The following is a 53,357-nucleotide window of genomic DNA, read 5'->3' as shown; positions in this document are numbered from 1 at the left end:
TGCTTCGGTGTCGAGGATGAGTTGGCGGTGCATGCGAGCGCTGACACCATCCTCAACGCTTCGGTCTGAGATCCCCGCGAGACCGCCCCGAAAGACGGCCCTGGCGTAGTCCTCGGACTGGAGCAAGCCAGGGATCAGGAGGGGATCCCAGCTTCTGAGAACACGGGCCGAGGGTTCGATCTCGTCCGTCCATCGGAGGTACCAGCCTGGCCCGGACGGAGATGTGATGCTGCGACACAGGCGGGCGAAGCGGTCGCCTGTGCCGAACACCTGGTCACAGCCCGCGGCGAAATCCGGTTTCGGCTTGCGATCCCCTTTTTCGATATGCGCGACGAGGGATGACGAGCAGTCCAGGCGCTTGCCAAGAGCTGACTGCGTCAGTTCGTGCTCCCTACGTGTTCGGGCTAGCTCTCTGCCGAAGCGCTGAACTGGTGTTAGACGCGGATCAAGGTCGTTGCCCATGACCATCCCCTCACCTGTCTCCCCAGCATCTTGACGGGTGCTGACAAATGTTGACGACGAGCCCCATTTGAAGGAGGTTTTTGGGACTCGATTGTGCACCGATTTCTTCTACAAGATGAGTCTTCACCTGGGCAGACTGAAAGTCAAAGGTTTCCGCCCGATCTCTGACCATGACAGGAAATGGACAACCGCAACGCTGCAGACGAAAATTTGGTGACATACCTAGAGCGGGAGCAAATCGACATTTCTAGAAAAGGGATAAAAATGTACGGAAAAGCTTCCTTGTTCGGCGAGATCGTGCCAGGAGCCGCTCAATCGAAGGCCGCTGCGGTGGCGGAGCGTTCCGGCTCTGTCGGGCGGAGCATGGTCTGGCGGCTTCGGGATGACGCCCGTGCGGTCGGTGATGCCCGTGACCTTGTCCGGCGCGCGCTCCTGCTGGTCGGTCTGGGGCCGGATCTGGTTGACGACGCCGTGCTGATGGTCAGCGAGCTGGTCACGAACGCGGTTCTGTACGGTGACGCGCCGTACGAGCTGGTGGTACGGGTCGATCCGGTCGAAGTGGTGTGCATGGTGGTCGACGCGGGAGCCGTTCGCCCGGTGCGCCGGGGTGCGGATGCTCAGGCCGAGCACGGGCGGGGGCTGCTGATCGTGGCGGAGCTGTCGGCCGGGCTGTACGGCTGCGTTCCGCAGGGGTTCGCCACCTGCCCTGGGCTGGCGGGCAAGGCGACCTGGTTCGCGCTGCCTCGTACGGCAGGCCGGCGATGAGCGGGGCGTCAGACCTGTTGGAGGAGTACCACGGCCTTCACATGGCTCCTGTCCAGGAGGGACATGAACGGATCGCCTGGGCGAGCCCCGCTGCCCGGTGTGTCCGGTTCCGGGTTCGGCGGCACACATGCAGTGGTTGCGCACCCTGTTACGAGGTCTGCGTCGCGGGCGGGCTCTCGTTCGTCCGGAGATCCGCCGATGGCGTGGTCCATGAGACGGTGTGGAGGTTGACGGCGGAGACGGAACCGATCTGGGGCGCCCTACTCAGGGGCGAGGCCCGTTGAACGACAAATGCCCATCGGCGCGAGCAAGGCTCGGTCACCAGTTACGCTGAAGGTGCAACACAGGCGTCGCAGCGGAGGGAGTCGAGCGACGGTGAGCGTGGACCTCGAACACGAGCCCCTTCAGACCTCGCCCGCCGGGTCATCCGGTTGGCCGAGGAAACCCAGCACGCCGCTCAAGTGCTCGAACGCCGTCTGGATGCGCTGGAACGCCGCTCCGAAGCCGCCGGCAGAGCCGAACGTATCCTGAGCATTGCCGCTGACATGCGAACCCATCTCGGTCGGGACCGACTGTCCGTTGAAGATCTGTACGACCCGGACACCGGCCTTCCCGCATGATCATCGATTCCAGCGCCATCATTGCCGTCATCAACGGTGAGCCAGAGGCCACCCGATTCGCCCACGCTATCGCCGCAGCCGTGTGTCGCATCTCGGCTGTCAACTACGTCGAAGCGGCCATCGTGGCGGACAACCGCGGTGAGGCGAGCTTGCAAGGGGCCTACCTGCCGGGTGGGCCCTCGCCACCTCGAAGCGACCAGCGTCCCGACGAACAGCCGCTCACACTCTTCAGAGGTTGAGGATCGTGATGACCGTCGACATCAGCCCCGAGCAGGTCTCCGCCATCACCGCCTTCGTCGACGTCGAGGCACCACCACCCGCCGAGCGACCGACCGCGCACTTTCTCTTCGGCACCAACCAGATCCAGCCGGTCGACATCGCGGCGGAGCGGTACCACAAGGGGTTGGCGCCACTGATCATCTGCACCGGCGGGGTCAACCGTCACAACGGCATCGTCGAAGGAAGCACCTTCCGCCGCCTGCTTCTTGAACGCGACGTCCCGGACGAAGCCATCCGCGTCGAGGCGCAGTCCATGAATACCTGGCAGAACGTCGAATACGCCCTGCCGTTCCTACGGGAAGCGTGTCGATCGCGGCTCACCATCACGGCCGTTTGCAAGTGGTATCACCGCCGAACCGTTCACATCCTCAAGGGCCTCGCGCCGGAGATTTCCACTTTTCACGTCATCACCTGGGAACCCCTTTATTCGGGGAGACCCGTCACCCGCACGGACTGGCCGGCCATCCCTGAAGGGAGCCGCCGGGTCATCCGCGAATGGGAAGAGGTGACTCGCCGCGTAGCCGACGGCAGCCTCAGTGCGGCGAGGCTGGTCGAAGGGGCCTGGTGCTGAACAACTGCCTCGGTGCGGACCTCCCTTGCAAGGCCCTTCAGGCTGATGGCGGTCTGCTTGCGAGCGATTCTCTCCAAGAATCGAGTTGGCGTTCCTCATGAGGGTGCGCCGTACATCTGCTCCCGATTCATCCACGTAGTAAATGTCGATAAGAGGGGTTATCGGAACGAATTTAGCGCTCGTCAAGAATCCTGAGACACAGTTCTCTCGTGAATCTCTTCGGGCTCGAAGTCCGACCGCGAGAGGACTCGACATGACCGACCACAGCCCCGGCACAAGCTCCTATCCGGAGCCGCAGCCCTGGGTGCAGGCCTACGCACCGATCTACCCGCCGCAGCCGGCACGTCACGACCGCCGGTGGCTCACCTACGGCCTGACCGCCTTCGTTTCGCTGCTCCTCGGGATCGTCATCGGCTCCAGCGGCGAGACGGAGACCAGCGCGGCTGGCCCGCGCCCCACCGTCACGGTGACCGAGATGGCGGACACCGTTGCCGAAACCGCACCGGAGCAGACGGAGAGCGGCCCGCTGACCACCGTCCCAGGTGACGGCCAGTACCTCGTCGGTGAGGAGATCAAGCCCGGCACGTACAAGACCTCGGGCACCGACGGCTTCACCTGCTACTGGGCGCGTTTGAAGGACGCCTCAGGGGAGTTCGGCGCCATCATCGCCAACGGCAACGTCAGCGGCCAGACGAGGGTGACCCTCAAGAAGGGTGAGTACTTCGAGACCAAGGGCTGCCAGGACTGGAAGCGGGTGGGCTGACGTGCTGTCCATGACTCCCGCGTACCTCGTCGTGCTGGCGCTCGTGCTGACGCTGATGAGCGCCACGATCGCGTACTTGATCGCCCGCAGCCGCGCCACCGCCGACCGCACCGCTCTGAAGATCGCCGAGGAACGGCGGAATCAGGCCAGCGAGCGTGCGGACGCCCTGCTCGCGGAGCGGGACATGGCGCGGCGGCAGCTCGCCGAGCTGGGGCAGGCCCACACCGCCGCGCTGACCGAGCGCCGTGGGTTGGACGAACAGCTCGGCCGGCTCTCCGCCGAGCTGGACGCGGTTCGGAACGGGTTCCAGAGGAGGGAAGCCGATGCCCGGCGCCTGCAGCTGATGCTTGAGGCGGAACAGGGCGAGAAGGCGGAGACCGGACGCAGGCTTCGCGAGGCCGAGGTCTCGATCGCGGCCTCGACGGGCAGGGAGACGGAACTGCGCACGGAGATCCAAGCCCTCAGGGCGCAGATCACCGAGCTGACCATGCAGAAGCAGGCTCTGCTGGAGCAGGCCGCGTCGGTGCATGCCGTCCGCCAGGAGCTCGACCAGACGCGCGTGGACAACAACCAGCTCCTGGAGAAGACCCTGCGCGCGACGGCGGCCGACATGCTGAAGAAGTCCCAGGACGAGCTGGTGACCAGGGCCGAAGCCACCTTGGGCGCGGTCAGCAAACCGGTCCGCGAGCAGTTGACGGAAATGGACCGGCAGCTCAAGGGGTTCACCAACACCCGGGTCGCGGCCGAGGCCACGCTGAACCAGCAGTTGATCACTCTGACGGAGGAGGGGCACCGGACCCGGAAAGAGACCCGTGCTCTGGTCGAGGCGCTCAAGAAGCCGCAGGTGCGCGGGCAGTGGGGCGAGATGCACCTCAAAAGGGCCGTGGAGCTGGCGGGGCTCGTCGAACACTGTGACTTCGACACCCAGGTGCACTTCGCCGGTGACGAGAGCGCGGTCCGACCCGACCTGGTGGTCCGCCTGGCCGGCCGCAAGCACGTCGTCGTGGACGCCAAGGTCCCGATGGCCGCGTTCATGGCCGCGGTCGAGGCCGTCGAGGACGCCGAGGTGGACAAGCACTGGGCTGACCACGCCCGTCATCTGCGCAAGCATGTGGACGCCCTCGGCGGCAAGGAGTACTTCCGGCAGGTCGCCGCTTCGCCGGAGTTCGTCGTGCTGTTCGTGCCCAGTGACGCCTTTCTTCAGCCGGCCTTGGAGAAGGACCCGTCCCTCCAGGAGTACGCGATCTCCAAGAACGTGCTGATCGCGACGCCGACCTCCCTGATCGGTCTGCTCCGGACCGTCGCGTTCGCGTGGACCCAAGCCGCGCTGCAGGACAACCTGAAGCAGGTGTACGAGCTCGGCCGGGAACTGTACGACCGGCTGTCGGTCATGGGCGGGCACCTGAACGCCCTGGGCAAGTCCCTCGACCGGTCGGTCAAGTCCTACAACGACACCATCGGCTCGATGGAGGGACGGGTCATGATCACGGCACGCAAGTTCCGAACGCTCAAGGTCGTCGAGAGTGACCTGGTCGAACTCAAGGGCGCCGAGCAGGCCACGCGGCCGCTCGGGACTCCGGAACTGGTGGCGTCGGCCAACGCCGAATCGGCGGTCCGAGCGCTCCCGCCGACACCGGGTCCAGAAGACGCCGTCGCCGGTTGACACCGCGCAGCGCGAGCCGGGGTGGAGCGTTGCAGAAACCCCTGTAACACCCCACAAAACCCCGCGATATGGATAAGAGGGGCGTTTCACGGGGGACTGGAGAGGTCTTCATGAGCGATTTGGCCGTCGTCACGCCCACGTACCGGCCCGACGCCGACCTCTTCGCCCACCTGCACCGCTCGGTCCTGGAGCACACCTCCGGCGGCACCGTCCACCACGTGGTGGTGCCCGCCTCGGACCGCGCCCTGTTCGCCGGGTACGCGGGGCCGCGCTGCCGGGTGTGGACGTACCCGGAGATCCTCCCCCGCCGCATCACCCACCTGCCCGGCACCGCGCTCTGGATCGACCCGGCGCGGCCGTGGCCGCCGCTGCGCGGCTGGGTCGTCCAGCAGGCGGCGAAGATCGCCGTGACGGCCCGGCTGGACGCACGGGTGGTGCTGGTCGCCGACTCCGACGTGGTCCTGGTCCGCGACGCCGGGCCCGAGCACTTCGTCCGCGACGGCCAGACCGTCCTGTACCGGGCCGACGGCGCCGTGCACGACGGCATGCCCGAGCACGTCACCTGGCACCGCGCCGCCCGTGACCTGCTCGGCCTGCCCGGCACCGCCACCCCGCCGCTGCCCGACTACGTCAGCTCGCTGGCCTGCTGGGACCCGGCCGTGGTGCGCGCCATGATCGCGCGGATCGAGGAGGCCACCGGCCGCGACTGGCTGGTCGCCTTCACGGCCCACCTGCGGGTGTCGGAGTTCATCGTGTACGGGGTCTTCGTCGACGAGGTGCTGAAGACGTCGCCGCCCGGCGACACCGCGATGTGCCACAGCCGGTGGGACCGCACCCCGCTCGACCACGCCGGCGCCGTGGCCTTCGCCGAACGGCTGGGACCCCGGGCGATCGGCATGATGATCTCCGCCAAGTCGCGGACCCCCGTGGCGGCGCGTCTGGCCGCCATCCAGCGCTGCGCCCAGGTCACCGGACTCGATGGGAGCCCCCCTTGAGCAAGCTGGCGGTCATCACGCCGTCCTACGCCCAAGACGCCGAACTGTTCGCCCTCCTGCACCGGTCGGTGCTGGAGCACACCTCCGAGGACACCATCCACCACGTGTTCGTGCCGCCCGGCGACAAGGAGCTGTTCGCCCCGTACCAGGGGCCGCGCTGCCACGTGTGGGTCCGCTCCGAACTGCTGCCCCGCCGCTACCTGCGGATGCCCGGCACGGACGTGTACGTCAACTCCCGCCGCCCGTGGCCGCCTTTGCGCGGCTGGGTGATGCAGCAGACCGTCAAGATCGCCGCCGCCGGGCTGATCGACGCCGACGCCATGCTCATCGTCGACTCCGACGCCGTGCTGGTACGGCCGACCGACGCGACGTCGTTCACCCGGGACGGCCGGCTGTGCCTGTACCGCCTCGAAGAAGGCGTCACCGCCTCGATGGAGCGGCACGTGCTCTGGCACCACGTCGCGCGCGAGCTGCTGGGGCTGCCGCCACCGCCGCCGCCCCCGCTGCCCGACTACGTGACCGCGCTGACGTTCTGGGACCCGCACATCGTGCGCGCCATGCAGCGGCGCATCACCGAGGTGACGGGACGGGACTGGCTGGACGCCTTCAACTCCCGGCTGCACATCTCCGAGTTCATCCTGTACGGGGTCTTCGTGGACGAGGTGCTGAAGGCGGCGCCGCCGGTGAACACCTCGATCTGCCATCTGAGCTACAACCACGAGCCGTGGGACGAGGCGACGGCGCTGGCCTTCGCCGACCGGCTGGGGGCCGACGCGGTGGGGATGATGATCTCGGCCAAGTCGAACACGCCCATGGAGTCCAGGCTGGCGGCGATCCGGCGGTGCGCTCAGGTGGTGGAGTCGGGCTGACCCTCGCGGGTCACCACCTCGATCGGCCCGGTGTCCCCGCCGACGACCCGGAACTGCTGGGTGTCGCCGACGTCCTCGGCCTCGCCGGAAGCCTCGGCCTTGCCGGAAGCTTTGGCCGGGAGGGGGTCGCCTCCCAAGCTCAGCTCCTCCACCGTAAGGGGGAAGGCCGGGAGCGTGGTCCGTTCAAGGGGCGTTCCGTTGCGGCGCGGCGGCGCTTCGGCCCCCGCCCCGATTCCGTCGCCGGCGGAGTGACCGCTTCCGGGGGCCGCGGAGCCCTTTGGAGAGGCGACACCTACCGTCGCGAGCGCGCCCGTGGAGCCCTCAGGAGAGGCGACGCCCCTCTCCGGGGCCGGCAGGCGGAGGCGGGAGGGGACGCCGAGCCGGGTGATCGCGAAGGCCAGGGCCAGGCCGAGCGTGACGCCGGCGAAGGCGCCGCCGGCGGCGGCCATCAGGCGGCCCTGGACGATGGGCTTGGGCACGGAGGCGGGCATGACGTCGAGGATGCCGATGTGCGTGCTGATCGGCGCGTCCAGGGCCACCTGCCGCTCGGCCAGTTCCAGCTTGACCCGCTGCTGCGCCTTGGCCATGACCTCCCTGACCACCCGCGGCGAGGTGCTCTCCACCTCGACGTACACGAACGGCCCGTTGGTGCTGATGCCCAGCAGGTCGGGGTTGGTGCGCCCGTCGTTGATCGTGAGGGAGGTCGGCCCGTCCTCGGCGACCCCGAGTGAGGCCGCGACCTCGGGCGTGTTCGTGGCCAGGATGAGGATGCCGGCGGTGGTCCGGAGCGCGTCGTTGAACTGCAGCAGCGGGTTGGTCAGCCCCGGCTTGGACTCGGGCAGGGTCTCCAGCGTGCCGCCGCTGGCGGGCACGGTGAGCACCATGGACGCGGTCGACACGTACCGGTCCGGGACCAGGAGCCAGCCGGCCAGGGCCAGCAGGACGGCCGCCACCACGACCGGGGGCCCGACGGACTTCCTCAGGGCCAGGCCGACAACGGTCTTCCAAAAGCCCACTACATCCGCCCCCGTCGCATATAACGGTACAAAGAGGAAATCGCACGGTTCATTCGGCGTGTTACACCAGGCGGGCGAGGGAGAGCAGCTTGCGGCCAACTCGTCGACCACGGTGCGTCACCGTCCGCCGCTGCCGTCGCGCGTACATCCTGAGCACCTCCACCCGCGCCCGCCGCCGCTGGTCCTCGGTCAGGCCCGCCCGGCCCAGCCAGGACAGCAGTTCCCGGCACTGCAGCGTGTTGGCCAGGTGCGACTGCCAGGCGGGCACGCCGAGCCGCCTGGCCACGCCCGAGATGCGCTCCACCCGCCAGTTGCGGTGCGCCAGCACCTCGGGCACGTGCGCCCACGGCCCGGCCAGCGCAAGTTTGGCGGCGAACACCTCGTCCTCGCGCAGCATGTTGCGGCGCGGGATGCCGGTGGCCACCGAGCGGCGCAGCATCCCGTACAGCGGGTCGATCAGCAGGTGGCTCTCGTTCAGCAGCCTGAGCAGCTCGGTGAAGCGGGTCACCGGGTCGCCGGAGGACAGCGCGGTGCCGTCGTAGGCGGCGGTGCGCGGCGCGCCGTCGGGGCCGGTGTAGGCGACCTGGGTGGTGACCAGCACGACCCGCTCGTCCGCGGCGAACGCGGCCAGCCCCCGGGAGACGCAGGGCGGGTCGAGCCGGTCGTCGTCGCCGATCCAGCGCACGTACGCGCCGCGCGAGACGCGGGCGGCGTGCACGAAGTTGTTGAGCAGGCCGACGTTCTCCGGATGCCGGTGGTAGACGATCCGGGGGTCGGAGGCGGCCAGGTCGCGGCAGAGCTCCTCCGTGCCGTCGGTGGAGGCGTTGTCGGAGATGACCAGCTCCAGGTTCTGGTGGTCCTGGGCGAGCACCGACCCGATCACCCCTTCCAGCCGGTCGGCGCCGTTGCGCACCGGCAGCGCGATCGAGACCAGATCAGCGGCCGACATGGGCCCTCCCTCCGTGTACAAGATGGCGTACGAGATGCAGGAGCGCGGCGCGCGGCACCGCGACGAGCACGAACAGCAGCAGCCCGGCCCCGCCGGCGACGCACAGCTCCAGGAACGCCCCGTCGACCACGGTGGCGAGCCCGGCCATGGCCACCCCGGCGAGGACGGCGGCGAGCAGCGGCCTGGCCAGCCCGGCGGCGAACAGCCCGACGGGCACCCCGGCCCGGCGCAGCGCGAGCGCCAGCAGCGGCAGCGCCAGCACCACCGCGACCACCGCGTGCGCCGTCGCGGCCCCCTGGATGCCGCCCGTACGAGCGCCGACGAGCAGGGCGGGCACCAGCGCGAGCGCCCAGCACACGTTCACCCAGAGGGTCGCCCTGGTGATGCCCAGCCCGGCCAGGATGTCGGTGATCAGCAGGCTGAGCATCCGCACGGCCATCACGATCGCCAGGAACCGCAGCACCTGGGCCGAGGGCAGCCAGCGCGGCTCGTACAGGAACTCCACCAGCGCGGGTGCGAGCACGCACATGACCGCCGCGACCGGCAGCACGAGGCAGCCCAGCAGCGGGACCGCCCGCCGCACCCCCTCCTGGATCGCGGCCGGCCCTTCCTCGGCCAGCCGCGAGAAGCTGGGCAGCGCCACGTACCGCAGGGCGGTGCCGATGATGCCCGGCACCCAGGCCGCGATGTTGTAGGCGAGCAGGTAGAAGCCGAGCTGGGCGGTGCCGAGGGTGTCCCCGACGATCACCACGTCGACGTTGAGCAGCAGCCCCTCGATGCCGAGCCCGACGCAGAGCGGCAGCCCGAAGCGGAGCAGCCGGGCGGCCAGCACCCGGTCGAAGCCGAACGCGATCCGCACCCGGGCGAGCACCAGCACCAGCACGCCGGTGAGCGCGGCCCCGCTGAGCTGCCCCCAGGCGAAGCTGTAGGCCCCGGCGCCGTCCGCGGCCAGGGTGATGGAGACGGCCGCGTTGGCGCCGAACCCGGCCAGGTTGGCCCAGGCCAGCTTGTCCTGCTCGAAGCGGCGCATCAGGGCGGCGCTGCGCACCGCCGTCAGCCCGTAGACGACGTTGGTGGCCATGAGGATGCGGATCACCCAGGTGGCGTCCTCGTTGCCGGCGAAGCTCGCGTAGAAGGGCGCGATCACCCAGAACAGCCCGTACAGGGTGAGGCTGGAGGCGATGGCGACGACGGTCGCGGTCGGCGCGATCTCCTCCAGCCTGCCGCGCCACTGCACGGTGGCGGCGATGACCCCGGCGTCGTTGACGTGGATGACGAACTGGCTGGCCGCCAGCGCGATGGCGAACACGCCGAAGTCGTCGTTCGTCAGCAGCCGGGCCAGGACCAGGCTCATCGCGAACGAGCCGGCCTTCATGACCACGTTGCCGAGCAGGCTCCAGCGCAGGCCGCGGCCCGCCTTGCGGCCGACCTCGCCGACGTCGCTCACGTACCGTCCTCGACCCTCTCCAGCCAGATCTCCCGCCAGAACGGGACGAACTCGCGCGGGCAGTTCGCGTTGTAGACCCCTTCGCAGACGAGGTCGTCGAGGACGATGCAGGGGTTCTTCATGTGCAGCATCCGCCCGGTCTTCTCGTCCAGGCAGCGCTCCACCCTGGCGCGCACCCGGGCGGTGCGGCCGCAGTGGCGGGCCATCTCCTCCTCGAAGCCGAGCCCGCGGTTGAGCAGGTCGTCGTCGAGCGTGGCGAGGATGTCGTCCTTCGGCTTGATCCTGACCAGCTCGCCCGGCTGGAGGTCGAGCTTGCCGGTGGGCGTGGTCCGGCCGGCCCGCCCCTCGACGAACCCCCAGCGCAGCCCGCGCCTGATCCACAGCCGGCGCGGCAGGATCTTCTTGCTCGCCTCCTGGAACCGGTTGAACAGCCCGACCAGGAACGCCCGCGCCACCGCGGGCGCCCCGGCGTTCCCGCTGCGCACGTCGGTGACGTACTGGCCGAGGTCGCGGAACGGCAGACAGGTGGGCGCGGCCCTGAGCAGCTCGGTGGCCTGGCAGGAGTACGCGTCCGCGCCCTTGCGGGTGTTGACCTGGAGCAGCGGCAGCAGCCTCGGCGACGACGCGGCGGGCCGCGGCGGATCGCCCGGCTCGACCTTCCTGAGCCAGGCCTCCTTCCAGTAGAGGGAGCAGGCGGTCTGGCAGCCGCCGTGCGCGGCCCCGTCGCAGCGGGCGCCGGTGAGGTGGACGGCGCGCTCCATCTTGCGCATGCCGCTGCGGCTGATCGTGTCGCAGAGCTTGTGCGCCACCTTGTGCACGGTCAGCCGCCGCCCGCAGTAGCGCAGCATCTCCGGCATGAACGGCAGGTTCTCCAGCTCGCCCCGCTCGTCCAGCGTGGCCAGGATCTCCTCCCGGCCGCGGACCTCGACGAGGTCGCCCACACGCAACTCCATCAGTCCTCCCGTTTGAGCAGCCCGGCGCCTTCGAGCGCGGCGGCGGCGTCGGCGACCATGTCGAAGGGCAAGCCCGACCGGTCCGCGACGTCCAGCAGGCTGTGGCCGCCGTCGGACTGGTTCAGCACCCATAACATCGCCAGCTGCGCCTCTCGCGTGTCACTGCGCCCGCCGATCGACCCGTACAGGCCGCGTCTGCCGAGCTGCGGCTCGCCGTACGGGCTGAGGTTCCGGTAGCGGCCGTCGCGTTCGAGCACGCGCACCGCCTCCCAGAGCGTCTCCAGCGTGTCGGCCATGGCTTCGGCGGTGACGAAGCCCGGGTGGTCGCCGGAGGTGTGGTACTCGGGGTAGCCCGCGTACGGGGTCCTGGTGAGGCTGCCGACCGGCAGGTCGAAGCCGGGCGAGCAGTACTGACGCTCGTCGTACCCGTACGGGGAGAAGTCGAGGATCGTGTGCGGCCGGCCGGCGAGCACGTGCGCCAGCGCGCGGTCCACGCCCGCGTCGCCGCGCCTGCTGCGCTTGTAGGTGAGCGGGCCGGGGTCGCCGGCGCAGGCGAGCGTCAGCCCGGCCCCGATCCGGCCGAGCCGGTCGCGGTTGCGCGCCAGCCAGGTGATCGCGCCGATCGTGCCGGGCGCGAACACGAACCGGTACGTCAGCCGCAGTGACGGCCGCTGCGCCTCCAGCCGGGCGGCGAGCGCGACGGCGACGGCGATCCCGGCCAGGTTGTCGTTGGCCAGCGACGGGTGGCACACGTGGCAGGAGATCAGCACCTCCTCGTCGCTGGTGCCGCGCACGACGTGCTCGCCGTAGGTGAGGTGCCCGTCGGCCAGCGTGGCGTCGATCAGCACCTCGTACGGCCCCTCGCCGAGCCCGTCGAGCGTTCGCTGGCTGAGGCAGAACCCCCACGTCTCGCTGTAGTAGCTGGTCCGGTACGGCACCAGGTCCGGCTGGTCGGGCAGCGTGTGCAGCCGCGGCCGCAGCTCCTCCAGCGTGTACGTGCCGCGCACCGGCACGCTGTAGCCCACCACGTGCAGGTTGAGCCGCCGGAAGTCGATCACCCTGGCCCCGGAGGGATCCTTGACGTACGCGTCGCGGATGTTCCACTCCTTGGGCACCGTCCAGTCGAGCACCTGCGTCCCGGTGGGCACCTCGTGCACGTCGAGCGGCAGGTGCTCGCCGACGATCTCCAGCGTGCGGCGCACGCCGTCGCCGGTGATGGAGCGGCAGACCGGGTAGAGCCGCTCGACCAGGGCGTGCATCTCCTCACCGGTCACGCGCGCAGCTCCGGGGTGACGGTGCCGTCGGCGCGGCGGTCGGCGAGCCTGGCCAGCCGGGTGAAGCGCCGTTCGAAGCCGTGCGCGGTCAGCCCGTGCTCGCGGTAGGCGTCGGCCAGCTCGACCGCCCCCGCCTTGACCGTCCACCGGGCGTGGAAGCCGGGCAGCGCGGCCCTGATGCGGGAGAAGTCCACCCGGTACGAGCGCGGGTCGGCCCCGCTCTCACCGGTGATGAGCAGCTCAGCGCCGGGCACCGCCTCCACCACGTGCTCGGCGATCTCGGCGACGGTCAGGTTGTTCTGCTCCCAGCCGACGTTGAACGCCCGGTCGTGCACCGCCTCGCGCGGCGCGGCCAGCGCGGCGGCGAACGCCTCGGCGATGTCGGCCGCGTGCACCAGCGGCCGCCACGGCGTGCCGTCCGACAGGACCCGCACGGTGCCGGTCAGGTGGGCGTGCGCGACCAGGTTGTTCAGCACGATGTCGGCCCGCAGCCGGGGCGAGAACCCGAACGCGGTGGCGTTGCGCAGGTAGACCGGCGAGAAGTCGTCGTCGGCCAGCGCCGCCAGGTCGTCCTCCACCCGCACCTTGGACTCCGCGTACGGGGTGACCGGCCACAGCGGCGCGTCCTCGCCCAGCAGCTCGTCCCCGCCCGAGGCCCCGTACACCGAGCAGGTGGAGGCGTACAGGAAGCGGCGCACGCCCGCGTCCCGCGCCAGCCTGGCCAGCCGGACGGAGGCCGTGTGGTTGATGGCGTAGGTCAGCTCGGGGGCCAGCGCGCCCAGCGGGTCGTTCGACAGCGCCGCCAGGTGGACCACCGCGTCGAAGCCGTCGAGCAGCCCGGCGGGCACGTCGCGCAGGTCCGTCCGGTGGCCCGGCGGATCCGCGGGATCCGGGCCCAGCACGCAGTCGGCGAACAGCCCGGAGTCGAGCCCGGTCACCTCGTGGCCGGCGGCGGCGAGCACCGGCGCCATCACGGTGCCCAGGTATCCCAGGTGCCCGGTGAGCAGAACGCGCATGCGGATCAGCCTCCAGCGAGGTCGAGAGTGAGTTTGCGCAGGTAGAAGGCCTCGGCGTAGCGCGTCTGGCATTCGATCCCGCGGATCCTGGCCAGCCCGGTGAACGCCTCCCTGTCGAACCAGGAGCGGCGGCGCTGCGACGGGTAGTGCTCCCACAGCAGGGCGACCTTGGCCTCGGCGACCGCCGGCATGAGCGGCTGGTAGGCGTTCGGGCGGCCGAGGTCGCCGTCCCACTTGACGATCTCGTACCCGAGCACCAGGTGGTCGCGGAACGCGGTGGTCACCAGCTCCGCCAGCCCCCGGTGGTCCTGGTGGGCGTCGCCGGGGTGCGGCGCGAGTATCAGGTCGGGCGAGATCCTGACGCGCAGGTCCTCCACCGCCCGCTTGGCCTCGTCCCAGTGCGCGGGCAGCCGCCCGTCGGGCATCTTGCCGACCGTCACGCGCAGGTCGGCGCCGGGGCAGAAGGCCGCGAGCGCGTCGCGTTCCTCGCTCTCGCGCTGGGTGCCGCCGCCCGACAGCACCAGCGCCTCCACCCGGATCCCCGGACGGGCGGCGCAGAGGGTCAGCAGCGTGCCGCCGGCGCCGATGGCGACGTCGTCGCAGTGCGCGCCGAGTACGGCGATCCGGCGCAGCTCGCCGGGCACCAGGTCGATCATGCGGCGGGCTCCCAGACGGCCCACGGCCGGTCGCCGCGGGCGTAGGCGCGGTCCAGCTCGACGCGCTGGTTGACGGTGTCGGTGGGCCGCCAGTAGCCGCGGTACGGGTACGCGAGCAGCCGGCCGCGCTTGGCCAGCTCCCGGCAGCCGTCGACGAGCAGGTCACCGCCCTCCGGGATGTGGTCGAAGATCTCCTGGCGCAGGACGAAGTAGCCGCCGTTCACCCATAACGGCATCTCGGTGACGGCGGTGATCTGCCCGACCAGGCCGCCCTCCTCGACCTCCACGCAGTGGAAGGTGCCGGGCGGGGGCACCACCATCAGCGAGGCGCCCGCGCCCGACCGGGCGAACCGGTCGATCATGTCTGGCAGCGGCGCGTCGCTCAGCACGTCGGCGTAGTTGGCCAGGAACATCTCGTCCCCGCCGAGATGTTCGCGGACCCGGCGCAGCCGCTCGCCGATGGACGACTCGACGCCGGTGTGCACGAACGAGATCGTCCAGTCGGAGATGTCGTTGGCCAGCAGCTCGACCCGGCCCTGCCGGAGCACGAAGTCGTTCGACGCGGTCTCCTCGTAATGGAGGAAGAAGTCCTTGATCTGGTGGGCCCCGTAGCCGAGGCAGAGCACGAACTCCTTGTGCCCCCAGTGCGCGTAGTAGCGCATCACGTGCCAGATCAGCGGTCTCGGGCCGACGAGCTGCATGGGCTTGGGCGCGTCCCCGGGTGCGCCGGTGCGCATCCGCGTGCCGTACCCGCCGCAGAAGAGGACGACCTTCACACGACCTCCAACTCGGGGATGGGGAAGACCAGCCGGCCGCCCCAGTCGTGGACATAGGAGAGCTGCCCGACCAGCTCGTCCCGCAGGTTCCAGGGCAGGACGAGCACGTAGTCGGGCCGGTCGGCGGCGATCCTGCCGGGCTCGAAGACCGGGATGCGCGCGCCGGGGGTGAACTTGCCGTGCTTGTACGGGTTGCGATCCACCGTGTAGGCGAGCAGGTCGGGCCGGACGCCGCAGTGGTTGAGCAGCGTGTTGCCCTTGCCTGGAGCCCCGTAGCCGACCACGGTCTTGCCGGCCTCGGCCGCGCCGACGAGGAAGCCGAGCAGGTCGCGCCGGACCTTGGCGACCCGGGCCGCGAAGCCCAGGTAGCCGGACAGGTCGTGCAGCCCGGCGGCCTTCTCCAGGGCCAGCGCGTCGCGCACCCGCTGCCCCGGCGTGCCTTCCGGCCGCGCCCAGAGCCGGATCGAGCCGCCGTGGGTGGGCAGCAGCTCGACGTCCACCAGCGTCAGCCCGCCGCTCGCCAATGCCCGCTGGGCCGAGGCGACCGTGTAGTACTGGAAGTGCTCGTGGTAGATCGTGTCGTACTGGTTGCGCTCGATCAGCGTCAGCAGGTGCTGCACCTCGATCGACACCCATCCGTCGTCGGCGACGAGCGTGCGCAGCCCTTCGGTGAAGCCGACCACGTCGGGGATGTGCGCGTACACGTTGTTCGCCACCACGTGGTCGGCCCTGCCGTGCTCCCGCACGACCGCCCTGGCCGTCTCGGGGGTGAGGAACGCGGTCACCGTCGGCACGCCGGCCCGGCGGGCGGCCTCGCCCACGTTCACCGACGGCTCGATGCCCAGGCAGCGCACGCCCCGCTCGACCACGTGCCGCAACAGGTAGCCGTCGTTGCTGGCCACCTCCACCACGAACGCGCCCGGCCGCAGCGGCAGCCCGGCCACGAACGCGCGCGCGTGCTCCACCCACGACGTCGAGTAGGAGGAGAAGTAGGCGTAGTCGGTGAACGTCTCCTCCGGCGTGATCAGCGGCGGCAGCTGCGCCAGCCAGCACGCGGTGCACACCCGCAGGTGCAGCGGGTAGGTGACCTCGGGCTCGTCGAGCTGCGCGGCGGTGAGTATCCGCTCGCACGGCGGGGTGGCCCCCAGGTCCACCACCGAGGCCAGGTCGCCGGCCCCGCAGAGGCGGCAGGTCGTCATGCCATCGCTCCCTTGTAGAACTCCCGGCACCGCTCGTACGAGGGCAGCAGCCCGGCGTCGAGCGCCTCCTTCAGCGAGGGCGCGGCCGCGTCCTTCTCCGACAGCACCGGCTCCAGCTCGGCGGGCCAGGCGATGCCGAGGTCCGGGTCGAGCGGGTGCACGCCGTGCTCCCTGGCCGGGGTGTACGGTGCCGTGCACAGGTAGACGACGGTCGCCCGGTCGCTCAGCGTGATGAACCCGTGGCCGAGCCCCTCCGCGATCAGCGTCGCGGTGCGCTCCTCGTCGTCCAGCACGACCGTCTCCCACCGGCCGAACGTGGGCGAGCCCGCACGCAGGTCCACCACCACGTCCAGGATCGCCCCGGACACGCACATCACGTACTTCGCCTGCCCCGGCGGCACGTCCGCGAAGTGCAACCCCCGCAGCACCCCGCGCCGCGAGACGGAACAGTTGACCTGGGCGAGCTCGAACGCCCGGGGCAGCAGATCCGCGCGCAGGGCCTCCGCGAACGCGCCCCGGGTGTCGTGATGCACGACCGGAGTGTGCAGCCAGGCGCCGTCGATGCCGAGAGGCTTCACCAGCCCACCTTCCCGACCGCCTGCCCGGCGTGCGGCGCCTTTCCGGTCAGCACCGGCCAGGCGGCGTGCAGGGCGTCGCGCCAGTGCCGGATCGGCTCGCCTCTCGTGACGGCGAGCAGGCTGGTGGCGGGGCGCCGGGCCGGGCGGGGGAAGGCCGTCGAAGGCACCGGCCGGACCCGGTCCGGGTCCTCGCCCAGCAGGGCGAACACCTCCCTGGCCAGCCCGTACCAGGTGGTCTCGCCTGCGCTGACCGCGTGGTAGACCCCCGGCGGCAGGTCAGACTGGGCCAGCCGGACCAGGTGGTCGGCCAGGTCGGCGGACCACGTGGGCTGGCCGCGCTGGTCGTCCACGACGTCCACGACGGGGCGGGTGGCCGCCAGCCGCGTCATCGTGCGGACGAAGTTCGGCCCGCCCGCGCCGTAGAGCCAGGCCGTGCGGACCACGTACTGCCCGTGCTCCAGCGCCGCCCGCTCACCCGCCAGCTTCGTCCGGCCGTAGGCGTTGACCGGCGAGGGCTCCGCGTCCTCCGGGTAGGGCCCGGCGGCCGTGCCGTCGAAGACGTAGTCCGTCGACAGGTGCACCAGCCGCGCCCCGGCCCGCTCGCAGACCCGGGCCAGCGTGCCCACCGCCGTGCCGTTGACCTCCATGGCCTCGGTCTCGCGCGTCTCGGCCAGGTCGACCGCCGTCCAACCGGCGCAGTTGACCACCACTCTCGGCCGGTAGGCGCCGACGAAGTCGCGCACCGCGCGGGCGTCGCACAGGTCCAGCTCGTCGCGGCCGAGCGCGAGCACCGGCTCCCCCGTCACGGCGATCCGGTGCAGCACGTCGGCGGCCAGCATGCCCCGGCCGCCGGTGACCAGCCATCTCATAAGCCGGCCCACCAGTCGCGGTTGGCCGCGTACCAGCGGACGGTCTCCTTCAGCCCCTGCTCGAACGGGATCCGCGGCCGGTAGCCGAGCCCGCGCAGCTTCCCGTCGTCCAGCGAGTACCGCCGATCGTGCCCCTTGCGGTCCTCGACGTGTTCCACCATGTCCCATCCCTTGCCGCACGCCTCCAGAAGGCGGCCGGTCAGCTCCCTGTTCGTCAGCTCGGCGGTGCCCGCGATGTGGTAGACCTCGCCCGGTTCGCCCACCTCGGCCACCAGGCGGATGCCCGCGCAGTGGTCCTCGACGTGGATCCAGTCGCGCACGTTCCCGCCGTCGCCGTAGAGCGGCACCTTCCGGCCGCGCATCAGGTTCGTCACGAAGAGCGGGATGACCTTCTCCGGGTACTGGCGCGGCCCGTAGTTGTTGCCGCACCGGGTGATCGACACGTTCAGCCCGTACGTGATCGCGTACGACCGGGCGATGAGGTCGCCGCCCGCCTTCGACGCCGCGTAGGGCGAACGCGGTCGCAGCGGCGCGTCCTCCGTCCACGACCCCTCGTCGATCGTCCCGTACACCTCGTCGGTGGAGACCTGCACCACCCGCGGCACCCCCGCGTCCAGGCACGCCTGCAGCAGCGTCTGCGTGCCGAGCACGTTCGTGCGGACGAACTCGGCCGCGCCGTCGATCGACCGGTCGACGTGCGACTCGGCCGCGAAGTTGACCACCAGGTCGTGGCCCGGCACCACCTCGGCCAGCAGGCCCGCGTCGCAGACGTCGCCGTGCACGAACGTGTGCGGGGCACCGTCCAGGTTGGCGCGGTTGCCCGCGTAGGTGAGCTTGTCCAGCACCGTCACGTCGGCGCCGGCGAGCCCGTGGACGAAGTGCGAGCCGATGAACCCCGCACCGCCGGTCACCAGGATCCTCTTCATGAACTGATCTGTACCTTGCTGTGATCGCCCAGCACGAGCCGGTGGGCCCTCGGCGTGTCGGGCGCCCGGGTGACCTCGACGTCGTGCCCGATGAGCGACTGCTCGATCCGGCCCACCCCGTCGATCGACGCCCTCGGCATCAGGATCGAGTACTCGACCTCGCTCCGCGTCACCGCGCAGCCCGCCCCGATCGAGGTGTACGGGCCCACGTACGAGTCGCGGACGACCGCGCCCGCCCCGACGATCGCCGGGCCGACCAGCCGCGAGCGCTCCACGACGGCGCCCGCCTCGACCCGCACCCGGCCGATCAGCTCGCTGGCGGCGTCGACCCGGCCGTACGTCCCCGCGTCGAGCCACTCCAGCACGAGCCGGTTCACTTCCAGCATGTCGGCGACGTTGCCGGTGTCCTTCCAGTAGCCGGTGATCACCGACGACTCCACCCGCAGCCCGGTCTCCAGGAGCCACTGGATCGCGTCGGTGATCTCCAGCTCGCCCCGCCACGACGGCTTCAGCTCGGCCACCGCCGCGTGCACGGCCGGGCTGAACAGGTAGACGCCGACCAGCGCGAGGTCGCTCTTCGGGGACGCCGGTTTCTCCTCCAGGCCGACGACCCGCCCGGCCGCGTCCAGCTCGGCGACCCCGAACTGCCTCGGGTCGCCGACCCGGGTGAGCATGATCTGCGCCGCCGGCCGCTCACTGGCGAAGCGCTCCACCAGGCCGGTGATGCCGCCCACGACGAAGTTGTCTCCCAGGTACATGACGAAGTCGTCGTCGCCCAGGTAGTCGCGGGCGATCAGCACGCCGTGCGCCAGCCCGAGCGGCGCCTCCTGGCGCAGGTAGGTGACCTCCAGCCCGAAGGCGGAGCCGTCGCCGACGGCCGCCTCGATCTCCGCCCAGGTGTCGCCCACCACGAGCCCCGCCTCTCGGATCCCGGCGGCGGCGATCGCCTCCAGCCCGTAGAACAGCACCGGTTTGTTCGCGACCGGCACGAGCTGCTTGGCCGAGGTGTGCGTGATCGGCCTCAGCCGTGTGCCCGACCCCCCGGCGAGCACGAGTGCTTTCACCGTCAGTACGCCCCTTCTCCACGCGCCACCACGGACCAGGTCTTCCACAGGATCTGCAGGTCGAGGACGAGCGACCAGTTCTCCACGTACCGCAGATCGAGCCGGACCGACTCCTCCCAGGTCAGGTCGGAGCGGCCGCTGACCTGCCAGAGTCCGGTCAGGCCCGGCTTGACGACGAGGCGGCGGCGCACGTCGGCGCCGTACTGGGCGACCTCCTCGCGCAGCGGCGGCCGCGGGCCCACCAGCGACATCTCGCCGCGCACCACGTTGAGCAGCTGCGGCAGCTCGTCCAGTGAGTAGCGGCGCAGGAAAGCGCCGATCCCGGTGATCCTTGGATCGTTCCGCATCTTGAACAGCACGCTGTCGAACTCGTTCGCGCCGGCCAGCCCGTCCTTGAGCCGCTCCGCGTCCGTGACCATGGTCCGGAACTTGACCAGCCGGAACTCCTTGCCGCGCCGGCCCACCCTGGTCTGGTGGAACAGCGCCGGTCCGGCGCTCGTGACCCGGATCAGCACCGCGATGGCGAGCAGCGGCAGGGCCAGCACGAGCAGCGCCGCCACCGCGACCAGCCGGTCGAACACGCTCTTGACGAACTGTCTCGCCCCGTCGAACTCGGGGTGCTCCACGTGCATCAGCGGCATCCCGGCGACAGGGCGGATGCTGATCCGCGGCCCGGCCACGTCCAGCAGCGCCGGGGCGACGAACAGGTCGGTGCGTGAGGTCTCCAGGCTCCACGCCAGCCGGCGCAGCGCCGCCCCGTCCAGTTCGGGGCAGGCGAGCACGGCGACCGCGTCCGCCCCGGTGCGCGTCACCACGCCGGCGACGTCCGCGAACGTGCCCAGGATCGGGATCCCGTCCAGGTCGTCGTCCTGCCGCTCGGCCGGCAGGCAGGCGCCCACGACCCGCATCCCGTGGTACGGCTGCCGGCGGAACTGCATCACCAGGTCGAGGATCGACTCCCGGTGGCCGACCGCGATGACCTCGCGCATGTACTCGCCCACCGCTCTCCTGCGGTGCAGGCGTTTACGCATCCGGTAGCGGAAGCAGAGCGTGGCGATCAGCGCCAGCGGCAGCATCGCCAACACGAAGCTGCGCGCGATCACCGTCTGCGTGGCGTAGGCCCCGATGGCCACGGCCGCCATCAGCCCGACGCCGCCGTTGAGCACCGCCTTGAACTCGTCCGTCCCTTCCCCGTTGGCCCGCTGCCGGTAGGCGCCGCCGAGCGCGAGCGCGACCGGCCAGGCGGCGACCAGCCCGACCCCGAGGAGGAACTCCTCCGCCGGGATGTAGACGCCGTTGAGCAACCGGATGCCGAGCACCACCGCGCAGGCCAGCAGCACGCAGGCGGTGTCCCCGGATAACAGGAGCCGCAGGTAAGCGCGCGTCCAGATGCTCGACGCATGGCGTGGTACGGCTTCGAGGAGCACGACAGCGGACTCCCCAGTCCCCACCCTCATAGCACCACCCAGAATCTTCGTACACCGCGTAACACCAGATGTTCCTTGACTGTTTTCACGGGTCCGGGAAGTCCCATGATTATCAAGGGCGGCGGCCCCCACTAAAGAGTAAAGATCAACCCAGTGATGGGGAATATCGCGATATGTCCACAATCGGACGAAGGTCACCGGCCGTCAGGGCTTGACGGAACGATCCACAAGTGATCTCTTGAGGGTGGTAAATCATGGCATTACGGCCATATTCCTGCGGAATTACGGCGCGGCAAAACCGCTAGTCGTATTCCAGATCCGGCAATGCGGACGGCGGATCGGGGCTCCGCCACACGACCACAACCCCGTCGTGCTGCGCGTCGCTCGCCATCGTCAACCGGTCGAGGTCGAAATCGGGCAGGTAACGTAACCGGGCGAGAAATGTCGCGTCCGTCGCCGAACGCGGCACCACGCATCCCTCGCCGTCGCGGTCGAGGAGAACGTAAAGGACGTCGGAGTCCGTCTCGGTGACCACACGGACCTCCACCACGTCCTCCCACGCGAGGGCCTCGACGCTCCCGTCGGCGTAGTGACGGGTGACGCCCTCTTCCGTGACGTACACGTAGGAGTCCGGCATCGGATTGCCGTGCATGGCCGCGATTCTTGCGAGTTCGGGGGCTGTCCCGCAAGGGTTCGCGCGTACCGGGCCGCCTGCTCAGGCACCCCAGGTATGGGAGAGGTGCGCCGCCACGGCCGCGCGGGCGGCGTCGGCCGGGCCGGTCGCGATGGCGTCGAGCAGCTCGCGGTGCTCGCGCACCAGCACGTCCCTGTCTTCGTAGACCCGGCGCAGCCGCACCAGCCCGAGCCGGGTCTCGGCCGCCAGCGCGCCGTAGAGCCGCACCAGCCTCGGGCTGCCCACCGCCTCGATCAGCGCCTCGTGCAGCGCCATGTGCTCCGCCACCGACTCCGACCACGGCGCGCCGGGGTCGAGCGCGGCCATCCTGTCGAGCGCCGCGTCGGCCTCGGGCACCCGCTGCCCGGCCAGCGCGTCCGCCATCAGGCCCTCCAGCGGCCGCCGGACGAACATCAGGTCGTCCAGGTCGGCCGGCGTCACCTCGGGGACGTAGGCGCTGCGGTTGCGCTCCCGCCGGAGCAGCCCCTCGTGGACCAGCCGGGCCAGCGCCTCGCGCACCGTCGGCCGCGCCACCCCGTAGGCGGCGGCGATCTCCTGCTCGGGCAGCGGCGTGCCGGGCTCGATCTCGCCGGACAGCACACGGCCGCGCAGCGCGTCGACGAGCGCGCCGACGGCGGAGACGGGTCTGATCGGGGTCCGCACGGGTGCGACTCTAACGCCCCGCCGGGGCCTCCGACCCCTCTCGTACGATCACCCGCCGCCTCTCCGGCAGGGCCACCGCCACCAGGCTCACCGCCAGCAGGGCCAGCCCCGCCACCGAGACCGGGGCCAGCCGCTCGCCCAGCACCACCAGGCCGAGCAGCGCCGCCACGGCCGGCTCGGCCAGCGCCAGCGTGGCGGCCGTGGCAACCGGCGTGGTCCGCAGCCCTCTCCCGTACAGGAAGTAGGACAGCGCGGTCGTCCCCACCCCCAGGTAGAGGGCGGCGAGCAGGCCGCGGGGCTCCCCGAGCCAGCCCACGCCCTGCCAGAGCAGGACCGGCAGCATGATCACCGCGGCGCCGCCGAACAGCACTCCCATGACCGCGTTCGACTCCGCGCCCGCGCCGATCGCGCCGGCCGCGCTGACCGCGTAGAACGCGTAGAGCAGCCCGCCGAGCAGCGCCAGCAGCACCCCGGACACGACCTGACCGCCCGCCTCGGCCCCGCCGCCGACGATCAGCGCGACGCATCCGGCCACGGCCGCGGCGGTGGCCGCAGCCCAGCGCGGGCTGGGCCGCTGCCGGTGCAGCGCCCAGGAGAGCAGCCCGGTGAAGACGGGCCCGCTGCCGATCGCCACCACCGTGCCGATCGCCACGCCGGTGCGCGCGACGGCGGCGAAGAAGCAGAGCTGGTAGGCGGCCACGGCCACGGCGGCCAGCAGCAGCCCCGGGCGGAGCGCCGTCCTGAGCCCGGACCGGGCGAGCAGCGCCAGCGCGGCCCCGCCGATGACCAGCCGGGCGGCGGCCAGGGCGACGGAGTCGGCCGAGACGAGCAGGCCCGCGGTGCCGGCGGTCCCCCAGAGCACGGCGGCCGCGACGACGGAGAGCGGGCCATTCTTCATGCCAGACATTGTCTGACAACTATACAATTTCGTCCAACAGGTTATCGAGGAGCGCCCCGGCCCGCTCCCCCACCTCGGCCGCGTACTCGTCCAGCAGCGCCAGCGCCCCGCGCACCTCGGGGACATGTCTGGCGGGCAGTTCGACCAGCGCCTCGTCCTCCACGGTCACGCCGCCCTCGACGCGGAACCCGTTCCCCGACGCCGCGACGAGCACGGCGAACGTCACCTCGCGCCCGTCGGGCAGCATGAAGGCGGCGCCGGTGCGCACGCCGGCGGGCGGCACCACATAGGAGAAGGGACGGCCGCGCACGAACGGATGCCGTAACTCGGACAGGATCCCCGCCGCCCGGCCCAGGGCCGCCAGCAGGGCGGCCGCGGCCAGGCTCTCGCCGTCCACCCGCCCAGCGTAGATCACCCGCCATCCCCATGACCACCCAGGCCCCCACGGGACCGACCGGATCGGGGTGGACAAACCCAAACCCTCACGGGCCGACACGGATCAGGGGGGACGCACCCAGCCCTACGGGGCCGACCTGAATCGGGGTGGACGAAGGCGCGGGGCGGCCATGGCCGACCCCACTGGGTCGGTGGGTGTGGTGGGGCGGGGGTCAGGCGGGTGGGTCGGTGGCGAGGCGGGCGTGGCGTTCGACGTCGTAGCGGACGCCGTCGTGGCGGAGCCTGCCGCGTTCGACGCCCTCCGGGAGGAAGCCCGCCTTGATCGCGACCCGGCACGAGGCGGGGTTGTCGAGGCGGTGGCTCAGCTCCAGCCGGTGCAGGCCGCGCTCGCCGAACGCCCAGCGCGCCAGCTCGTCGGTGGCCGAAGCCGCGATCCCGCGCCCGCGCGCCTCGGGGACCGTCCAGTAGGACACCCAGCCGGTGTCGTGGTCGTCGATCCGGGTCACCGCGACGTTGCCGACGACCCGCCCGTCGAGGGTGACGGCGAAGGCGTGGCCGGCGCCCTCCCACGAGGCGATCCACCCGACCGCGTCCTGCGGCGTGACGACGGGCCACGAGCTCTGCCGCCTCAGGTCGGGCGCCCGGAAGGCGCGCAGCACGACCGGGGCGTCCTCCTCCCGCCACTTCCGTAGTCTGATCTGTGCCATCAACCGCCTATTTTATGGGCGGCCTCGAACGCGGTGACGAGCTGCTTCGGCGCGGTCAGGCACCACGCCTCGGCGGTCAGCTCGAACAGCTCGTCGTAGTCGATCTTGTCGAGGTGGACCACGACCCACCCGAACCGCCCCGCGGTGAACTGCACCTCGAACACCTCGGGCCGCTCGGCCACCAGCGCCAGCTGCTCCTCGATCGTCGACTTGAGCCCGACGGTCTCGGTGTCCTCCCACAGGTAACCGAAGCCCTTGCCCCGCACCTTGATCGCGACCCAGCCGGGCCCGTCGCTCGTGCGCACTTCGGGCAGGCTCTTCAGCAGTTCGAGAAACTCGTCGACGCTCACACCCATGGGGCCCTGTGTACCAAACGCCCCCGACATTTCCCGCCGGTCCGGCCGCCGCCGTGGTCAAGGGGTGGTCGCCGAGGCGGCGAGGCCCGCGCGTGCCATGCCGCGTACCACCACGTAGTGGACGGGCCGGATCACCGTGAGGTAGATCCGGCCCGTCCACCCGTGGCAGCGCGCCACGGTGATCATGCGGAACCTGGTCCGTCCACCGCCCGCGTCGTCGGCGACGATCGCCAGGAAGGCCGCGAGGTGCGAGTCGCTCGCCTCCAGCACCAGCTCGCGGCCTTCCTCGCCGCCGATCACGGTGAAGAACCCGATCCTGCGCCCCGGCGTGAACGGGATCTCCTCGGGTCGCATCCCGCCCGATCCGGGCCGCACGTCGGGGTGTGCCGTGCGGAGCAGTCGCGCGAACACCGACCGCGCCCTGAAGAGCCCGCGCACCCACCACGGCTCCCAGCCCAGCGCCCCGGCGGCGAACGCGCGCAACCCGCCCCCTCCTTCGACGGCGACCTCGTCCACGAAGTCGGCCCGTTCCATGAGCGTCGACAGCATGCGCCCTCCTTTTTAGAGACTTCTCTCTACAATAACGCGCGGCTACGCTCGACGCCATGGGACGACCGCCTCGCCATGACGTGGACCGGCTACTGGACGCCGCAGCCGAGCTGGTGACGACCGGCGGCCCCGGCGCCGTCACCATGACCGCAGTGGCCCGCGCCGCCGGCGCCCCGAGCGGCTCGGTCTACCACCGATTCCCCGGCCGCCCCGCCCTCCTGGCGGCGCTCTGGCTGCGCACGGTCGGCCGCTTCCAGCGGGGATTCCTCGCCGCGCTCGACACCGACCCGCCCGCGCAGGCCGCCCCCGCCGCGGCGCGCCACGTGATCGCCTGGTCCCGCGCCCACCCGCACGAGGCCCGCGTCCTGCTCTACGGACCGGCCGACTTCGACCACCCGCACTGGCCCGGGGAGGCCCGCGCCCAGCTCGCCGCCGCGAACGGCCGGGTCACCGCCGCCCTGCACGCCCTGGCCGCCCGCCTGGGCAGGAGCTCCCCGTACGACCTCGAACGCCTGACGCTGGCGGCCGTCGACATCCCCTACGCCACCGTCCGCCGCCACCAGTCCGCCGGCACCCCGCTCCCCGCCTACGCCGAGGACCTGGTGACCAGTTGCGCCATCGCGGTGGCGGGCTAGAGAAGCCTCTCTATTTCGATCGGCGGCCCCTGCCCGTTCAGGGTGATCGACATGGCCGACGCCAAGTTGGCCCGCTGGCCATTTCCCGCAGAAGGGACCCCGCCTGTCTAGAGTGATCAGCATGACCGACGCCAAGTCCACGGGCTGGCCGTTAACCGTGCAGGCCGCGTATGTCGGGCTGACGCTCCAGATGGCGTTCGGGTTGATCGGGCTGGCCGTGGGCTTCGGCGGGGCGCTGGCCATGATGCTCCCTCAGTTCTGGGGCCTCGTCGCCGTGGCGGCGGTGATCCTGGGGCTGACCGGGTGGGTGATGGCGCGGTTCCCCAGGCGGGAGCGGCGGGTGCGATGGGGCTCGGCGGCGCTCCAGGCGGTCCTGATCGCGGGCTGGCTGGCGGTGGAGTGGGCCGATGCCGAGCTCGGCACCCTGTCGTTCCTGTCGTTGAACGTGCTCGTCCCCGCGTTCGTCGTCGCCATGCTGCTCACACCCGCCGCCGCGCGCTGGTTCGACCGCTGACCGCTACCCGCCGGCCGGCAGGACGACGTGCGGGATCACCGGCGGCAGCCCCGCCTCGGCCGGCGAGATGCGGAAGCCGAGGAGGATTCGCCGGGCGGAGGGAAGTCATCGGCCCGATATCTCAACTTTTGAGTTGACTACTGGTGGGTTGAAGTGAAGCGGGCGTTTTGCCTGTTGTCTCTGATACTCCTGGTGCTACGGTAAGCGCCTGTTCCCGTTCGCACTCTGTTACGGAGCGGTAACAGTAAGCCTCTGCTGCACGGGGAGCAGCAGTACGACCCCCCGAGGACCGCGGATGCCAGCAGACGTACCTCTTCGAACGCGACGCGATCTTGCCCCGCGAGAGCTCATGGTGGTCACCGCCCTGGGCACCATGGTCGTGGTGGCTTGCCTGTGGCTGTGGGCCGTGTTCGCCACGCCGGCCGACGCCCGCGGGGTGATGGCGATCACCGGCGGGCTCTGCGCGGTGCTGCTGACCGCCGCCGCCGCGGTGATCGCCCACCATGTGGCCACCGGCCGCCGGCTGCGCGAGCAGGCCAGGGCCGCCGCCGCCCGGGTCGCCCGGCTGGAGCGCGAGATCGCCCGGGTGGCCGAGGACACGTTGCCGGCGCTCGGCCGCCAGATGCGCGGCGGCGGTTCCGTCCCCGACGCGCTCTCCCGCCTGCCGCAGCCTCCCGATGGACCGTTGCAACAACTGCTGAAGGCCACCGCGAACGAGCTCGACGGGCTCGAACGCGAGCGGGCCATCGCGCACGCGTCCCGCTCGGCCACCGAGTCGGAGATCGTCACCCTCACCCGCGACACGCTGCCCGAGCTGGTCAGGCAGATCCAGGTGGAGCGCAAGCCGGTCACCTCCGCGCTCGCCGAGGTGCGCCAGCCCGTGCACGCCCCGCTGCGCGACCTGCTCGCCGAGACGGCCCAGCAGCTCTCCGAGGGCGACCGCAGGGGCGCCGCCGTGATGGCCGCCTGCGCCGGGGCCGCGGCCCGGGTGCAGGCCCAGGCCACCAGCCTGCTGGCACAGCTGCGCGACCTGGAGGAGCAGTACGGCGACCAGGAGGAGGTCTTCGCCGACCTGCTCGACCTGGACCACCGCGTCTCCCAGCTCGGCCGGCTGGCCGACAACATCGCCCTGCTCAGCGGCGGCCGCTCGGGCCGCAGGTGGACCCGGCCGATCGTGATGGAGAGCGTCCTGCGCGGCGCGATGGGCCGCATCAGCGCCTACCAGCGCGTCCGCGTCCACTCCACCAGCACGGCCGCCGTGGTCGGGTACGCGGCCGAAGGCGTGATGCACGCGCTGGCCGAGCTCATGGACAACGCCGCCACCTTCTCCGCGCACGGCACCGAGGTGCACGTGTACGTGGACGAGGAGGACGCCGGCATGGTGGTCACGATCGAGGACAGCGGCCTCGGCATGCGCCCCCGCGAGCGCCAGCACGCCGCCAAGCTCGTCTCCGAGCCGCTCGACCTGCGCACGCTGTCCGGCACCCGGCTGGGCCTGGCCGTGGTGGGCCGGCTGGTCGACAAGTACGGCCTCACGGTCAGCTTCCGTCCGTCGGCCAGAGGCGGCACCGGTGTCGTGATGCTGATCCCCCGCGTGCTCATCACCCAGCCCAGGACCGCCCCCGAGCCGCCGGCCGCGATCGAGCGGCAGGCCCGCCCCGCCCTGGTGGCCGCGGCCGTGCCCGCCCAGGCCGCGCCCGCCGAGGAGGCCGAGGAGTCGCTGCCGCGGCGGCGGCGCGGCCAGACGCTCGCCGAGGCCACCGGGTCGCGACCGGCGACGGCGGTCAAGCCGCAGCGCGACGGGCGCGAGGCGGCGGCCAGGTTCGCCGCGTTCCGCCAGGCGGGCGGTCGCGGGCGTCCCGCCGATCCGGCCTCCGGCGACTCCTAGACCCCCGGGCGCAGCGAGCACCGGACCACTTGGATCTCAGATAGGAGGCAGGGGCCGCCCCCGGGCGGACGCCCCGCGTTTCGATGAGCACTATCGACGCATCGCGTACCACGGATCGCACCATTGACGGGCTGCTGGAGAGCCTCAAGGACCGGACCCCCGGCATCAGGTACGTCCTGGTCCTGACCAGGGACGGGCTCAAGATGAGCTACAGCAGCGGCCTCACCAGGGACAGGGCCGACCAGCTCTCGGCGCTGTCCGCCGGGATCCAGAGCCTGTCGCTGAGCGCCTCGGCCGAGTTCGGCGACGCGATCGGCGCCGGGCAGGCGATGGTGGAGTTCGCCGGTGGGCTGCTGCTCATCGTGCCCGCCGGAGAGGGCGCCCACCTGGCGGTGGTCGCCGAGGAGGACGGCGAGGTCGGGCTGATCGCGCACAACATGAACGAGCTGGTCGAGCAGATCGGGGTGTACCTCACCGCGGCGCCCAGACCGGCCGAGGGCGACGCCTCGTGAACCGGCGCCCGATCGACCGGGAGAGCCCGGACCGCCTCTACACGGTCACCGGGGGCCGCACCCGCGCCGACGAGACCGCGTTCGACTCGGTCTCGCTCATCGTGAGCGAGTGCGAGCCGGTCCCGGGCATGCAGTCGGAGCATGTCAAGATCCTCCAGCTGGCCCGCCGCCCGACGGCCGTGGTGGAGATCTCCGCGGAGCTGGGGCTGCCGGTCAGCGTGGTGAAGATCCTGCTGCGCGACCTGCTCGACACGGGCCGCATCACCGTACGCCACCCCTCCGCCGGCGCCACGGCGGGCAAGCCGGATCCGGACATCCTGAGGCAGGTGCTCGTTGCGCTCAACAACCTCTGACGAGACCCCCGTGCGGACGCCGCTGCGCGACTCCGCCGCGGACGCGATGAAGATCGTGGTCGTGGGCGGGTTCGGCGTGGGCAAGACCACCATGGTGGGCTCGGTCAGCGAGATCCGCCCGCTGAGCACCGAAGAGGTGATGACCGAGGCGAGCGTGGGCATCGACGACGCGAGCCGGGTCCGCACCAAGACCACCACCACGGTGGCCTTCGACTTCGGGCGCATCACGGTCAGCGACAGCACCGTGCTCTACCTGTTCGGGGCGCCCGGCCAGGAGCGGTTCTGGTTCGTCTGGGACCAGTTGTTCGCCGGCAGCCTGGGGGCGGTCGTGCTGGTCGACACCCGCCGCCTGGAGGACTCGTTCTACTCGATCGACCGGCTGGAACACCACGACATGCCGTTCGTCGTCGCGGTCAACCGCTTCGCGGGCGGGCCGTCGCTGGACGCCGTGCGCGAGGCGCTGGACCTGTCGCCCGGCATCCCGCTGGTCGACTGCGACGCGCGGGAGCGGCAGTCGTGCAAGCACGTGCTGATCACGCTCGTCGAGCATCTCACCCGCCTGTACGACCGGACCCCTGCGGGGCAGCCGTGACGAACCCCGGACATCCCGAGCACGCCGGCGCCGTCCGGCTGTACGAGCCGGAGGTCCTCGACGACCCGGCCGCATTCCTGGAGGAGCTGCGCCGCAAGCACGGCCCGGTCGTGCCGGTGCTGCTCGACGCCGACCTGCCCGCCTGGCTCGTCCTCGGGTACCGCGAGCTGCACCACGTGACGAGCCAGCCGCAGCTGTTCGCCCGTGACCCGCGCCGCTGGAACCAGCACGACCTGGTGCCGCCGGACTGGCCGGCCCGGCCGCACGTCACGTACCAGCCGTCGGTGGTGTTCACCGAGGGCGAGGAGCGGCGGCGGCGCGGCGGCGCCATCGGCGACGCGCTGGACGAGATCGACCGCATCGAGCTGACCCAGCTCTGCGAGAAGGTCGCCGACGCCGCCATCGACCTGTTCTCCGGCGACGGCCAGGCCGACCTGGTCCCCCAGTACGCCCACCGGATGCCGGCCCAGGTCATCGCCCGGCTGTTCGGGCTGCCGGAGCCGGACGTCGGCACCCTGCTGCGCGCCATCTTCCAGGCCATGAACGACCCGGCGAACCGCGACGAGGCGGAGATGCAGGTCGGCGAACTCATGGGCCGCCTGGTCGCCGGCAAGCGCGCCCGGCCGGGCCACGACCTCGCCTCCCGGCTGGTGACGCACGACGCCCGGCTCACCGACCCCGAGGTCGTCTACGACATGCTGTCGCTGCTGATCGCCTCGCAGGACAACTGCGCCGGCTGGATCGGCAACACGCTGCGCCTGATGCTCGTGGACGACCACTTCCAGATGGACCTGCAGGGCGGCAGGAGCAGCGTGGCCGAGGCGCTCAACCAGGTGCTGTGGAAGGACCCGCCGGCCCAGAACCTGCCGTCACGCTACGCCGCACAGGACTGCGAGCTGGCCGGCCACCGCATCCGGCGCGGCGACATGATCGTGATCAGCCTGGTCGGCGCGAACGCCGACCCCCAGGTGCAGCAGGGTCACACCGCGGCCAACCGGGCGCACATGGCGTTCGGCCACGGCGAGTACGGCTGCCCCTTCCCCGCCCCCGAACTCGCGGAGATCATCTCCAAGACGGCCATCGAGGTCCTCCTGGACCGCCTGCCGGACGTGCACCTGGCGGTCGCGCCTGAGGAGCTGCGCTGGCGCCGCAACATCTGGAACCGCATGCTGTCGGCCCTCCCGGTCGCCTTCACCCCCACCATGGGCAGGTGAGCAGGCGCCGCGAGCACGGCCCGGTCGTGCCGGTGCTGCTCGACGCCGATCTGCCCGCCTGGCTCGTCCTCGGCTACCGGGAGCTGCACCACGTCACCGGCCAGAGCGGGCGGTTCGGCCGCGACCCCAGGCGCTGGAACCTGCGCGAACACGTCCCGCCGGACTGGCCGTCGCTGCCGTACGTGCTCTACCAGCCGTCGCTGGTGTGCAGCGAGGGCGAGGAGCGGCGGCGGCGCGGCGGCGCCGTCGGCGACGCGCTGGACGAGATCGACCGCATCGAGCTGACCCTGCTCTGCGAGAAGGTCGCCGACCAGACCGCCGACGCGTTCGCGGGCGACGGCCGGGCCGACCTGATCGCCCAGTACGCCCAGCGAACTGCGGTGGCGACGCACCCTGTGGATCCGCGCCCTGGAGTCGCTGCCCGTCGCCTTCACCCCGGTGGCGCATCGCCGATGAAGTCCTGAAAACAACTTGCAGCTCTCGACCCGTACCGAAAAGATTCCGTCATGATCCGGGTCGAGGGGTTAACCAAGGTCTTCCGCCGCCCGCGTACCTTCTCCGGGCCCTTCGGGGCGCTGCGCACTCTCGTGACCCGCCAGTACGAGGAGAAGACAGCCGTCGACGATGTCGGCTTCGACATCGACGAGGGCGAGGTCATCGGCTATCTCGGGCCCAACGGCGCCGGCAAGTCGACCACCATCAAGATCCTCACCGGCATCCTCACCCCCACCGCCGGCACCGTGCGGGTCAACGGGCTGGTGCCGTGGCGCGACCGGTCGGCCAACGCCCGCCGGGTCGGCGTGGTCTTCGGTCAGCGCAGCCAATTATGGTGGGACCTCCCCCTGATCGAGTCCCTGCGCCTGGTGGGCTCGCTCTACGACGTCCCCGCGGCGCGCTTCGACGCCTCGCTGAAGAAGCTGCGTGACCTGCTCGGGCTCGACGAGTTCCTCGACACCCCGGTCCGCCAGCTCAGCCTGGGCCAGCGGATGCGCGGCGACCTGGCCGCGGCCGTGCTGTACGAGCCGCCGCTGCTCTACCTGGACGAGCCGACCGTCGGGCTCGACGTGCTGGCCAAGGAGGCGGTGCGCGAGTTCATCGTGGAGACCAACCGGACCGGGCGCACCACCGTCATCCTGACCACGCACGACCTGGCCGACGTCGAAGCGCTGTGCAAGCGGATCATCCTCATCGACCACGGCAAGGTGCTCTTCGACGGCGCGATCGACGCGCTGGTCGACCAGCCCAGACGGCTGGTGGTGCTGCTGGAGTCCGCGCCCGAGGAGGTGCGCGGGGTGTCGCGCGACGACGAGGGCCGCCACGTCTTCGACATCCACGGCGACCTGCCCGCGATGATCGCCTCGATCTCCGCCGAGCACACGATCCGCGACCTGTCGATCGTGGAACCGGACCTGGAGAGCGTGATCAAAGGGATCTACGCCCGGTGACCCGCGTCGGCTTCCTCTTCGCCCTGGCCTACCGCAGCTCCATCGTCATGACCTGCGTGACGCTGGTCGCCCAGGTGTTCCTGCTGCGCATGATCTGGACCGCGGTGTACGGGTCGCGGCCCGAGGCCGAAGGGCTCACCCTCGAAGCCCTGCTCGCCTACCTCACCCTGGCCAACCTCCAGTCCTTCGCCACCCAGACCCTCGTCTCCCGCGTCATCCACCACCGCATCCGTACCGGGACGGTCTTCTTCGACCTGGCCCGGCCGATCGGTTACCTGCGGCAGATGGCCGCCTTCCAGGCCGGCAACACCGCGGGCAGCCTGCTGCTGCTCGCCCCGGTCGTCCCGGTGGTGCTGCTGGTCGGCTCGATCACGGCGCCGGTCAACGGGCCCGGTTACGTGGTCACGCTGGTGCTCGGGTACGTGATCGCCGTGCAGTTGGCCCTGCTGATCAGCCTGCTGGGCTTCTGGATGCTGGAGATCGGCGCGATCTCGCTGCTCTACCAGCTGGTCAGCCAGTTCTTCGCGGGGACGATGGTGCCGCTCGCCTTCTTCCCCGGCTTCCTGGGCACGCTGGCCGAGGTGCTGCCGTTCAAGTACATGGGGTACGTTCCCGCGGCGATCTACGTCGGCCACATCTCCGACATCTCAGGACCTCTGCTGGTCGAGCTCGCCTGGGTCGCCGGGCTGTCGGCCCTGCTCGCGCTGACCTGGTCACGCACCCATCGGAGGGTGGTGATCCAGGGTGGCTGAGGTCGTCCGCGCCCTGCGCCTGTACGTCCTGCTCCAGCGCGCCTCCGCCCGCGGCGCCATGCAGTACCGCCTCAACACCGCGATCGGCGTCCTCAGCGGCGCGATCTGGCAGGGCACCGGGTTCGCCTTCATCTGGGTGGTGATGCACACCTTCCCCTCGCTCGCGGGCTGGGGCCTGGCGGAGATCGCCTTCCTGTACGGCATGCGCCTGACGGCCCACGCCCTGGCGATGATCCCCATGATGAGCGTGCACGACATCCACTGGGTGGTGCGCAACGGGGAGTTCGACCGCTTCCTGCTGCGCCCGCTGAACCCGCTCGTCCAGCTCATGGGCAACCGGATGGGCCTGGCCCAGTTCGGCGACCTGCTGGTGGGCGTGGCGCTGCTCGCCGTCGCCTCCCAGAACGCCCAGGTCGACTGGAGCCTCAGCCTGGTCGCCTTCTGCGCCCTGGCGATCGTCGGCGGCGCGCTCATCGAGGCCGCCTTCTTCCTGGCGCTCTGCTCGCTGTCGCTGCGCATGATCGACACCTTCGCCCTGCGGGTCTTCCTGGACGACGTCTTCAGCAAGTTCGGCTCGTACCCGATGAAGATCTTCGGCGGCGTGACCGAGTGGCTGCTCACCTACGTGCTGCCGGTCGCCTTCGTGGCCTACATCCCGTCGAGCGTCGTGCTGGGCAAGCTCGACACCTCCTGGGCCCTGGCCGCCCCGCTGCTGGGCGTGCTCCTGGTCTGGCCTGCCTACCTCATCTGGCGCCGCCAGCTCACCCACTGCCAGAGCGTCGGCCACTGAGCGGTTCGGGATGGTCGCGCCCGGCGGGTGTGCTCAAGACGGCGCGCAGGGGGCGCATGCCCTCCTCGACGTAGTCGGCGATGGGGCGGTCGCCGCCGTCGAGGTACCACTGCTCCAGTGCGGCGAAGTAGCCGAAGGCGAGGGCGTTCGCGATCACGCGGGCCTGCGTTTCGCTGACCTCTCCGGTGGCCGCGATCAGCGGTGAGATCCGCCGGCCTGCGCGGTCGAGCGTGGCGCAGACGGCCATGCGCACCGACGGCTCGGCGAAGAAGTAGCGGACCCTGCGCCACGGGCCTCTCCCGGTCTGCGGGCCTTCGCCCGGACCGGGGCTGGATTCGTAGGCGCGGACGGCGCGGACCAGGCTGCCGACGGGGTCGGCGGGGTCGAGGAGGCTTTCGAGCGTCTCCGGGCTCATGTGGTCGAACTCGTCGGCGACCACGATGCCTTCCTTGGTGCCGAAGATGCGGTAGACCGACGACGGCGAGACCTCCGCCGCCGCCGCGATCTCCTCGATGGTGACCGCGCCGAACCCTCGCTCGTCGAACAGGTCGAGGGCGTGGTCCTGGATGGCGCGCATGGCCTTGAGCCGCCAGCGCTCACGAAGTCCGCTCATGCCTCACCGTATCAGAAAGTCACTTTCTCAAGCATGCGGCTGTCGTTGGGACATTGACTGTCTGAAAGCGGATGTCTAGAGTCACTCGCTGGAGACAGTCACTTTCTCAACGGATCGGAAGGCCATGAAACGGAGATCGCTGATGTACGCGGGGGCAGGGCTCACCGTGGTCGCCGCCCTGTTCCCGTTCGTCGACCGGACCGTCCTGGCGGATCACATCAGGGCGGGCTACCCGGCCTACGCGCCCGGTGCGATCGACGCCGCCGTCACCGCCTACCTGGTGATCCTGGCCGCGGTCGGGGCGCTGGGACTCCTCGGCTGGGCCGGCACGATCTGGGCGGCCCGCGCCGGCAAGCGCTGGACCTTCTCGGCGGCGGTCGGGCTGCTCGTGTCCGGGCTCTGCGTCGCGGTCGCCGCGCTGACCGTCCGGGACACCTCGGGCGACGTCGGCCTGGCGCCGCTGCTGGGCTGGCTGCTGGTCCTTCCGTGCGTTCCCGGTCTGGCCGCGGTCGCGTTGTGGAGGAGGACTGAGTGATCGTACGCGGGCTCGCGGCCCTGAAACGCGCGATGTACCGCGGAGGGCGGCCGAACGCGCTCATGCGGCTCATGAACCGGCTCGACGTCCTGGTTTACGGGGCTCGGCGGCTGTCACCGCGCCGGACCGCCGTGCTGAAGGTGGAAGGGCGCCGCAGCGGGAAGGTCACGTCGGTTCCCGTCGCGGTCGCCCGCCACCGCGACGCCGAGTTCCTCGTCTCGATGCTCGGGCCGGACGCGAACTGGGTGCGCAACGTCCGGGCCGCGGGTGGCAGGGCCACGCTCCGCCGCCGGGGGCGTGACACCCCGATCCTGCTGGAGGAGATCCCGTCCGAGCATCGGGCCGAGATCCTCCGCCGCTACCTCGCCATCGCACCCGGTGCACGGCCGCACGTGGGGCTGAGGCCGACGGCGCCGCTGCCGGAGTTCCACCGGATCGCGCCCCGGCACCCCGTGTTCCGCATCCACCCGCGAGAGGACTAGACGGAACGGCCCGATCAGCGCGGGGCCAGTCGGATACGCTCTTGCCCCCATTCCGCGTTGATCCACACGAAAGTTCCCATGACCGTCACAGAGGTCGACCGGCGCTCCGACACGCAGGAGAGCGCCGAACCCGACAAGAACGAAGAACCCACCCCCGGCGTCGTCGGCATGCTCGAACGGACCGGCTCCGTCGCGGTGCCGATCGCCATCGGGCTGTACGCGCTGCTCTACCTGGGCATCCAGGAGGTCTACGGCGTCTTCAACGTCAGCCCGGAACAGGTGGGCATCGACCAGGCGACGATCTTCGCCCGCCTGGTGGGCACCCTGGTCCTGCTCATCCTCCTCGGCGCGATCCTGCTCGGACCGGTCGTCGCGCTCGGGTGGCTGCTGGACAAGGTCACCTTCGGCCACGCCGCCCGTCTCGTCCGCGCCATCCGCGCCCGGCCCTGGGTTGCCGCGCTGCTCGGCGCCCTCTGGTGCGGCGCGACCTACTGGGGCTTCCTCGGCTACCTGGACCTGGACGAGGGCGCTACCCTGGCCACCGTCGTGATCGTCGCCGCGGTCATCGGCGTGCTGGCCTTCCTCGTCCCGTTCAGGCTGCTCCGCTCCCGCAAGGTCGGCAGGGCGGGCATGAAGATCGTGGTGGGCGCCTTCACCGGCATCGGCCTCGGCTTCGCCCTGATGGGCCAGATGGAGAGCGACGCCCACCGGCTCGCCACCACCGGCCAGCCGAGCCTCTGGCTGGCCGGCGTCGGGGTCCAGGACCAGTGGGTGGTGGCCGCCGACCGCGCGAGCGGCAAGCAACTGCGCGGCGGCGCCAAGCTGATGCTGCTGGGCGAGAGCAACGGCGTCTACACCTTCTACGACTGCCGGAACCAGGAGACGTTCCGCATCTCGATGGAGGCCACCATGATCCGGCAGATCGCCCTCGACCCGGACCGCCCCGAGACCTTCGACTGCCGGAAGCAGAACCTGGGCTGACGGCGCTCACGAACTCCGCAGGAACCGCCGGCCCAGAATGCCGTACCAGACCATGATCGGCAGATGCAGCGCGTACCCGAGCTGTTCCATCGCCGCCGTCGGCCCGTCCGTCCCGGTCGTCCACGGGAGCGCCACCGCGACCAGCCCGGACAGCGCCGCGACCAGGCCGGCGGTACGGAGACGACCGGGGACGCCGGCAGCGGCCGCGACGGTGGCGGCCACCCACAGCAGCCCGGCCAGGTTGACCATCCACTTGGCGGTGAGCAGGACCGCCGAGGCCACCGTCACGGCGGCGGGGTCGGCGGCCAGCTGCGTCACCGCCAGGTTGCCGGCATCGTGCAGAAGCCCCGCCAGCCCGGCGGCGGCGAGCAGACCACCGGCCATGACCGCCCGGCGGACGGCCATGGCCAGCCCGGCGGCGGTCAGGCCCAGCCAGCCCAGCACGTCCAGGGCGAGCTCGGTCAGATGCAGGCCGGTCCGCTCGCGCACCGCGGCGAGCGCGGCGGCGGGATCAGCGGGATTCAGGGTCAACCCCGATGGCACCACGATGGCCGCGGCGGCGACCATGGCTACCAGCGAGGCGAGCAGGAGCACGCCGGTGAGCGACCGGCTCTTCTGATCAGTCATGGCGGGAAGGTAGAACCCTGCCGCGGCGGCAAGGTCAACACGTCCACACAGAGGGGGCGGCATGTGGCGGATCGGGCAACTGGCACGCATGACCGGCGTGTCCGAACGCACGCTGCGCCACTACGACGACATCGGCCTGCTCGCCCCCGCAGCGATCGACGGCGTCACCGGCTACCGCTGGTACGGCGTCACCGAGTTGTCCCGGCTCGAACGCATCCGCGGCCTGCAGCGCCTCGGCCTGCCGCTGCGCCTGATCGCCGACCTGCTGGACGCGCCCGAGGCCCAGCTCCGCCAGGCGCTGGCCGCGACCATGACGGGCATCCGGCGCGAGATCGCCACGCTGGCCGCGACCGCGGCACGCGCCCAGGACCACCTCGACGCCCCGATGTCGATCCTGCCCCAGCAGGCCGCCGTGGGCCCGCGCCGCCTGCGCGTCCACCGCACGCGGGTGCGCCACCCGTCGGAGCTGGCCGCCCTCTGCCCGGCGCCACCGGCCGCCCTGCTGACCTGGCTGGACGGGCCACCGGCCGACGGCTTCACCTGCGCCGTGACCACCGGCCGCGCCGGCGAGCAGCTCACCCTGCCCGCCCGCACCGTCGTGCGAGCCGTCGTGCCGCCCTCGGCGGGGGTCGTCCCGGCCGGTCACGAACTGTTCGGCTGGCTGCGCCGCCACCATCTGGCCGTCGACGGCCCCACCCTGGAAGAACACCTCGTGGACGCCGACGGCCGGCACGCCACGGTTCTCGAGGTGCCCGTACATCCGGAGAATCGTCCTGACCGATCGGCGGGGCGCTCTCGTACGATGAGCACGTGATCGGTCTCATCCGCTCCGTGTGGAATGAGCCGCGGCCCCCCGGCCCGCCCGCGCGGGTGTGGCGCGACTGGGTGCTCGTGGCGGTGCTCGTGCCGGTCGCGGTGCTCGAAGGGGCCCTGCGGACGGACCTCCCGTGGCGGACCGTCGCGGTGCTCATCACCCTCGGGCTGATCCCCACGCTGGTGTGGCGCCGCACCCGTCCGCTGCTCATGCTCGTGATCGCCTTCGGCGTCACGAACCTGGCCACGCTGGTCACGTCCGGCGAGTCCGCGGAGACGAACACGCTGGCCTACCTGCTGATCCTGGTCTACTCGCTGACCCGGTGGGGGTCCGGGCGCGAGGTCGTGACCGGGCTGCCGATCATGCTCGGCTCGCTCTTCCACTCGATGGCCGCCGGCCGCATCGCGTCCGCCGACGCGGTCGGCGGGCTCGCCGTCATGTTCGCGGCCCTCGCGCTGGGCGCGGCCTTCCGGTTCCGGGCGGGGGCGCGGGCGCGCGAGCTCGACCAGGTCAAGCTGCTCGAACGCGAACGGCTCGCGCGCGACCTGCACGACACCGTCGCCCATCACATCTCGGCCATGGCGATCCGGGCGCAGGCGGGCCTCGCCACCGCGGCGTCACGACCGGAGGCCGCGACCGACGCGCTGCGGGTGATCGAGGCCGAGGCGGCGCGGGCCCTGGACGAGATGCGGGCCATGGTCCACGTCCTGCGCCATGACGAGCAGCCCGGCCGGGGCATCGCCGACCTCCAGCAACTGGCTGCCGGGAGCCCGTCCGGCCCGGCCGTGGACGTTGAGGTCTCCGGCGACCTCGACGGGCTCTCCCCCTCGGTCGGCGCCGCCGTCTACCGGCTCGCCCAGGAGTCGGTCACCAACGCCCGGCGGCACGCCCGCCACGCCACCCGCATCGAGGTCCGCGTCGACGCCGACGACAAGTCGGTGCACCTGCGGGTGAGCGACGACGGGCTCGCGCGGCTGAACGCGTCGCCCGGCTACGGGCTCGTCGGCATGATCGAACGCGCCGGCCTGCTGGGCGGCACGTGCGTGGCCGGTCCCAATCCCGGCAGGGGCTGGACCGTCACGGCCGTGCTGCCCCGGACGGGGGCGGCGACGTGAGCGTCAGGGTGCTGGTCGCCGACGACCAGGAGATCGTGCGTACCGGTCTGGTGATGATCCTCGACGCCCAGCCCGGCATCGAGGTCGTCGGCGAGGCCGCCGACGGGCGGCGGGCCGTCGAGCTGGCCCGGCGGCTGCGCCCCGACGTGTGCCTGTTCGACATCCGCATGCCCGGCCTCGACGGGATCGCCGCCACCCGCGCCCTCGCCGGGCCGGACGTCGCCGACCCCCTCGCGGTCGTCGTCATCACCACGTTCGACCTCGACGAGTACGTCTACGCCGCGCTGCGGGCCGGCGCCCGGGGCTTCCTGCTGAAGAACGCCGGTGCCCAGCTGCTCTCCCAGGCGGTGCACGCCGCGGCGGGCGGCGACGCGCTGATCGCGCCGAGCATCACCGCTCGGCTGCTCGACACCTTCGCCCGCACCGGCCCCGCCGAGCCGCCGGCCCGTCCCGTGGAGGCGCTCACCGGCCGGGAGGAGGAGATCCTGCTGACGGTGGCGCGCGGGCGCACCAACGGGGAGATCGCCGACGAGTTCCACATCTCGCTCAGCACCGTCAAGTCCCACATCGCGAGCCTGATGGCCAAGCTCGGCGCGCGGAACCGCGTGGAGATCGCGATGTGGGCGTACGAGACGAACCGGGTCAGGAGCTGAACCTGACCGGCCACCTCTGGATGATCACCTCGGCCACGATCAGGTTGATCAGCCAACCGGCGCCCAGGAGCAGCGCCCTGGCGAGCTGCTCGGGCGGGCCGGCGATCCCGTAGTAGGGCGCCAGCACGAACGCCTGCGTGCCCGCGCCCAGGCCGATCGCGTAACCGCGGATCATCCAGGCGCGGTGCGCGGTGAAGTCGCGCCGCCGGATCGCGGCCAGGCCGAGCACGATCGAGGCGGCCATGGCCGTGCCGAACACCAGCCGGAAGACGGCCAGGAGCGGCCCGTCATGCTCGGGCAGGGCGTAGAACACGGCCATCCACATCCCGCTGACCGTCGCGACGAGCCCGCACGGGGCCAGCAGCCGCCCGGCTCTGCGATGCCAGCCGACCTTCCTGCGACGTAACCGGGGGACGAACTGGAACGCCCCGAGCACGGTGTAGACGGTCACCCCGACGATGTGCAGCACGATCGGGACGGGCGAGGCCAGGAACCGCGCGTTGTCCGGCGTGACCGCCGCGCCGCCGGTCAGCTCGGCCATGCGGATGCCGCCGGCGATCACCGGGATGAGGCCGAGCCCGATCAGCGCGGCCACGGTCCACCCTGCCCGGCCCCGCCGCGTCGCAATCTTGTCTGTCATGCCCCGATCGTGACGGTGGAGCGGGTGGTGGCTCATCAGCAGAAGGGCCGGTGTTGAGCTGGCCGATCGTCCGTCAATCAGGCGTACTTTCGGCTGATGACCCCCTTGAGCAGGATTTTTACGCTGATTGCACGATTCCGGATCTCCCGAGGAGAAAACGATGAAGGCGTTCGTCCTGCGCTCGTACGGCTCACCCGACGCGCTCGAACTCACCACCCTCGACCGGCCCGTGCCGGGCCGCGGCGACGTGCTCGTCCGGGTGCGCGCCACCTCCGTCCAGCCGTACGACTGGCACCTCATGAGAGGCGAGCCCCGCGTCTCACGCCTGATGGGCGGCCCCCTGGGGGTTCGCCGGCCGAAGATCTCCATCCTCGGCGCCGACGTGGCAGGCCAGGTGGAAGCGGTCGGCGAGGGCGTGACCGAGTTCCGCCCGGGGGACGAGGTGTACGCGATGTCCAAGCAGGGCGGCTTCGGCCAGTACGCCCTCGTACGGGCGGACGAGCTGGCCCCCAAGCCGGAGAACCTGACGTTCGAGCAGGCCGCGGCGGTGCCCCTGGCGGCCAACACCGCCCTGATCGCCCTGCGCGACCGGGCCCCGGTCCAGCCGGGCCAGAGCGTGCTCGTGATCGGCGCCTCAGGAGGCGTGGGCACGTTCGGCGTACAGATCGCCAAGGCGTTCGGCGCGCAGGTCACCGGCGTCTGCGGCCCGCGCAACGTCGACCTGGTCCGCTCGATCGGCGCGGACGACGTGGTCAACTACGCCAAGGAGGACTTCACCCGGCGGGGCCGGCGCTACGACGTCGTCCTGGACTGCGCCGGCAGTCACTCGGCCCTGGCCTGCAGGCGCGTGATGACCCGCAAGGGCACCTACGTGGTCGTCGGCGGCAAGGGCGGCAGGTGGCTGCGTCCCATGCCCCACGTGGTCGCGGCGCCCCTGTTGTCGCTGTTCGTGTCGCAGACGATGACCACGGCCGACGTGGTGGGCTGCACCGAGAACAAGCGGAACCTGCTGGCGCTGACCGAGCTCATCGAGGCCGGCAAGGTCACCCCGGTGATCGACCGTACCTACCCCTTCGAGGAGATCCCGGCAGCCGTCCGCTATCAGGAGATGGGACACGCGTCCGGAAAAGTGGTCGTCAAGATCTGATCACTCGGCTTGGATGGGTCCATGGAACGCCGGCTCATCAGCCATCTCGCCCACCGCGACCACCCCATCGCCGCTCCGGTCTCCGGCGCGCACGTGACCCGCCTGCTGCGCCGGGCCCGGCTGCCCGAGGGGGCGAGGATCCTCGATCTCGGCTGTGGCGAGGCCGCGTGGACGCTCCGCGCGCTGGCGCTGTACGAGGACGCGACCGCCGAAGGCGTCGACGTCTCCGCCGAGGCGCTCAAGGCGGCCGAGGCGCACGCCGAGGTCCAGGGCGTCTGGGAGCGCATCCGGCTGCACGAGAAGCCGGCCGCCGACTTCCCGGTCGCCGAGAAGTACGACCTGGTGCTCTGTGTCGGGGCGACCCACGCGTTCGGCGGCCTCGGCCCCACCGCCGGACACGTGCGCCGCTACCTCAAGCCGAACGGGCTGGCGCTCATCGGCGAGGGCTTCTGGGAACGCGAACCGACGCCGGAAGCGCTCGCCGGCCTCGGCGCCGGCCCGTCGGACCTCCTCGACCTGCCCGGAACCGTCGCCGCGGCCGAGTCCGCCGGATTCGACACCGTCTACGCGTACACCAGCGACCTGTCCGAATGGGACGACTACGAGTGGTCCTGGACGGGCACGCTGCTGCGCTGGGCCAACGAGCACCCCGGCCCCGACGCCGACGCCGCCCGCGCGGCCGCCCTCGAACACCGCGACACGTGGCTGCACGGCTACCGGAAGGTCCTGGGCTTCGTCACCCTGCTGCTCCAGCGTCAGGGCTCCTCCCAGTAGACCCCGGGGTGCCGCCCGCGACGTCGAAGCGCCTATCCACGCAGCTCGAACTTCAGGTGCGCGGACAGCGCGCGGAGGAAGTCCGGTGCGTCGAAGATCGCCCCGGCGGAGGCGACACCGGTGGTCGCGGCCCGCCCGGTCAGGACGCGCCGCACCGCCTCCACCGCGAGCGGCGCGCTGATGGCGTAGATGTCCTGCCCGCTCGCCACCGCCCGCCGCTCCTCGCCGCCGGACCGTACGACGACGTCGACGAGGAACGTCTGCCCGGACCGTCCGCGCTCGTCGGCAGCGACCGGCGCCGGCGTGTCCGGCGCCGCCAGGTCCCTGGCCGCCTCGACCGCCATGTACGAGCGCACCTCCGGGATGGACAGGTGGCTGGGGATCGTGACGACGTCGGCCATCGCGAACTCCCCGATGACCTCCCGGGAGCCCATCGGCTCGGGGAAGGACCACCGCAGCGTCGGCAGCTCGTCGTCGTGGTAGGCCAGCTCACCCTTGGTGAAGCGGACACGCCGGCCGTCCCGCCGCTGCCCGGAGACCCGGCCCGCGACGCGCGTCCCGGCCGTGGGGTGCCAGCTGCTCAGCCCGTAGGCGACGTGCGCCTCGTCGGCCGCCGTCCAGTCACCCATCGCCGCAGTCGCCAGCAGATCGGCCAGACCGCCGAAGAACGCCATCGCCGGGACGACCGCGACTCCGGCCTCGCGGGCCCGGTCAGCGAACCGCGCGAACGTGTCGGCGTTCGCCTCGATCTCGGCCGCCACGTCCACATAGGGGATCCCGGCCCGCAACGCCGCCTCGATCACCGGGGCGGCGGTCGTGGCGAACGGCCCGGCACAGTTGACCACCGCCGCCGCCCCGGCCAGCGCCCGGTCGAGCGCCGCCGGATCGTCGACCGACGCCGGCCGGACGTCGTCCCCCGGCTCAGCCACCGCCCGCAGCTTGCCTTCGTCGCGACCGGACAGCACCGGGACGAACCCCCGCTCCCTCAGCTCCGCCACCACGAACCGCCCCGTGTGCCCGTACGCACCGTAGACCACCACAGCCGTGCCCATCAGCTCTCCTACTGTCCTCAGATGTCCGCTGGGGATCATCCTGGCGGCGGCCGCCGGCCGGCACGAGCGTCTGAAACGCCACGATGCGCACAGTTTCGGACACGAGGCGACCGCACGGGAGACCGCCGATACCTTCCAGGAATGACGTGTTCCCTTTTCTTGAGCCGGCTGTCTTCATCGCCACGAGAACGAAGAACATCATCACGGCCTATCCCGTTGCCAAATGTTGGAAGGGCGTCTGAATTATCGGGACCACTAGCATGACACCCATGGACCGGAGCGAATTGTTCGACGAGTTCGTCCGACGACTCAACGGATTCGACTCCCGCGCGGCCACTGATCCCGGTGGCGCGTTCATCGAGATCACCCGTTGGGAAGGGGCGTCCCTCGTCCCGCCCGTGCGCCTGGCCGTCGACGCGTCGAGCCTCGAACGCCACCTCCACGCCCTGGAAGGCGACGGCGCCGAGGTCTTCCCCGACGCCGCACCACCCATCGGGGCCATGCAACTCTTCCTCGTCCACGTCGGAGAGGAGATCGAGACACGCGCCCCCGACGACCAACTGCTCGCCCTCCACGGCGACGACCTGGGCTTCCTCAGGAATGCGCCATAACGGTCTCCGGTCGTCCGATGTGCTGAGATGGAACTCTCTCGGCGTAGTACAGCCGCCAGCGTCGCGCTCGGCTTGGACGTGTCGTACGCCCGAGCCGAGCGGGTTTAGCGGGTGAGCCCGTCCATTTCCTTCATCACCTGGTTCGCCGACGTGGCCAAGTGAGCACGGAATCGACACGGGAGATCCGCGAACTCTTCAGCGCACCGCAGCGTCCCACCTACCGTTCGTGTTCATGCGGATTCGGAGAGGAAGCGCTGATGCCCGATACCAAACCCGCAGATCGCGACCAGGCGAAAGGCTGCGGTTGTCTCGCAGTTGTCCTCCTTGTCGCGGCCGGTTGTAACGCCCTCTTCTTCGCTAAGGACCCAGCACCTCCTGCCGCCTACAGCCCTCCGCCCGTCCCATCGCAGACCCTTTCGTGGACGCCGGAAGCTTCGTGGAAGCCGGATTCCGCCGAAGACTTCGACGATCTCGACGAGGACGGCATCGAAGACTCTTATGACAACGACAAAGATGGCGACGGCGTAACAAAGGCCCGCGACCGCGATGACCGAGACGCCAGCAAAGGACGCCCAGAGAAGCGCACCCGAAAGCCCGAACCGAAGATCCGGTCAGAGCCAGCACCGCTTGCCAGAGCGCACCCGGGTGGCTTCTGCGGGACGCCTGGAGCAGCCGGCCTCGCGTCGAACGGCCGCACCTACTTTTGCCGCGGCGGCCACTGGCGCCGCTGAGAACTCTCACGAGACCATTCCAGAAGCGGAAGTGATCATGACTGACGTATGGGTCACCGCAGCCGGCGACCGCTACCACACCTCCCCCGACTGCATGGCGCTGCAAGCGGGGCAGGAAGGTGGCAGGGTCCAGGGCTACGAACTGAGGGATATCGACAAGGTCGATCTGGACAAGGCCAGGGCTTTCGGCAGGTCCGCGTGCGCCATCTGCGGAACGAGCCGCTTGGCGTGACGTACCAAGGTCCCGACATCGGCCGCGCCGGAGTTCCAGAGCGAAGGCCCGCAGTTCGTCCGAGGAAAAGGCCATGACCAGCAAACGCGCGGTGAGGACATGTTCGATCAAGGCTCCTCCTTGGTCACCGGCTGTCACGGCGCTGACCACGACCCGGAAGCGGGCTCCCTCCAGGGAGGAACGAGAACTATCGTGACTGGTATGGAAAACCGCCCCTCGCCCATGGACTCCCAGCAGTCGCATCTGCGTGCCTCGGACAGCAACAGGGAGCAGATCGCCGCCGTGCTCGGTGAAGCGATGAGCACCGGTCAGCTGAGCCATGAGGAGTACTCCGAGCGCCTGGACAAGCTCTACCAGGCCAAGACCGTGGGAGAACTCCAACTCCTCACCCATGACCTCCAGATCGACCAGCGCCACCCGGTCACCCCGAACCTGGTCTCCAACCCCTCGGCCACGAACTCCGAGCCCGAGAACATCATCGCGATCTTCAGCGGCGCCGACCGCAAGGGCCGCTGGCGAGTACGGCGCCGGACCAGGGCGCTCGCCCTTTTCGGTGGCGCGCGATTCGACCTGACCAATGCCGAGTTCGAGGCGAGGGAAGTCGAGATCAGGATCACGGCGATCTTCGGCGGGGCCGAGATCCTCATTCCCGAGGGGATGGAGGTGCGCTGCGAGGGCGTCGGCATCTTCGGCGGCTTCGACGTGCACGGCGGCCCTGACGTCGACCCGTCGGCGCCGGTGCTCGTGGTGAAGGGCCTGGCGCTGTTCGGCGGGGTGACGGGCAAGCCACGGCCCCGTCGCGAGCGCTGACCGAGACGGCAGATCACTCGTACGCGGCGAGCAGCACATCGGCCTACCGCGGGGATGCGCTACTCCTCGATGAGGATGCCCAACGCGCCGGCCAGGGCGAGAGCCAGTCCTTGCGCGTCACGGCCGGTCACGATCGCGCCCTTGAGACTGGTGACACCGCCGATCCCCAGCAGCACGCAGTCGGAGAAGTGCGCGCCGTCCATCTGCGCCTGCGAGAACTGCGCCCCGCTCAGATCGCAACGCTCGAAGCGGACTCCCCGCAGGTCGGCGTTCTGGAAATTGGCCTCCCGCATGACGCAGTCGCGGAAGACGACGTTCTTGAACGTCGAGAATCGAAACCCGGTCAGATCGGCGCGGCATGCGTCGAAGAGCACGTCACGGAACGTGCATTCGGTCCAGGTCATGCCGGTCAGCCGGGTCGCCGACGTCCGGGTCCGATGCATGCCCGACGTTCTGGCCGTCATGTTGGACAGGTCGCAGCGTTCCAGCTCCACGTCCACGAACCCGGCTCGACGCAACTGGGTGCCCGCGAAGCTGGTGGTGACGAACCGGCAGCCCTCGTAGTCCACCGCGTCAGCCTGGCGAGAGGTCAGGTCGCCGCCATGGAACTCCAGGCCGCGGTAGGTGCCGTCGTCCTCCAGAGCATGCCGGGGAAGTTCGGCCATGACCAGCGGCGAGGGCAGTTTGGGGGCCGCAGGTGCTTTGGGTCGCTTCGGCTGTCGGCGGGGAGATGGGGAAGACATCGGGCGGAGCCTAGCCCATGCCGCGCGCGGGGGTGTCGCTGCTCGGATCGCCGCACCCAGAGATGCATGCGTTTCGCATACACTTCGCTCATGGAGTCAGCTCTGGAAGAGACCATCGACGAGTGGCACACGAGCGTGAACGGCGGCGACCTGGAGCGTGCGGCGAAGGCGGTCAGCGATCCGATCGTCGTCCTGGGCCCGAAGGGCGCGGGTCCGATCACCCCCGGGCAGTTCGCGGAGTGGGTCGGGCGTTCCGGGATCACGATGACGCCGCGATCGTGGCACCCCATCAGTGACAGGCTCATGGTCGTGGAGGAGGACGCCACCTGGCCCGGGAGCGAGACCCCGACCAGGGTGGCCACGGTGTTTCGAGTGACCGGGCAGCAGGTGTCCGCCGCCCTCCGACTGCCCGACCTCAGGTCAGCGCTGGAACTGGCCTACATCTGCCGTGAGATGGCGGCCACCGAATGAGCGGCCCAGGACAGGTCCTGTTCCAGTTCGTACGTCACTGGTCACGCAGGAGCGTGGACCATCGAGCCACTGAGCAAGGCCGGCTCGTCCTCGTCACCGAGGCGGTCTTCGCCCTCACCCGGCACGGCCGGGAAGCGACGGTCAACGCCATCGCCGACGAGATCGGCATCGACCAGAGCGGAGCGTCCCGGCTGGTGAAGAGCGCGGCAGACGCCGGATTCCTGAAGATGCGGACCTCGGCGGCGGACGGACGCCGACGCCACGCGACGGTGACCCCGTCAGGCCACGCGCTGCTGGAGGACGCGCACCGCTGGCAGGAGCAGGTCTTCGACCGACTGACCGACGGCTGGAGCGAGCAGCGGCGTCTCGACTTCCAACAAGCGATGACCAGCCTGATCGAACGCTCCCACGCCTTGACGCATGACACACCGACGCCCCATTGAGCGCTTAGAGGCGGCGGCTGACATGAGTGGCTCTTGCCCGCCTTGGACGGCGGCCTCAGGTAAAGACGTCGCCCTAAGGGTGCGCGCCGGTGGTCACCTCACCCACGAGTGTGCGATTATCGCACCATGAGCACCCTGGATTGGACCGACATCGGCGCGAGAGTTCGAGAGTCTCGACTGGCCATGCGGCTCTCCCAGGAGCAGCTGGCCGAGCTGACCGGCCTCGACAGGACCATGGTCAGTAAGATCGAGGCCGGCACAAGGCGTCTCGACGCTCTGGAACTCGTACGGCTGGCCCGAGCACTCGATCTTCCATTGGGCCATTTCCTCAGCGCGCCTCCCACCGTCATGTCCCACCGCCCGCCTCTGACTGAGGACACGGCGTCGCCTGCCGCACAGGTGTCCTATCGCATGGACGTGGCTCTCGCGGCCTGGATTCGGGAGATCCGGCTCCTGGTTTCCCTCGGGACTCTGGAACTCATGCCCATCAAGCGATACAGCGGCCGGGTCGACGGGCCGGCGGCAGCTTCAGATGCGGCTCGGTGGCTGAGAGCTGAGCTGAATATGGGACTCGCACCCATCGAATCGCTCACCGGCCTGTGTGAACGGAGTGGCCAGTTCGTCCTGGTGACCGAGCTCTCTGGAGAAGGTGCTTCGGCGATAGATGGTGACGTGGCTGCCGCCGTTGTCTCCATCAGCGGTGATCCTGGACGGCGGCGAACTACCGCCGCCCATGAACTCGGACACCTGGTCCTGGGCGATGAATACTCCACCGATCTGGGAGTAGGCACCTCCCGCGAAGCTCGTGAAGCCGTGGTAGACACCTTCGCCGCTGAGCTTCTCCTGCCGGTTGAGGCGATCCGGCGTGCTGCGGCATCGGCTGCCCTCACCAGAGCGGGGTTGGTCCGTCTCGCGGCGGAGTACCGGACATCCTGGAGTCTCGCGCTCCGGCAGGCAAGAGTCGCCAATGCCATCAACCAGAACGAAGAGAAAGACCTGCGGATCTGTCCACCGACCTTCGCGGAGTTCAGAGACTCCCTGGGCTGGACGCCTCAGCCAGATTTGGACGAGATCCGCGTACCTCCAGCCTTCGCCCACGCGGTGATGACGGCGTACAGGAACGGTCAGATCACCAGTCATCGAGCACTGGAGCTTATGCACGGACAGCTCGAAAGCGAGACGGACCTGCCTCCGATAGCTGAGACGGATGAGCGCCCGTGACCGAATCGAAGCCTGTCGGCCCTTTGCCTCCGCTCGTGACCGACACCATGGTGCTCCTTCACTTCGCCAAGGCCGACCGGCTCGATGTTCTCGGAGCATGTGTCACGGAGATGTCCACGACTCTTGTCGTTGTCGACGAGTTGGGCAAGTACTCGGACGAGTGTCCTTTGCTGCGCCGGTTTGCGGAACTCGAGTGGCTGCAAATCCAACCTCAGGATTCGGTCGAAGAGCTCATCGCCTTCGAGACATGGAGCCAGCTACTCGGCACCAGCGACGCCTACGACAAGGGAGAAGCCAGCATCTTCGCCGCGGCCCAGATACATGGCTTGGTCGCGCTCACGGATGACCGAGACGCGACGAGGGTCGGCCGGACGAACGGACTCGAGATCCACGGCACCATATGGCTGCTGACGCGGCTGCATAGGCTCGGCAAGATGACTCTGGTCGAGATTTGCAACCACGTGGACGCCCTACGAGCCTCCGGGATGCGCCTTCCCTGCACAGGACCTGAGCTTCCGGGCTGGGCCAGGGACCGCGGGCTTCTCTAGATCGTCCCTGCGACGACCGTTCATGCCTCTTCTTCAACACCTTGGGCACGCGTCCGGGCCGATGCGTCGGGGGCCATCGACCGCCGACGTCGTAAGGCGACGTCCAACACGGATCACTCATCGTCCGGGATGGTGGCCAGCGACTCGCGAGTGTGTCTCCGTATGAGACCGCGCGGCAAAGCCACATCTCCGAAGGCCGCCACAGGCCGATAACACCCAGAGCTGAATCCGATCCTCACTTTCGGCGAGCACGAGATGCCTGACCCGATGCGTCCTCAGCTATCGATATGCAGGTAGTACGTCACCTGGGGATAGGATCATAAATCCTGATTCTACGTCGACGCTGATCCCTAAGGTCGTCGTTGCGCTCGATTCGATACCAAGCCACGTCGTAGGCCCAGGCGTAAGTGGATACCTTCTTTTCCACCCCGAAGTGTCGCCCAGTGGCGGCTTCCAGGACGCGATAGCATTCGTGCTGCAATTCGCATGAGAACTCGGCGAAGTCCGCATCGTCCCAGCCATAGAGATATCTCAGCTCAAACTTGACTGCGGCCAAAAATTCGGCTTCCGGCCTGGAATAGGCGTACCACCAGCAGCACTAGGCCGTTCACCTGCGGTTTCATGACGGCAACGCTCAGTACATGAACGAACTACCGCCTCACCCCTTGGCCGCCGCACAACAACTGGCCGCCGCCCTTGCGGAAGAGGGACTCACTGCCGACGTCCATCACGACTACGGCACGCCCATGGTGTCGGTCTGGGTCGGCCTGATCGTTTGGTGCGCGGACGGAACGTACTGGTGGCGCACCGGTTGGAACCCATGCAGACACCGACCGATCTACGCAGGCCACCCCTTCACCCAGCCGGCCCGCGCCGCCCACCGCGTCGCCCTTCGCTACACGCAACTGCGCATGTCACATCCGCTCTCGTCACTGATCGCCGGAGCGCAGCCATGCCCCTAACCGTGCAGCAAGTGCACAACAGATTCCCCGGCTGGCAGATCACCGACATGTCCGGAGGCTGGGTCGCCATGCGAGTCAACTTCATGCCCAAGAACAGCGGTCTCTCCAACGTGCGTTGCGGAGAGACCTTGGAGGAACTGGCCGGGAATCTACACGCTGAGATCAGGCAGCAGAAGTCATGGGCATCCGTAGCAGGTAACTCGATGGCAAGCTGACCCGGAGCGACATTTCTATCCTCGGCGGCGGATGCATTGCGGCAATCCGACCTTCCGCTTTTCAGGCGGAGCAATCACCCTGCTCGGCTGATCAAGACCGTGGTCAGGCGCATGTGGCCGGTGGCGCGAATGCGTGAGCGTGTGAGGACGTTGCTGTCACCGCTGCTGTCACCTCAGCCATGGTTACCCCGGTGGCAGGGCCCGACGGAGAAGGGCGTTGCCGGCGATCGCCCCAACCCGTATGGCGGGCACCGAAGTTCGCGATCGTCACATTCTCAGCCCCTGCGCCGCCTTCTGATCCGTAGCAAGGTCAGACACGTCCACTGCCATCCGCTACCGACAGAATCGCCTGCTCGTGAGAGGTGCTTCGCCTCGGAGATTCCAACGCCGTCCAGGGCCGTTCAGAGGTGTTGTTAGCACCGGCGTTAGCAAGATCGCGATAGTAGCGACTGTCGTACTTGATGGCTACTCGCCAGCCATGGCATTCCCCGAGATCATTCCCATCATGTACGAACTCGACTACGCACCGACACGATCGGATACTGGAAAGGCGGGCAGTTCTTCGGCTCCGTCACCGCCACCTTCCTTGAGGGCTATGCCCCCATAGCCGGACTGGTGGAGATCCGACCGCTACTCGCCTTCGCCTTGCACCGAAAAGACCGTCCGCCTTTTCAGAGACCCTGCTCACTTGATGAAACGCGTGTACAGACGGGTGTGAACAGCGGGGGCCGCTCGACGGTCAGCGTGATCGGCTAAAGGTGCCGTCACTCCGTACATCTCTCGCCGAAACGCCCCCGGGCCGTAGGCCTACGATCGGTCGTGACATCCTGATCAGGAGGATTCCGCGTGACGAGCACGAGAGTGCGGCCCCATGTCGCCCGCGTCCTGGAGCGGACCCGCGCTGTACTGTTCGCCTTCAATGGCGCAACCTGCGATCTTTACGCCGAAATGGACGCGGCGGCGATCACCGGCGGCATCCGCGACCGACTCGCCGCCCACGGGCACAGGATGTCGCTTCTGACCCTCATAGTGACCGACCCGCTGTGGATGCTGGACTACGCCCACAGTGTCAGGCGGGACTACGGGACCGACGCAGAGGAAACCGTGCGAGACGCCGAGATGGCGGCAGCCTTGATGGCCGTACCGACACCAGGGGCGTCCGAGGTACTGACGGCCTGTAGGGCCAGTGGCAGACGCGTCGCCATGGTGGGTGACACTTGCACGGCCGCCATCGAGAGCTACCTCGAGGCGCACGATCTGCGACACCTAGTGGGACCGGTCATCGGCCGCGAGCAGCGCCAGCCCGCCACACAGGAGCCGGGTCTCGAACTTCTGTGGCAAGCGGCGCTGGCGCTCAACACGGAACCGTCTGACTGCACGCTGATCAGCGTGTCTGCTGACGAAATGTTCGTGGCCGCGGATGCCGACGTCCAGGCGATCGGCGTGGTCAGCAAGTACGGCAAGCGCAAGCATCTCGCTGGCGTTGGGGGTTCGGTCGCGGTTTCCTCGATGCGTCAACTGGCTGAGGCACTCACGGCCGTCTCCATCACGAATGATTCCGGAACATAGCCCCAACGGCTCTCGCCCCTACTAGAACAGACCCCTACGCCGTCATCCGCACTAACCCTCTGAGCGTTGCAAGGCCACAAGACCGCTTCATTACGAGTGAGAACGAGATCGTCCACGCTTGTCCACATCCCTCTGCTAGCCCAGTTCGTACAGCAAGGTGGCGGATGGACAGTCCACGAGCGTCCATGATCGTCCGGGGCCAACACGGGCGCTGATGAGACCTTGATTGCGTGGGAAGGGCAGACGCCTCATCTGCGACGTTCTTACCTGATCAGGCGGTGTATGCGGACCGGCGAAGTGTGATCGTGTGAGGCGGTGTTGCTGTACGGCTCTGCACCACTTCCGTCGACGCAACCCGATCCATGATGCGTGACGATCGAACGATTGGCTCCGATCTACGAGGGTGGAATCGTCCAGTGGCTGCCGCGGTGGATCTCATTCCAGCGCGGCAGCCATGAAGGAGTCCGCACGTCGGGCGTACTCGGCCGGACAGCAGGTGCCGAGCCCTCTGCCACGAGAGGATCCATGATGTGCTGCCAGGTGCCGGTGGTGATGACCTCCACTGCGCACTGGTCGCAGCGGCGGTGGGAGCAGCCGGCGTTCCCGGTGAGTTGCTGCCGGAGGTGGTTGAACGCGTCGTTGGGGAAGTCAGCGCGGACCAGGTACCAGGTGCCGTGTCGGTCGACGCCCTGCAGCCCAGCGGCGACGTTGATCTGCTGTGGCAGGTAGAGGCGCTCTTCGTGGAAACGGATCAGGAACTGCCGGTCCAGGATGTCGACTGTGTCTGGGGCCGGGTGCTCTGCTGCAAGCCATTTCGCAGCATTGGCCCAAGTCCCTGGTCCCCACAACAGCTGACACGGGTAGAGCGTTGTCTCGAAGCGGGCGTCGAAGTACGTCAGCGTTGGGTCATGCAACACAGCGCGGACGATGACGTGGGTGAGCTTCTCAGGATTGAGATCGGCGGGCATCATGTGCAGGTGCTCTGCCAGGCTGTGGACGACGTTTCTGCCGCTGGGGTCCCAGCTCACGGCGATGACGTCACGGTGCACCGGTGCTGGATAGAGCCGTCCGCCCGGGGTGGGCACACCCCACAGCCGGTTGACGATCTCGGCCAAGTCGCTGATAGCCCGGGCGGACTCCGGCGGTGAAATAAGTTGATAGGCGGTGTGATGGGCTACGTGGTTGCGGAGCTTGACGAACAGTGACCCTTTTTCATCCTCAGGCGGCTTGAGCAACGCGGTGGTTCTGAAGGACGGCAATGGCCTTGCAGAGATGGCCGGCCTTGCTCGGGCTG

The 53,357-nt window shown here is 70.0% G+C and carries 65 protein-coding genes (1 of these 65 running past the window's edge); 36 read left to right on the top strand and 29 right to left on the bottom strand.

The features are described from left to right. Window positions 1–462, bottom strand: partial view of a helix-turn-helix domain-containing protein gene (locus ACZ6YG_RS42580; RefSeq protein WP_466021099.1) — the 5' portion only. Its footprint begins 369 nt before the window's first position; 462 of the gene's 831 nt are visible here — the first part of the coding sequence; it begins with the start codon at window positions 460–462; its stop codon lies beyond the left edge, outside the window. A 180-nt stretch (window positions 463–642) separates the two neighbouring features. On the opposite strand from ACZ6YG_RS42580, the gene ACZ6YG_RS42575 reads away from it, so the two are divergent. Then, window positions 643–1,227 (top strand): ATP-binding protein, encoded by a 585-nt coding sequence (locus ACZ6YG_RS42575; RefSeq protein ID WP_466021098.1) that lies wholly within the window; start codon window positions 643–645, stop codon window positions 1,225–1,227. Window positions 1,228–1,631: 404 nt separating this feature from the next. Here ACZ6YG_RS42575 and ACZ6YG_RS42570 read toward each other — a convergent pair whose 3' ends face one another. Beyond that, window positions 1,632–1,784 (bottom strand): hypothetical protein, encoded by a 153-nt coding sequence (locus tag ACZ6YG_RS42570; protein WP_466021097.1) that lies wholly within the window; start codon window positions 1,782–1,784, stop codon window positions 1,632–1,634. 59 nt (window positions 1,785–1,843) lie between these two features. Between ACZ6YG_RS42570 and ACZ6YG_RS42565 the strand changes: the two genes are divergently transcribed. The 6 genes from ACZ6YG_RS42565 (at window position 1,844) to ACZ6YG_RS42540 (ending at window position 6,987) form a co-directional block, all read left to right on the top strand. Further along, complete coding sequence (locus tag ACZ6YG_RS42565) at window positions 1,844–2,086, top strand: type II toxin-antitoxin system VapC family toxin (protein WP_466021096.1); 243 nt, start codon at window positions 1,844–1,846, stop codon at window positions 2,084–2,086. An 8-nt stretch (window positions 2,087–2,094) separates the two neighbouring features. Next, on the top strand, window positions 2,095–2,697 hold the full coding sequence (locus tag ACZ6YG_RS42560) for a YdcF family protein (protein ID WP_466021095.1): 603 nt from the start codon (window positions 2,095–2,097) through the stop codon (window positions 2,695–2,697). 253 nt (window positions 2,698–2,950) lie between these two features. Continuing rightward, entirely contained in the window at window positions 2,951–3,460 is a 510-nt protein-coding gene (locus tag ACZ6YG_RS42555; protein ID WP_466021094.1) for a hypothetical protein, read from the top strand. 10 nt (window positions 3,461–3,470) lie between these two features. Then, the gene (locus ACZ6YG_RS42550) at window positions 3,471–5,123 is read left to right on the top strand and encodes a DNA recombination protein RmuC (RefSeq protein ID WP_466021093.1); all 1,653 of its coding nucleotides are present in this window, start codon (window positions 3,471–3,473) and stop codon (window positions 5,121–5,123) included. A 110-nt stretch (window positions 5,124–5,233) separates the two neighbouring features. Beyond that, window positions 5,234–6,118 (top strand): DUF6492 family protein, encoded by an 885-nt coding sequence (locus ACZ6YG_RS42545; protein WP_466021092.1) that lies wholly within the window; start codon window positions 5,234–5,236, stop codon window positions 6,116–6,118. Continuing rightward, entirely contained in the window at window positions 6,115–6,987 is an 873-nt protein-coding gene (locus ACZ6YG_RS42540; RefSeq protein ID WP_148036442.1) for a DUF6492 family protein, read from the top strand. The genes ACZ6YG_RS42545 and ACZ6YG_RS42540 overlap by 4 nt, the downstream gene beginning before the upstream one ends. On the opposite strand, the gene ACZ6YG_RS42535 is transcribed toward ACZ6YG_RS42540, so the two are convergent. From ACZ6YG_RS42535 to ACZ6YG_RS42435, 21 genes are all read right to left on the bottom strand, one after another. Then, the gene (locus ACZ6YG_RS42535) at window positions 6,966–8,003 is read right to left on the bottom strand and encodes a hypothetical protein (RefSeq protein WP_466021091.1); all 1,038 of its coding nucleotides are present in this window, start codon (window positions 8,001–8,003) and stop codon (window positions 6,966–6,968) included. The two genes, ACZ6YG_RS42540 and ACZ6YG_RS42535, sit on opposite strands and share 22 nt — an antisense overlap. Before the next feature lie 61 nt (window positions 8,004–8,064). After that, on the bottom strand, window positions 8,065–8,952 hold the full coding sequence (locus ACZ6YG_RS42530; RefSeq protein ID WP_466021090.1) for a glycosyltransferase family 2 protein: 888 nt from the start codon (window positions 8,950–8,952) through the stop codon (window positions 8,065–8,067). Continuing rightward, complete coding sequence (locus tag ACZ6YG_RS42525) at window positions 8,939–10,399, bottom strand: oligosaccharide flippase family protein (RefSeq protein ID WP_466021089.1); 1,461 nt, start codon at window positions 10,397–10,399, stop codon at window positions 8,939–8,941. Before ACZ6YG_RS42525 ends, ACZ6YG_RS42530 begins: the two co-directional genes overlap by 14 nt. Beyond that, window positions 10,396–11,352: a hypothetical protein gene (locus tag ACZ6YG_RS42520; protein ID WP_466021088.1), complete on the bottom strand. Its 957-nt coding sequence runs from the start codon at window positions 11,350–11,352 to the stop codon at window positions 10,396–10,398. The genes ACZ6YG_RS42525 and ACZ6YG_RS42520 overlap by 4 nt, the downstream gene beginning before the upstream one ends. Continuing rightward, complete coding sequence (locus tag ACZ6YG_RS42515; protein WP_466021087.1) at window positions 11,352–12,626, bottom strand: DUF4910 domain-containing protein; 1,275 nt, start codon at window positions 12,624–12,626, stop codon at window positions 11,352–11,354. The genes ACZ6YG_RS42520 and ACZ6YG_RS42515 overlap by 1 nt, the downstream gene beginning before the upstream one ends. Continuing rightward, entirely contained in the window at window positions 12,623–13,642 is a 1,020-nt protein-coding gene (locus tag ACZ6YG_RS42510; protein WP_466021086.1) for an NAD-dependent epimerase/dehydratase family protein, read from the bottom strand. The genes ACZ6YG_RS42515 and ACZ6YG_RS42510 overlap by 4 nt, the downstream gene beginning before the upstream one ends. 5 nt (window positions 13,643–13,647) lie before the next feature. Then, window positions 13,648–14,298: a PIG-L deacetylase family protein gene (locus tag ACZ6YG_RS42505; RefSeq protein WP_364234787.1), complete on the bottom strand. Its 651-nt coding sequence runs from the start codon at window positions 14,296–14,298 to the stop codon at window positions 13,648–13,650. Next, entirely contained in the window at window positions 14,295–15,074 is a 780-nt protein-coding gene (locus ACZ6YG_RS42500; protein ID WP_219544893.1) for a sugar phosphate nucleotidyltransferase, read from the bottom strand. The genes ACZ6YG_RS42505 and ACZ6YG_RS42500 overlap by 4 nt, the downstream gene beginning before the upstream one ends. After that, entirely contained in the window at window positions 15,071–16,273 is a 1,203-nt protein-coding gene (locus ACZ6YG_RS42495) for a class I SAM-dependent methyltransferase (protein ID WP_466021085.1), read from the bottom strand. Before ACZ6YG_RS42495 ends, ACZ6YG_RS42500 begins: the two co-directional genes overlap by 4 nt. Further along, entirely contained in the window at window positions 16,270–16,851 is a 582-nt protein-coding gene (locus tag ACZ6YG_RS42490) for a dTDP-4-dehydrorhamnose 3,5-epimerase family protein (RefSeq protein WP_148036434.1), read from the bottom strand. Before ACZ6YG_RS42490 ends, ACZ6YG_RS42495 begins: the two co-directional genes overlap by 4 nt. After that, window positions 16,848–17,720 (bottom strand): dTDP-4-dehydrorhamnose reductase, encoded by an 873-nt coding sequence (rfbD, locus tag ACZ6YG_RS42485; protein ID WP_466021084.1) that lies wholly within the window; start codon window positions 17,718–17,720, stop codon window positions 16,848–16,850. Before rfbD ends, ACZ6YG_RS42490 begins: the two co-directional genes overlap by 4 nt. Next, a complete protein-coding gene (gene rfbB / locus ACZ6YG_RS42480; protein WP_148036432.1) occupies window positions 17,717–18,646 on the bottom strand; it encodes a dTDP-glucose 4,6-dehydratase in 930 nt (309 codons plus the stop codon). Before rfbB ends, rfbD begins: the two co-directional genes overlap by 4 nt. After that, on the bottom strand, window positions 18,643–19,710 hold the full coding sequence (locus ACZ6YG_RS42475) for a glucose-1-phosphate thymidylyltransferase (protein WP_364234774.1): 1,068 nt from the start codon (window positions 19,708–19,710) through the stop codon (window positions 18,643–18,645). Before ACZ6YG_RS42475 ends, rfbB begins: the two co-directional genes overlap by 4 nt. Window positions 19,711–19,712: 2 nt before the next feature. Next, window positions 19,713–21,167: a sugar transferase gene (locus ACZ6YG_RS42470; RefSeq protein ID WP_466021083.1), complete on the bottom strand. Its 1,455-nt coding sequence runs from the start codon at window positions 21,165–21,167 to the stop codon at window positions 19,713–19,715. Window positions 21,168–21,438: 271 nt separating this feature from the next. Beyond that, window positions 21,439–21,789 (bottom strand): hypothetical protein, encoded by a 351-nt coding sequence (locus ACZ6YG_RS42465; RefSeq protein WP_219544887.1) that lies wholly within the window; start codon window positions 21,787–21,789, stop codon window positions 21,439–21,441. A gap of 63 nt (window positions 21,790–21,852) precedes the next feature. Continuing rightward, the gene (locus ACZ6YG_RS42460; protein WP_466021082.1) at window positions 21,853–22,473 is read right to left on the bottom strand and encodes a GntR family transcriptional regulator; all 621 of its coding nucleotides are present in this window, start codon (window positions 22,471–22,473) and stop codon (window positions 21,853–21,855) included. A gap of 10 nt (window positions 22,474–22,483) precedes the next feature. Then, window positions 22,484–23,371, bottom strand: a complete 888-nt coding sequence (locus ACZ6YG_RS42455) for a DMT family transporter (RefSeq protein WP_466021081.1) — start codon at window positions 23,369–23,371, stop codon at window positions 22,484–22,486. 19 nt (window positions 23,372–23,390) lie between these two features. Continuing rightward, complete coding sequence (locus tag ACZ6YG_RS42450; protein ID WP_219544884.1) at window positions 23,391–23,786, bottom strand: hypothetical protein; 396 nt, start codon at window positions 23,784–23,786, stop codon at window positions 23,391–23,393. 193 nt (window positions 23,787–23,979) lie between these two features. Further along, window positions 23,980–24,474: a GNAT family N-acetyltransferase gene (locus ACZ6YG_RS42445; RefSeq protein ID WP_466021080.1), complete on the bottom strand. Its 495-nt coding sequence runs from the start codon at window positions 24,472–24,474 to the stop codon at window positions 23,980–23,982. Beyond that, window positions 24,474–24,830, bottom strand: a complete 357-nt coding sequence (locus ACZ6YG_RS42440; RefSeq protein ID WP_148036424.1) for an MmcQ/YjbR family DNA-binding protein — start codon at window positions 24,828–24,830, stop codon at window positions 24,474–24,476. Before ACZ6YG_RS42440 ends, ACZ6YG_RS42445 begins: the two co-directional genes overlap by 1 nt. 57 nt (window positions 24,831–24,887) lie before the next feature. Continuing rightward, window positions 24,888–25,379 carry a DUF2867 domain-containing protein gene (locus ACZ6YG_RS42435; RefSeq protein WP_148036423.1) on the bottom strand — a complete coding sequence of 164 codons (492 nt, stop codon included), beginning with the start codon at window positions 25,377–25,379 and terminating at the stop codon, window positions 24,888–24,890. Window positions 25,380–25,435: 56 nt separating this feature from the next. On the opposite strand from ACZ6YG_RS42435, the gene ACZ6YG_RS42430 reads away from it, so the two are divergent. The 11 genes from ACZ6YG_RS42430 to ACZ6YG_RS42380 all read left to right on the top strand — a co-directional run bounded on the left by ACZ6YG_RS42430 (window position 25,436) and on the right by ACZ6YG_RS42380 (window position 34,074). After that, complete coding sequence (locus ACZ6YG_RS42430) at window positions 25,436–26,014, top strand: TetR/AcrR family transcriptional regulator (RefSeq protein WP_148036422.1); 579 nt, start codon at window positions 25,436–25,438, stop codon at window positions 26,012–26,014. Window positions 26,015–26,135: 121 nt separating this feature from the next. Next, the gene (locus ACZ6YG_RS42425; protein WP_466021079.1) at window positions 26,136–26,528 is read left to right on the top strand and encodes a hypothetical protein; all 393 of its coding nucleotides are present in this window, start codon (window positions 26,136–26,138) and stop codon (window positions 26,526–26,528) included. A gap of 349 nt (window positions 26,529–26,877) precedes the next feature. Further along, window positions 26,878–28,416 carry a sensor histidine kinase gene (locus ACZ6YG_RS42420; RefSeq protein WP_466021078.1) on the top strand — a complete coding sequence of 513 codons (1,539 nt, stop codon included), beginning with the start codon at window positions 26,878–26,880 and terminating at the stop codon, window positions 28,414–28,416. Between the two features lie 83 nt (window positions 28,417–28,499). Next, window positions 28,500–28,928 (top strand): roadblock/LC7 domain-containing protein, encoded by a 429-nt coding sequence (locus ACZ6YG_RS42415; protein WP_148036419.1) that lies wholly within the window; start codon window positions 28,500–28,502, stop codon window positions 28,926–28,928. After that, window positions 28,925–29,281: a DUF742 domain-containing protein gene (locus ACZ6YG_RS42410; protein ID WP_364234765.1), complete on the top strand. Its 357-nt coding sequence runs from the start codon at window positions 28,925–28,927 to the stop codon at window positions 29,279–29,281. The genes ACZ6YG_RS42415 and ACZ6YG_RS42410 overlap by 4 nt, the downstream gene beginning before the upstream one ends. Window positions 29,282–29,327: 46 nt before the next feature. Beyond that, window positions 29,328–29,873 (top strand): GTP-binding protein, encoded by a 546-nt coding sequence (locus ACZ6YG_RS42405; protein ID WP_397196711.1) that lies wholly within the window; start codon window positions 29,328–29,330, stop codon window positions 29,871–29,873. Continuing rightward, on the top strand, window positions 29,870–31,087 hold the full coding sequence (locus tag ACZ6YG_RS42400) for a cytochrome P450 (protein WP_397196682.1): 1,218 nt from the start codon (window positions 29,870–29,872) through the stop codon (window positions 31,085–31,087). Before ACZ6YG_RS42405 ends, ACZ6YG_RS42400 begins: the two co-directional genes overlap by 4 nt. Continuing rightward, window positions 31,084–31,551 carry a hypothetical protein gene (locus ACZ6YG_RS42395; protein WP_466021077.1) on the top strand — a complete coding sequence of 156 codons (468 nt, stop codon included), beginning with the start codon at window positions 31,084–31,086 and terminating at the stop codon, window positions 31,549–31,551. Before ACZ6YG_RS42400 ends, ACZ6YG_RS42395 begins: the two co-directional genes overlap by 4 nt. A gap of 42 nt (window positions 31,552–31,593) precedes the next feature. Beyond that, complete coding sequence (locus ACZ6YG_RS42390) at window positions 31,594–32,532, top strand: ABC transporter ATP-binding protein (protein ID WP_466021076.1); 939 nt, start codon at window positions 31,594–31,596, stop codon at window positions 32,530–32,532. After that, window positions 32,529–33,284, top strand: a complete 756-nt coding sequence (locus tag ACZ6YG_RS42385) for an ABC transporter permease (protein ID WP_466021075.1) — start codon at window positions 32,529–32,531, stop codon at window positions 33,282–33,284. The genes ACZ6YG_RS42390 and ACZ6YG_RS42385 overlap by 4 nt, the downstream gene beginning before the upstream one ends. Then, window positions 33,277–34,074, top strand: coding sequence for an ABC transporter permease (locus ACZ6YG_RS42380; protein WP_466021074.1), 798 nt, complete (start codon window positions 33,277–33,279; stop codon window positions 34,072–34,074). The genes ACZ6YG_RS42385 and ACZ6YG_RS42380 overlap by 8 nt, the downstream gene beginning before the upstream one ends. On the opposite strand, the gene ACZ6YG_RS42375 is transcribed toward ACZ6YG_RS42380, so the two are convergent. Then, window positions 34,046–34,687, bottom strand: coding sequence for a TetR/AcrR family transcriptional regulator (locus tag ACZ6YG_RS42375; RefSeq protein WP_148036413.1), 642 nt, complete (start codon window positions 34,685–34,687; stop codon window positions 34,046–34,048). The genes ACZ6YG_RS42380 and ACZ6YG_RS42375 overlap by 29 nt on opposite strands. Before the next feature lie 124 nt (window positions 34,688–34,811). Here ACZ6YG_RS42375 and ACZ6YG_RS42370 point away from each other — a divergent pair, with 124 nt between their 5' ends. The 3 genes from ACZ6YG_RS42370 to ACZ6YG_RS42360 all read left to right on the top strand — a co-directional run bounded on the left by ACZ6YG_RS42370 (window position 34,812) and on the right by ACZ6YG_RS42360 (window position 36,685). Continuing rightward, window positions 34,812–35,222, top strand: a complete 411-nt coding sequence (locus tag ACZ6YG_RS42370; RefSeq protein ID WP_187281596.1) for a hypothetical protein — start codon at window positions 34,812–34,814, stop codon at window positions 35,220–35,222. Then, window positions 35,219–35,704: a nitroreductase/quinone reductase family protein gene (locus ACZ6YG_RS42365; protein ID WP_261809040.1), complete on the top strand. Its 486-nt coding sequence runs from the start codon at window positions 35,219–35,221 to the stop codon at window positions 35,702–35,704. The genes ACZ6YG_RS42370 and ACZ6YG_RS42365 overlap by 4 nt, the downstream gene beginning before the upstream one ends. Window positions 35,705–35,782: 78 nt before the next feature. After that, window positions 35,783–36,685 (top strand): hypothetical protein, encoded by a 903-nt coding sequence (locus tag ACZ6YG_RS42360; RefSeq protein WP_466021073.1) that lies wholly within the window; start codon window positions 35,783–35,785, stop codon window positions 36,683–36,685. A gap of 6 nt (window positions 36,686–36,691) precedes the next feature. On the opposite strand, the gene ACZ6YG_RS42355 is transcribed toward ACZ6YG_RS42360, so the two are convergent. After that, window positions 36,692–37,312 (bottom strand): hypothetical protein, encoded by a 621-nt coding sequence (locus tag ACZ6YG_RS42355; RefSeq protein ID WP_148036411.1) that lies wholly within the window; start codon window positions 37,310–37,312, stop codon window positions 36,692–36,694. Window positions 37,313–37,373: 61 nt separating this feature from the next. Between ACZ6YG_RS42355 and ACZ6YG_RS42350 the strand changes: the two genes are divergently transcribed. The 3 genes from ACZ6YG_RS42350 to ACZ6YG_RS42340 are packed head-to-tail and all read left to right on the top strand — an operon-like array spanning window position 37,374 to window position 39,894. Beyond that, window positions 37,374–38,126, top strand: a complete 753-nt coding sequence (locus ACZ6YG_RS42350) for a MerR family transcriptional regulator (protein WP_466021072.1) — start codon at window positions 37,374–37,376, stop codon at window positions 38,124–38,126. Next, window positions 38,123–39,241: a sensor histidine kinase gene (locus ACZ6YG_RS42345; protein ID WP_466021071.1), complete on the top strand. Its 1,119-nt coding sequence runs from the start codon at window positions 38,123–38,125 to the stop codon at window positions 39,239–39,241. Before ACZ6YG_RS42350 ends, ACZ6YG_RS42345 begins: the two co-directional genes overlap by 4 nt. Next, entirely contained in the window at window positions 39,238–39,894 is a 657-nt protein-coding gene (locus ACZ6YG_RS42340) for a response regulator (protein WP_148036408.1), read from the top strand. Before ACZ6YG_RS42345 ends, ACZ6YG_RS42340 begins: the two co-directional genes overlap by 4 nt. Here the strand turns inward: ACZ6YG_RS42340 and ACZ6YG_RS42335 are convergent. Beyond that, the gene (locus tag ACZ6YG_RS42335) at window positions 39,884–40,534 is read right to left on the bottom strand and encodes a DUF2306 domain-containing protein (RefSeq protein ID WP_466021070.1); all 651 of its coding nucleotides are present in this window, start codon (window positions 40,532–40,534) and stop codon (window positions 39,884–39,886) included. The genes ACZ6YG_RS42340 and ACZ6YG_RS42335 overlap by 11 nt on opposite strands. 160 nt (window positions 40,535–40,694) lie before the next feature. Here ACZ6YG_RS42335 and ACZ6YG_RS42330 point away from each other — a divergent pair, with 160 nt between their 5' ends. After that, entirely contained in the window at window positions 40,695–41,681 is a 987-nt protein-coding gene (locus tag ACZ6YG_RS42330; RefSeq protein WP_148036406.1) for an NAD(P)-dependent alcohol dehydrogenase, read from the top strand. A 21-nt stretch (window positions 41,682–41,702) separates the two neighbouring features. Then, window positions 41,703–42,455 (top strand): SAM-dependent methyltransferase, encoded by a 753-nt coding sequence (locus ACZ6YG_RS42325; protein WP_466021069.1) that lies wholly within the window; start codon window positions 41,703–41,705, stop codon window positions 42,453–42,455. A 32-nt stretch (window positions 42,456–42,487) separates the two neighbouring features. Here the strand turns inward: ACZ6YG_RS42325 and ACZ6YG_RS42320 are convergent, their stop codons facing one another. After that, a complete protein-coding gene (locus ACZ6YG_RS42320) occupies window positions 42,488–43,507 on the bottom strand; it encodes a saccharopine dehydrogenase family protein (protein ID WP_466021068.1) in 1,020 nt (339 codons plus the stop codon). 269 nt (window positions 43,508–43,776) lie between these two features. On the opposite strand from ACZ6YG_RS42320, the gene ACZ6YG_RS42315 reads away from it, so the two are divergent. The 4 genes from ACZ6YG_RS42315 to ACZ6YG_RS42300 all read left to right on the top strand — a co-directional run bounded on the left by ACZ6YG_RS42315 (window position 43,777) and on the right by ACZ6YG_RS42300 (window position 45,891). After that, window positions 43,777–44,118, top strand: a complete 342-nt coding sequence (locus ACZ6YG_RS42315; protein ID WP_466021067.1) for a hypothetical protein — start codon at window positions 43,777–43,779, stop codon at window positions 44,116–44,118. A gap of 257 nt (window positions 44,119–44,375) precedes the next feature. Beyond that, window positions 44,376–44,849: a hypothetical protein gene (locus tag ACZ6YG_RS42310; protein ID WP_466021066.1), complete on the top strand. Its 474-nt coding sequence runs from the start codon at window positions 44,376–44,378 to the stop codon at window positions 44,847–44,849. Between the two features lie 37 nt (window positions 44,850–44,886). Beyond that, window positions 44,887–45,081, top strand: a complete 195-nt coding sequence (locus ACZ6YG_RS42305) for a hypothetical protein (protein WP_271274815.1) — start codon at window positions 44,887–44,889, stop codon at window positions 45,079–45,081. A gap of 201 nt (window positions 45,082–45,282) precedes the next feature. After that, a complete protein-coding gene (locus ACZ6YG_RS42300) occupies window positions 45,283–45,891 on the top strand; it encodes a DUF1707 SHOCT-like domain-containing protein (RefSeq protein WP_466021065.1) in 609 nt (202 codons plus the stop codon). Window positions 45,892–45,950: 59 nt separating this feature from the next. Here ACZ6YG_RS42300 and ACZ6YG_RS42295 read toward each other — a convergent pair whose 3' ends face one another. Next, a complete protein-coding gene (locus tag ACZ6YG_RS42295) occupies window positions 45,951–46,556 on the bottom strand; it encodes a pentapeptide repeat-containing protein (RefSeq protein ID WP_466021064.1) in 606 nt (201 codons plus the stop codon). A gap of 168 nt (window positions 46,557–46,724) precedes the next feature. On the opposite strand from ACZ6YG_RS42295, the gene ACZ6YG_RS42290 reads away from it, so the two are divergent. The 6 genes from ACZ6YG_RS42290 to ACZ6YG_RS42265 all read left to right on the top strand — a co-directional run bounded on the left by ACZ6YG_RS42290 (window position 46,725) and on the right by ACZ6YG_RS42265 (window position 52,063). Next, complete coding sequence (locus ACZ6YG_RS42290) at window positions 46,725–47,105, top strand: hypothetical protein (RefSeq protein WP_466021063.1); 381 nt, start codon at window positions 46,725–46,727, stop codon at window positions 47,103–47,105. Beyond that, window positions 47,102–47,548, top strand: a complete 447-nt coding sequence (locus tag ACZ6YG_RS42285) for a MarR family winged helix-turn-helix transcriptional regulator (protein WP_466021062.1) — start codon at window positions 47,102–47,104, stop codon at window positions 47,546–47,548. The genes ACZ6YG_RS42290 and ACZ6YG_RS42285 overlap by 4 nt, the downstream gene beginning before the upstream one ends. Before the next feature lie 126 nt (window positions 47,549–47,674). Continuing rightward, window positions 47,675–48,769: a helix-turn-helix domain-containing protein gene (locus ACZ6YG_RS42280; protein ID WP_466021061.1), complete on the top strand. Its 1,095-nt coding sequence runs from the start codon at window positions 47,675–47,677 to the stop codon at window positions 48,767–48,769. A 35-nt stretch (window positions 48,770–48,804) separates the two neighbouring features. Beyond that, window positions 48,805–49,317, top strand: a complete 513-nt coding sequence (locus tag ACZ6YG_RS42275; protein ID WP_466021060.1) for a PIN domain-containing protein — start codon at window positions 48,805–48,807, stop codon at window positions 49,315–49,317. 641 nt (window positions 49,318–49,958) lie between these two features. Then, the gene (locus tag ACZ6YG_RS42270) at window positions 49,959–50,279 is read left to right on the top strand and encodes a hypothetical protein (RefSeq protein WP_466021059.1); all 321 of its coding nucleotides are present in this window, start codon (window positions 49,959–49,961) and stop codon (window positions 50,277–50,279) included. Window positions 50,280–51,340: 1,061 nt separating this feature from the next. Continuing rightward, window positions 51,341–52,063, top strand: a complete 723-nt coding sequence (locus ACZ6YG_RS42265) for an HAD family hydrolase (RefSeq protein WP_466021058.1) — start codon at window positions 51,341–51,343, stop codon at window positions 52,061–52,063. A 395-nt stretch (window positions 52,064–52,458) separates the two neighbouring features. Here ACZ6YG_RS42265 and ACZ6YG_RS42260 read toward each other — a convergent pair. Continuing rightward, on the bottom strand, window positions 52,459–53,357 hold an 899-nt coding region (locus ACZ6YG_RS42260), incomplete at its 5' end, for a hypothetical protein (RefSeq protein ID WP_466021057.1).

The organism is Nonomuraea sp. NPDC054003 (assembly GCF_055585125.1).
The sequence above is the reverse complement of the archived record's forward strand: the minus strand, read 5'-3'. Positions and strand labels throughout refer to the sequence as shown.

Coding starts and splice junctions, on each gene's coding strand:
- ACZ6YG_RS42430 (WP_148036422.1), top strand. CDS start 25,436: ATGGGACGACCGCCTCGCCATGACGTGGACCGGCTACTGGACGCCGCA.
- ACZ6YG_RS42530 (WP_466021090.1), bottom strand. CDS start 8,952: ATGTCGGCCGCTGATCTGGTCTCGATCGCGCTGCCGGTGCGCAACGGC.
- ACZ6YG_RS42510 (WP_466021086.1), bottom strand. CDS start 13,642: ATGCGCGTTCTGCTCACCGGGCACCTGGGATACCTGGGCACCGTGATG.
- ACZ6YG_RS42550 (WP_466021093.1), top strand. CDS start 3,471: ATGACTCCCGCGTACCTCGTCGTGCTGGCGCTCGTGCTGACGCTGATG.
- ACZ6YG_RS42300 (WP_466021065.1), top strand. CDS start 45,283: ATGGAAAACCGCCCCTCGCCCATGGACTCCCAGCAGTCGCATCTGCGT.
- ACZ6YG_RS42425 (WP_466021079.1), top strand. CDS start 26,136: ATGACCGACGCCAAGTCCACGGGCTGGCCGTTAACCGTGCAGGCCGCG.
- ACZ6YG_RS42290 (WP_466021063.1), top strand. CDS start 46,725: ATGGAGTCAGCTCTGGAAGAGACCATCGACGAGTGGCACACGAGCGTG.
- ACZ6YG_RS42285 (WP_466021062.1), top strand. CDS start 47,102: ATGAGCGGCCCAGGACAGGTCCTGTTCCAGTTCGTACGTCACTGGTCA.
- ACZ6YG_RS42350 (WP_466021072.1), top strand. CDS start 37,374: ATGTGGCGGATCGGGCAACTGGCACGCATGACCGGCGTGTCCGAACGC.
- ACZ6YG_RS42565 (WP_466021096.1), top strand. CDS start 1,844: ATGATCATCGATTCCAGCGCCATCATTGCCGTCATCAACGGTGAGCCA.
- ACZ6YG_RS42435 (WP_148036423.1), bottom strand. CDS start 25,379: ATGCTGTCGACGCTCATGGAACGGGCCGACTTCGTGGACGAGGTCGCC.
- ACZ6YG_RS42575 (WP_466021098.1), top strand. CDS start 643: ATGGACAACCGCAACGCTGCAGACGAAAATTTGGTGACATACCTAGAG.
- ACZ6YG_RS42355 (WP_148036411.1), bottom strand. CDS start 37,312: ATGACTGATCAGAAGAGCCGGTCGCTCACCGGCGTGCTCCTGCTCGCC.
- ACZ6YG_RS42270 (WP_466021059.1), top strand. CDS start 49,959: ATGAACGAACTACCGCCTCACCCCTTGGCCGCCGCACAACAACTGGCC.
- ACZ6YG_RS42295 (WP_466021064.1), bottom strand. CDS start 46,556: ATGGCCGAACTTCCCCGGCATGCTCTGGAGGACGACGGCACCTACCGC.
- ACZ6YG_RS42405 (WP_397196711.1), top strand. CDS start 29,328: ATGAAGATCGTGGTCGTGGGCGGGTTCGGCGTGGGCAAGACCACCATG.
- ACZ6YG_RS42440 (WP_148036424.1), bottom strand. CDS start 24,830: ATGGGTGTGAGCGTCGACGAGTTTCTCGAACTGCTGAAGAGCCTGCCC.
- ACZ6YG_RS42375 (WP_148036413.1), bottom strand. CDS start 34,687: ATGAGCGGACTTCGTGAGCGCTGGCGGCTCAAGGCCATGCGCGCCATC.
- ACZ6YG_RS42520 (WP_466021088.1), bottom strand. CDS start 11,352: ATGGAGTTGCGTGTGGGCGACCTCGTCGAGGTCCGCGGCCGGGAGGAG.
- ACZ6YG_RS42315 (WP_466021067.1), top strand. CDS start 43,777: ATGGACCGGAGCGAATTGTTCGACGAGTTCGTCCGACGACTCAACGGA.
- ACZ6YG_RS42390 (WP_466021076.1), top strand. CDS start 31,594: ATGATCCGGGTCGAGGGGTTAACCAAGGTCTTCCGCCGCCCGCGTACC.
- ACZ6YG_RS42330 (WP_148036406.1), top strand. CDS start 40,695: ATGAAGGCGTTCGTCCTGCGCTCGTACGGCTCACCCGACGCGCTCGAA.
- ACZ6YG_RS42360 (WP_466021073.1), top strand. CDS start 35,783: ATGACCGTCACAGAGGTCGACCGGCGCTCCGACACGCAGGAGAGCGCC.
- ACZ6YG_RS42555 (WP_466021094.1), top strand. CDS start 2,951: ATGACCGACCACAGCCCCGGCACAAGCTCCTATCCGGAGCCGCAGCCC.
- ACZ6YG_RS42505 (WP_364234787.1), bottom strand. CDS start 14,298: ATGATCGACCTGGTGCCCGGCGAGCTGCGCCGGATCGCCGTACTCGGC.
- ACZ6YG_RS42280 (WP_466021061.1), top strand. CDS start 47,675: ATGAGCACCCTGGATTGGACCGACATCGGCGCGAGAGTTCGAGAGTCT.
- ACZ6YG_RS42495 (WP_466021085.1), bottom strand. CDS start 16,273: ATGACGACCTGCCGCCTCTGCGGGGCCGGCGACCTGGCCTCGGTGGTG.
- ACZ6YG_RS42415 (WP_148036419.1), top strand. CDS start 28,500: ATGAGCACTATCGACGCATCGCGTACCACGGATCGCACCATTGACGGG.
- ACZ6YG_RS42470 (WP_466021083.1), bottom strand. CDS start 21,167: ATGAGGGTGGGGACTGGGGAGTCCGCTGTCGTGCTCCTCGAAGCCGTA.
- ACZ6YG_RS42370 (WP_187281596.1), top strand. CDS start 34,812: ATGAAACGGAGATCGCTGATGTACGCGGGGGCAGGGCTCACCGTGGTC.
- ACZ6YG_RS42455 (WP_466021081.1), bottom strand. CDS start 23,371: ATGAAGAATGGCCCGCTCTCCGTCGTCGCGGCCGCCGTGCTCTGGGGG.
- rfbB (WP_148036432.1), bottom strand. CDS start 18,646: ATGAAGAGGATCCTGGTGACCGGCGGTGCGGGGTTCATCGGCTCGCAC.
- ACZ6YG_RS42570 (WP_466021097.1), bottom strand. CDS start 1,784: ATGGGTTCGCATGTCAGCGGCAATGCTCAGGATACGTTCGGCTCTGCC.
- ACZ6YG_RS42465 (WP_219544887.1), bottom strand. CDS start 21,789: ATGCACGGCAATCCGATGCCGGACTCCTACGTGTACGTCACGGAAGAG.
- rfbD (WP_466021084.1), bottom strand. CDS start 17,720: ATGAGATGGCTGGTCACCGGCGGCCGGGGCATGCTGGCCGCCGACGTG.
- ACZ6YG_RS42560 (WP_466021095.1), top strand. CDS start 2,095: ATGACCGTCGACATCAGCCCCGAGCAGGTCTCCGCCATCACCGCCTTC.
- ACZ6YG_RS42420 (WP_466021078.1), top strand. CDS start 26,878: ATGGTGGTCACCGCCCTGGGCACCATGGTCGTGGTGGCTTGCCTGTGG.
- ACZ6YG_RS42305 (WP_271274815.1), top strand. CDS start 44,887: ATGACTGACGTATGGGTCACCGCAGCCGGCGACCGCTACCACACCTCC.
- ACZ6YG_RS42335 (WP_466021070.1), bottom strand. CDS start 40,534: ATGACAGACAAGATTGCGACGCGGCGGGGCCGGGCAGGGTGGACCGTG.
- ACZ6YG_RS42320 (WP_466021068.1), bottom strand. CDS start 43,507: ATGGGCACGGCTGTGGTGGTCTACGGTGCGTACGGGCACACGGGGCGG.
- ACZ6YG_RS42445 (WP_466021080.1), bottom strand. CDS start 24,474: ATGGCACAGATCAGACTACGGAAGTGGCGGGAGGAGGACGCCCCGGTC.
- ACZ6YG_RS42325 (WP_466021069.1), top strand. CDS start 41,703: ATGGAACGCCGGCTCATCAGCCATCTCGCCCACCGCGACCACCCCATC.
- ACZ6YG_RS42545 (WP_466021092.1), top strand. CDS start 5,234: ATGAGCGATTTGGCCGTCGTCACGCCCACGTACCGGCCCGACGCCGAC.
- ACZ6YG_RS42310 (WP_466021066.1), top strand. CDS start 44,376: ATGCCCGATACCAAACCCGCAGATCGCGACCAGGCGAAAGGCTGCGGT.